The sequence below is a fragment of the Phenylobacterium sp. genome (genome assembly GCF_030651185.1).
In the GTDB taxonomy this organism is placed as follows: domain Bacteria; phylum Pseudomonadota; class Alphaproteobacteria; order Caulobacterales; family Caulobacteraceae; genus Phenylobacterium.
Map to the genome: position 1 here is coordinate 105799 of NZ_JAUSCJ010000011.1, position 54723 is coordinate 160521.

Sequence of the window (54723 nt, forward strand, 5' to 3'; positions counted from 1 at the left end):
TCCCAGGCGGCGTCGACATAGACGTGGCAGGTGGCGCAGGCGCAGGCTCCGCCGCAGTCGGCGTCGATGCCCGGGACGTTGTTCTTCACCGCGCCTTCCATCACCGTCAGGCCAGCCTTCACGTCGATGACGTGTTCGGTTCCGTTGTTCTCGATATAGGTGACCTTGGCCATTTACTCCCCTTCGCCCGCCTTAAGCGGCGACCTCTTTCATGGAAACCGATGGATCCGCAAGCCTGTCGAGATTGACGTGTTTGCGGTTCCCGATGAGCTGACGGCCCATCATGTATTCCGGCGGGGCGTTGACCGCCTCCACCGATTGCACCTGATCGCCCTTCAGATGGAAGATGGCGAACTTGCCTGACGCGGGGTCGCCGCGCACCAGGATCTGGTCGGCGTCAAAGGGCAGGCCCGCGATCTGGAGCTTGAGGTCGTACTGGTCCGACCAGTTCCACGGCACTTCCGGCGTCGGCGCCGGCCGCCCGGTGATCGCGCAGGCCACCTGCTTGGCCTGTTCCAGGGCGCTGGGCACGCTCTCGGGGCCGAACATCCGGTCATAGTGCGGCAGCGGCCGGTGGCTGCAGTCGCCGATGGCGAAGATCGAGGGATCAGAGGTTCGCGCCTCCAGGTCCACCACCACCCCGCGGGCGGTCTCCAGTCCGGCGTCGGCGGCGATCTCGTCATTGGGCTTGCCGCCCACGCCGACGAGGACCGCGTCGGCGGGGATGGTGCGGCCGTCGGCCATCTTCACCCCTGTGACCTTGCCGCCCTCGCCCACCAGACGCTCGATCTGGGCGCCCAGTTCGAAGGTCACGCCGCGGGCCCGGTGATAGTCGGTGAAGAAGGTCGACAGCACCTCACAGGCGCTGCGCGACAGGATGCGGGCCTCCCGCTCAAACACGGTGGCTTCGGCGCCCAGGGCTCGGGCCGAGGCGGCCACTTCCAGGCCGATATAGCCGCCGCCGATGATCGCCACGTGGTGGCCGGGCTTGAGGTGGCTCTTCAGCTCCTCGGCGTCGGCGGCCGAGCGCAACGACAACACCCCTGAAAGCTCCGCGCCCGGCAGGGGCAGCTTGTTGGGCCGCATGCCGGTGGCGATCACCAGGAGGTCGTAGCTGAGCGTCGAGCCGTCGGAGAGCTCGACGAGCTTGTCGGCCCGCTTCAGGGCGGTCGCTGAGATGTTGGGCCGGAAGTCGATCTGGTTCTCGGCGTAGAACTCCAGCGGCTTCAGCGCCAGCGAGTCCGCGTCGGCCTCGCCCTTCAGCCAGGCCTTGGACAGCGGCGGCCGCTGGTAGGGTCCGATGGGCTCGTCCCCCACCATGGTGATGGGGCCCTCGAAGCCGTATTGGCGAAGCAGGGCCACGAGCGTGCCGCCAGCATGCCCCGCGCCGAGAACCACCACATGTGCGCTCACTGAACCCATGATAGCCCCATGCAGAAAAATGACGCCGGCGTCAACTTACCGAACAGAGTTCGGATGGTCAGACGACCCGTTCGGCCAGGGTCTTCTTGATCTCGGCGATGGCCTTGGCGGGGTTTAGACCCTTGGGACACACCTGGGCGCAATTCATGATGGTGTGACAGCGATAGAGCTTGAAGGGGTCCTCCAGGGCGTCCAGCCGCTCGCCGGTGGCCTCGTCGCGGCTATCGATCAGCCAGCGGTAGGCGTGCAGCAGGGTGGCGGGACCGAGGTACTTGTCGCCGTTCCACCAGTAGCTGGGGCACGAGGTCGTGCAGCAGGCGCAGAGGATGCACTCATAGAGGCCGTCCAGCTTCTCGCGGTCCTGCGGGCTCTGGATCCACTCCTTCTGCGGCTCGGGCGTGGTGGTGTGCAGCCAGGGCTCGATGGAGGCGTACTGGGCGTAGAACATGGTCAGGTCGGGGATCAGGTCCTTGACCACCGGCATGCTGGGCAGGGGGGCGATGGAGCACTCGTGGCCCGGCTCGTCAGCATGGCCGTGGGTGCAGGCCAGCGTGTTGCGGCCGCCGATGTTCATGGCGCAGGAGCCGCAGACCCCCTCGCGGCAGGACCGGCGGAAGGCCAGCGTCGGGTCGATGGTGTTCTTGATGTGGATCAGGACGTCCAGGACCATGGGGCCGCAGTTGTCGATGTCCACGTCATAGGTGTCCCACCGGGGGTTCTCGGTCCCCTCGGGGTCGTAGCGGTAGACCTTGAAGGTCTTGGTCTTGCCCGACCCGGCCGGGGCCGCGTGGTGGCGGCCCTTCTGGACGCGGGAATTCTTCGGCAGGGTAAGTTGGACCATCAGACGCGTTCCTTGGAATTCTGGATCACCACTCGACGTCGCTTGCCTAGTACACCCGCGCCTTGGGCGGGATGTAAGCGATGTCATTGGTCATGGTGAAGTCGTGCACCGGCCGATAGTCGATGGCCACCTTGCCCGTGGCGTCGTCGAACCAGGTCAGGGTGTGCTTCATCCACTCGCCGTCGTTGCGGTCGGGGAAGTCCTCGTGGGCGTGGGCCCCGCGGCTTTCGGTGCGGTTGTGCGCGCCCACCACCGTGGTCACCGCCTGGCCGATCAGGTTGTCCAGCTCCAGGGTTTCCATGAGGTCGGTGTTCCACACCATCCCTCTATCGGTCACCTTCAGGTCAGAGCGCTTGGCCTGGACGGCGTCCAGACGCTTCGCGCCCGACGCCAGGCTGTCGCTGGTGCGGAACACCGCGGCGTCCTCCTGCATGGCCATCTGCATCTCAAGGCGCAGCGCCGCCGTGGTGGTGCCCCCCGAGGCGTTGCGGAACTTGTCGAACCGGGCCAGGTGAGCGTCGCTCTCGGTCTTCTTCAGCTCGGGCTGGGTCGCGCCGGCCTTGATGGTCGCCGCCGTCCGCAGGGCCGCCGAACGGCCAAACACCACCAGGTCGATCAGCGAGTTGGACCCCAGCCGGTTGGCCCCGTGCACCGAAACGCACGCCGCCTCCCCCACCGCCATCAGCCCAGGCACCACCTTGTCGGGATTGTCGCCGTCCCGAGTAACCACTTCAGAGAAGAAGTTCGTGGGGATGCCGCCCATGTTGTAATGCACGGTCGGGAGCACCGGAATCGGCTGTTTCGTCACGTCTACGCCGGCGAAAATCTTGGCGCTTTCCGAGATGCCCGGCAGGCGCTGGTGCAGGATCTTGGGATCCAGGTGATCCAGGTGCAGGTGGATGTGGTCCTTCTTGGGACCCACGCCGCGGCCTTCACGGATCTCGATGGTCATGGCGCGGCTGACCATGTCGCGGGGCGCCAGGTCCTTCACGGAGGGCGCATAGCGCTCCATGAACCGCTCGCCCTCGGAATTGGTCAGGTAGCCGCCCTCGCCGCGGGCGCCCTCGGTGATCAGGCAGCCGGCGCCGTAGATGCCGGTGGGGTGGAACTGGACGAACTCCATGTCCTGAAGGGGCAGGCCGGCCCGCAGGGCCATGCCGCCGCCGTCGCCGGTGCAGGTGTGGGCGCTGGTGGCCGAGAAATAGGCCCGGCCATAGCCGCCGGTGGCCAGGATCACCTGCTGCGCCTGGAACCGGTGCAGGGTGCCGTCGTCCAGCTTCCAGGCCGTCACGCCCCGGCAGACGCCCTCATCCATGATCAGGTCGAGGGCGAAGTACTCGATGAAGAACTCGGTCGAGTGGGCCAGGGACTGGCCGTACATCGTGTGCAGCATGGCGTGGCCGGTGCGGTCGGCCGCCGCGCAGGTGCGCTGGATCGGGGCCTCGCCATAGTTGCGGGTCATGCCGCCGAAGGCGCGCTGATAGATCTTCCCCTCAGGGGTGCGGCTGAAGGGCACGCCCCAGTGCTCCAGCTCGTAGACCGCGGCCGGCGCGTTGCGGCAGAGGTATTCGATGGCGTCCTGGTCGCCCAGCCAGTCCGACCCCTTGACGGTGTCGTACATGTGCCAGCGCCAGTCGTCCTCGCCCATGTTGCCGAGGCTGGCCGAGATGCCGCCCTGGGCCGCCACGGTGTGGGAGCGGGTCGGGAAGACCTTGGAGATGCAGGCCGTCTTCAGGCCGGCCTGGGCGCAGCCCAGCGCGGCGCGCAGGCCCGAACCGCCAGCGCCGACGACGACGACGTCGAACTTGTGATCGATGAACTCATAAGTCGCCATGGGACCGATCAAGCGCCTCCCAGCGCGACCTTGAGGATGGAGAACACCGCCAGCGAGCCCATCAGGGCGCAGACGAAGAGGTTGAGCAGCAGCAGGGCCGACTTGCTGAGGGTCGTGTGGATATAGTCCTCCACGATGACCCGCATGCCCGCATGCATGTGCAGGAAGGACACCGCTGTCAGCAGGACCATCAGCACCGCGTTCAGCGGCTGCGAAATCCAGGCGACGGCGCCGTAATAGTCGGTGCCGGCCAGGGTGATGACCCCGAAGACCGCCCAGAGGACGAGGGGAACCAGGGCCACCGAGGTGACCCGCTCGGCGAGCCAGTGACCGACGCCGTGCTTGGCTGAGCCGAGGCCGCGGGCGCGGCGCAGGGGGGTGCGGTAATTTTCCATCAGAGCGCTCCCGTCATCCAGGCTATGGCCCAGACCGCCAGGGTGGCCGCCACGGCGAAGGCGAAACAGGCGATGGTCGCCATGTTGGCGATGGGCAGCGCGAAGCCCTTGCCGCTGTCCCAGAACAGGTGCTGCACGCCCTTGGCCAGGTGGTAGAACAGCGAAAGGGTCAGGCCGAACAGCACCAGCTTGCCCAGGGGCGACCCCAGCAGCTCCATGAAGGCCTGGTAGGCGTCGGGCCCGGCGGCCAGCGACAGGGCCCAACCGGCCAGGATCAGCGCGCCGCCATAGAGCGCCGAGCCGGTGATGCGGTGCAGGATCGACCCCACCATGGTGGCATGCGGCCGCCAGCCCATGAGGTGCGGCGACAGCGGCCGTTCACGGGGCCCTTGGGTGGTCTCTGTCATGGCTGTTTCCGAGAGGACGAAGCGGCTCCGCTTTTAAGCGCCGGGCGCCAGGTGTCAACGAAGCCGGGCGTGGGCCGCCGGCGGACGGGCAAGAGGGTGATCATCGACAAGACATCCGGAAACTTCGCTTGGTGCGAAGGATGGTCGGCTTCGACAAGCCTTTCAATGCGTCTTATACGGACCCATCCTTCGCGGGAGACGAAGATGCGGTTTGATCTAGTGGACCTCAGGCTGTTCGCCGACGTGGTGGAGGCGGGTTCAATCACCCACGGCGCGGCCCGCAGCCATCTGGCCCTGGCCGCGGCCTCCACCCGCGTGCGGGCCATGGAGGAGGAGATCGGCGCGGCCCTGCTGGTTCGCAGCCGCCAGGGGGTGGTCCCCACGCCGGCCGGCCAGACCCTGCTGAAGCATGCCCGCCTGATGCTGGAGCAGAGCGCCCGCCTGCGGGAGGATCTCGGCGCCTATGCCGGCGGCCTCACCGGCGAGGTCCGCCTGCTGGCCAACACCAACGCCTCCACCGAGTTCCTGCCCGAGGCGCTGGCCCGCTTCCTGGCGGGCAACCCCAAGGTCCGGGTCGATCTGGAGGAGCGGCTATCGGACGAGATCGTCGGCCTGATCGCCGAGGGCGTGGGGGATATCGGCATCGTCGCCGGCACCGTGGACGTCGGCGGACTGGAGACCTTTCCCTTCCGCTCGGACCGCTTCGTGGTGGTGGCGCAGGCGGGCCACCCCCTGGCCGACCGGGCGCGGGTGGCCTTCGCCGAGGTCCTGGCCTTCGACCTGGTGGGCCTGGAACGCACCAGCGCCCTGCAGCGCTTCCTGGCCGACAAGGCCGCGCGCCTGGGCTCGAGCCTGAACCTGCGAGTCCAGCTCCGCAGCTTCGACGCGGTCTGTCGGCTGGTGGAGGCCGGTGTGGGCGTGGGCGTCGTGCCCCAGTCCACCGCCGCCCGCGTCGCCCAGGCCACCCCGCTGTCGGTGATCGAGCTGGAGGACGACTGGGCGGTCCGCGACCTGACCCTCTGCGTCCGCCGCTTCGCCGACCTGCGGCCGTATGCGCAGGACTTGGTGCGGAGTTTGCGGCCCTAGGTCGCCACCTTGAGCCGGTTCGCCCCCGCATCCCTCATGACATCCCGAACCTTTCGGGCCAGTTGTTCAAAGGTGTAGGGCTTGGACAGGAAGGCCACGCCGACGTCCAGCATGCCGTTATGCACCACCGCGTTGCGTGTGTAGCCCGTGGTGTAGAGGACCTTGAGGTCAGGCCGCCGCTTCAGCGCTTCCTCGGCCAGGAGGCGGCCGTTCATGTCTGGCATGACAATATCGGTGAACAACATGCTGATGGCCGGCTGCAGCGTCAGCTGCTCCAGCGCCTGTTGACCGTTCTCCGCCTGCACGACGGTGTAGCCCAGTTCCCGGAGGGCATCGACGGCCATGTGCCGCACCTTGGCCTCATCCTCGACGACGAGAATGATCTGGCTGAGATCACCGAGCGGCGTCGTCTCCTGGGTTGGCTTGATCGCATCGACGATCAGGCCGCTATAGCGGGGAAGATAGATCTTCAGGGTCGTGCCGTGGCCGACTTCCGAGTAAATTTTGATGTGGCCGCCGGATTGCTTGATGAAACCGAACACTTGGCTCAAGCCAAGGCCGGTGCCCTTGCCGACATCCTTGGTGGTGTAGAACGGGTCGAAAGCCTTAGCGGCGACGTCTGGCGCCATACCCGTGCCGCTATCGGACACCGAGATCAGGACATACTGACCCGCTTCCAGCTCTAACTCGCCGGCGACATAGCTGTCGTCGAGGTGGGCGTTGCTGGTTTCAATCGTCAGCTTGCCGCCTTCCGACATGGCGTCGCGCCCGTTCACCGCGAGGTTGACGATGGCGCTTTCGAGCTGGGCGGCGTCGGCGAAAGCCGCCCACAGACCGCCGGCCAGGACGGTTTCGATCCGGATGTGGTCGCCAAGCGTGCGCCGAAGCAGCTCCGACATGCCGCTCACCAGCTTGTTGGGATCCAGCGCCTCCGGGGCGAGCGGCTGCTGCCGCGAGAAAGCCAACAGCCTGGCGGTTAGCCCCGCGGCTCGGGTCGCGCCCTCGCCGGCGTTGTCGATACACACCCGCACCTTCGGGTCTTCCGAACCGTTGAGGCGCCGGCGCGCCATATCCAGAGACCCGACGACGATGGCGAGCATGTTGTTGAAATCGTGAGCGATGCCGCCGGTCAGTTGCCCGATGCTCTCCATTTTCTGCATCTGGCGCATCTGGGCCTCGGCCGCCGCGCGCTGGCCAGCCTGCGACGTCGCGTCGGCAAGGGCGTCTTGAAGGTCACTCGTCCGAGCCCGAACACGCACCTCAAGCTCGTCGTTGGCGGCCACCAGGACGCGCTCGGCCTGCTTCATCTCGGTGACGTCGCGGGCGATGCCGATGACGCCGACCACCTTGTCATCCACCCGCCACGGCACTTTCGACGAGAGGAAGATGCGCATCTCGCCGCGCTCCGGCACCGCCTCCTCGACGGTCTGCGCCTGCCCCGACGCCATCACCTCCTGATCGACCCGGGTCAGCGCGTCGGCGACATCCGGCTCGGCGAAATCGCGGTCGAAACGGCCAAGCATGTCCTGCGGCCGCACGCCATAGACCTCACCCATCCGGCGGTTGGCGAGCACGAAGGCGCCAGACAGGTCCTTGGCGAAAATCGGGTCATGACTGCCGTCGATCACCGTCTGCAGAAGGTCACGGTTCAATCTCACGACATCGGCGACCTCCGCGCGGGTGCGCTCCACCAGCGCGCCTTCGCGCCGCCGCACCAAGGTCACAGCCAGCGCGCCGGTCGCCAGGATAAGCAGCACGCCCACACCGCTGAGCAGCCCGGTGTAAGTCTCCGAGGTCGAGGTGGCTGCAATCGCGTCGGCGCGGCGGATTGCGAGCCGGCGTTGCTCCTCCGCCCCGATGAGCGCTGTTCGGGCGCGGATCGCTTCCATGGCCGTCTTGCCTTGGCCGGAGAGGATAAGCTCGCGGGCCGCATTGACCTTGCCCGCCTGCGCCAGGGCGACCACCTGGTCAAACTGGCGGACGCGCAGCCGGTTCAGGACACCCAGCGCCTCGACATTGCGCACCTGGGCGGGATTGTCCTTGGTGAGCTCGATCAGCCGAAGTTCCTGCGCTGCGCCAACGGTCCGCGCGGCCGTGAGCGGCTCAAGGTAGGTTTTGTCCTGGGTCAGGACGTAGCCGCGTTGTCCGGTTTCGCCATCCAGGTAGGCAGAAAGCAGTCGTTCGGAGGCCAGCATCACCTGCAGGCTGTGGGCTTCCCAGTTCACCGCGTCTTGGCGCGTCCGCTGCGCCGACTGGGCGCCCCAGGCCAGGACGACTAGAGCCGCGACCGCCAGAAACACCGCGCATATCGAGAGCCAGCGAACCAGGTCGCGGGCCATGGGGCGCGGGGCGACCGCCACGGCCGGGTCCGGGAGGTCGAGCTTGCGGTTCACGACTGCGTCTCCCGGCGAAACTGCCGTGGCGTGGTTCCTTGCCGACTCGCGAAGGCGCGGCGCAGTTGAGCGGCGCTGGAATAGCCGCAACGGGCCGCGACCTGCTCGATCGAATCGCTCGTACCGCTCAGTTGCTGACGCGCCGCGTCGACGCGGAGCGCCGCGACGAACTGATGGGGCGACGCCCCGGTCGCCAGCTTGAAGGCGCGGGAGAAGTGGAAGCGGCTAAGCCCACATGCGCCAGCAAGGTCCGACAGGCTGATGGCCGCCTGAAGATGGCCATCGATATAGTCCCGGACCCGGCGCAACTGCCCCGGCGATAGGCTGCCCGCACGCGGTTGCGGCGGAATGGCGAGGACCTCAAGCGCCGCGAGAAGGCAAAGGCTTTCCGCATGGAGGGCGTCGGCATCAGCGGTCTGAATGAGGGTCTGGAGTTTGCCCAGCGTCGATTGCAGCGCGGTGTTTCGGGCGTAGACCAGGGGCTCGGGATCGCGCGCCGCGAACCGCGCATCGAGCTCTGCGTGCAAAAGGGCGGGGTCAAGGTAGAGCGCAACAAAACCGTTCCGGCGGGGTTTGGGCCGCGCCCATCCCGAGATCGCGCACCCCTTGGGAACGAAGGTGATGGTGTCGCGGAGATCCAGCTCACGCACAGACCCGACGGTGTCGACATGCAGTTCGCCGTCCGACAGTTCGATGTCGTGAAGCGCCAGGTAGTGGGTCTCGCCGGTCAGGGCGAAACCATAGGGATCGGGACTGGTGAGAACGACGTGCTCGGCCGAGCAGCCTCGCCAGCTGCGCATCGGTTGCGGCGGCGGTTGTAGCAAGGGGTCGGCGAATTGCAGGGTGAGCGGCATGGGAAGACCTCCATGGCGACCAATAGTTGCTGCCAACATCACCTTCTTGCGCTGCCGATGACCGCGCCACAAGGCGGTATTCTTGGCCCGCGAGCAGGAGGAGGCCTGTCGGCGGCTGGGCTGCCTCGGGCCGACCATCTCGGCACGGTAGGCGCGGCGGCCCTAGCGGTCCGCCAGCCAGTCGGCCGAGCGCATCTCCTGCAGGCGCGAGGCCGTGCGTTCGAATTCGAAGGCGCCGTCGCCCTGGGGGTAGAGGGACATGGGGTCGGCCTGCGCGAGCACGATCAGCTTGGTGCGGGCCTCGTAGAGGGCGTCGATGAGGATGACGAAGCGCCGGGCCTCCTCGCGCCGGCTGGGAGTGAGTTTCGGCACGTCCTCCAGGAACACCGTGTGGAAACGCTCGGCGAGGGCCACGTAGTCGTTGGGCCCGAGCGCCACCGAGCAGAGGCTGGCGAAGGAGGCGCGCACCATGCCGCCCGCCGCGTGGGGCAGGTGGACCTTGCGGCCCAGCACCTCCAGGGCCTCGCCGACCTCAGCCTCATTGCCCAGCATGTCGCGCCACAGGGCCTCGAAGCTGCGTTGATTGTCGGGATCGTTGGGGGAAAACCAGGTTCCCGCCGCCCGCAGCCGGTCCAGGCGATAGTCGTGCCCGCCCGCCACGCTCACCACCTCGACCCTGGTCTTGAGGTCGGCGATGAAGGGCAGGAACAGCTGGCGGTTGATGCCGTCCTTGTAGAGGGCGTCCGGCACGCGGTTGGAGGTGGCCACCAGGGTGACTCCGCGGGCGAACAGGGCCTCAAACAGCCGTCCCAGGATCATCGCGTCGGCGATGTCGGTGACCTGGAACTCGTCGAAGCACAGCAGCCGCGCGCCCTCGGCCACCACATCGGCCACCGCCGGGATCGGGTCGTCGCCCTTGCTCTGGCCGAAACGCGCCTTGCGGGCGGCGGCGTCCCCCGATCGCCATTGCCCGATCAGCCGATGGATCTCGCCCATGAAGACGTGGAAGTGGGTGCGGCGCTTCCTGGCCACCGGGACGGTCTCGAAAAACAGGTCCATAAGCATGGACTTGCCGCGCCCCACCGGGCCCCAGAGATAGACCCCGCGCTGGGCCTCGGGTTTGCGGAAAAAGGCGGCCAGGCCAGAGGGCTCGGCGCCTTCGAGGTCGCCTTCCAGGCGCACCAGGGCCTTCAGGCCCGCGACCTGGGCCGGGTCGGGACGGATCGCGCCCGCGGCGAGGCGGGCGTCGTAGGCGGCTTGCAGGGAGGAGGCCATCTCCTCCCGCCTAGCCCGCCGCGCTTGTGATCACAACAGGGGGAACAGGCCCGCCGGCCCGGGGGTTGGATTCCTGCAACCTCAAAGGAGCCCCACCATGGCGCAAGACCCCCGCAGCTTCTCGCCCACCACCGTCGAGGCCAACGTGACCCGGCAGCAAGGCAATGGGGTGGGAGCCCGCGAACTGGACGCGCAGCAGGATGCCGACGGGACCGAGGCCGCAGATCTGCTAGTCGAAGACCTGGAAGCCGAGGGCCGCCACCAGGGGATCGGCCACCGCGACGGCTCGCCCGCCGATCGCGAGCACGGTAGGAAGACCCGCGCCCACAACAAGGACGTGATCAGCGGCCGGGCGTAACCGCGGGCCGTCCGGCCACCTTGGAAACCTCCGCCAATTCCTTGCGGACGAAGCGGTAGGTTTCCCGCTGCTCGCAGGCGCAGGCCCGCATCTCGCCCTTGGCGTTCCACCAGACCAGGGTCGGATAGCGGATGCCGGTAGGGTCGCTGACGGTGACCCCGTTGTCCTTCAGCAACGGCCTGAGGTCCTCGGTCATCTTGCGGCCGGCCTCGATCACCGCGCTGCGGGCGATGTCCCCATCGGCGGGCGGAATCCCCGGCGCGGTCCAGGCGTCCGGAACCACGGACTCCCAGGCCTCCATCAGCCGCCAGGCGGCGGGGGTCCCATGGCGGATCCAGAGTTCGGCCACGGTGGTCCGCTCGACGGGCGTGGATTTGGCCAGGCCGTTCTTGTCGCGCCGGGCGATCTCGATGACCCGGGTGTCGATCCCCTGCGCGTGCAGCGCCGGGAACTCCTCGGTCTTGAACCGCAGGCAGTCGGGGCAGGTCCGGAACGAGACCATGTAGAGCTTGCCCTTGGTGAGGCCTGGCGAGGCCCAGCCGGCGCTGTCCAGAATCCTTGTGATCTCGACCTGGTGCTTGGTGATGGTCTTGGGCCGCCAGCGCAGATCGTAGTTCCAGAAGGCCCAGGCGCCGGCGCCGGCCAGCGCCACCACGAGGATCAGGATCGCCCAGGCTCGAAACGTCATCGCCATCTCTCTGTCGGTCTCAGCTTAACGCATGGTGGGAATGACGAAGGCCGAGTCCTCGGATGCGCCCTCGGGCCAGCGCGCCGTCACCGTCTTGACCTTGGTGTAGAACTTCACGCCCTCCATGCCGTGCTGGTTGGCGTCGCCGAAGGCCGAGCGCTTCCAGCCGCCGAAGGTGTGGTAGGCCACCGGCACCGGGATCGGCACATTGATGCCCACCATGCCCACATTGACCCGGGCGGCGAACTCGCGCGCCGCACGGCCGTTGCGGGTGAAGATGGCGACGCCGTTTCCGTACTGGTGCTTCGACGGCAGGTCGACGGCCTCCTCGAAGGTCTCGGCCCGGACGATCTGCAGCACCGGCCCGAAGATTTCCTCCTGATAGGTGCGCATCGTGGGCTTCACCTGGTCGAACAGGGTGGGGCCGATGAAGAAGCCCTTCTCGTAGCCCTGCAGGGAGAAGCCGCGGCCGTCGGCCACCAGCTCGGCGCCCTCGTCCACCCCCATCTGGATGTAGTCGGCCACCCGCTGGCGGTGGGCGGCGGTGACCACCGGGCCGTACTGGGCCGAGGCGTCGGAGGAAATCCCCACCTTCAGGGTCTCCATCTCGGCCAGCACCTTCTCGCGCACGGCCTCGGCGGTCCTGGCGCCCACCGGCACCACCACCGGCAAGGCCATGCAGCGCTCGCCGGCCGAGCCGTAGGCGGCCCCGATGATGTCCTTCACCGCCTGGTCGAGGTCGGCGTCGGGCAGGATGATCCCGTGGTTCTTGGCCCCGCCCATGGCCTGGACGCGCTTCCCGTGCGCGGTTCCGGTGGAATAGACGTAGTGGGCGATATCCGAGGACCCGACGAAGCTAACGGCGGCGATGTCGGGATGGGTCAGGATGGCGTCGACGCTGACCTTGTCGCCATGGACGACGTTCAGCACGCCCTTGAGGTCCATGCCCAGCGCCGCGCCGGCCTCCATGAACAGTTCACCCAGCCTCACCGGCAGGGTCGGGTCCTTCTCCGACGGCTTGAGGATGAAGGTGTTGCCAACCGCGATGGCGATGCCGAACATCCACATCGGGATCATGCCCGGGAAGTTGAACGGGGTGATGCCCGCGGCCACCCCCAGGGGCTGGCGCATCGAATAGACGTCGATGCCGGGGCCCGCGCCCTCGGTATACTCGCCCTTCAGGGCGTGCGGGATGCCGCAGGCGAACTCGATGACTTCCAGGCCGCGCTGGATGTCGCCTTTACTGTCCGCCACCACCTTGCCGTGCTCCGACGAGAGCAACTCGGCCAGTTCCTGCATGCGGGCTTCCACCAGCCGCTTGAACTCGAACATCACCCGCGCCCGGCGCTGCGGATTGACCGCGGCCCAGGCGGGTTGCGCCCGCAGCGCGGCCTGGACGGCGGCGTCCAGCTCGGCAGGCGTGGCCAGGGCCACGCGAGCCTGGACCTCGCCGGTATTGGGATTGAAGACCTCGCCGTAGCGGCCGGAGGTCCCCGCGACGGACACGCCGTCGATGAAGTGTGTGATCTCGCGCATGGCGAACTTCTAGGACGGGATCGCCCCCGTGGGTAGAGGCGCAAGCACCGAGCGCAGACCCCGGCTCAAGGCGGCCGGGATCACCGAGGTGTGGCTCTCGCCCTCGAAGACGTGGGAAGCGACCGGCAGACCTCGCGCGCTCAGCCGCTGCGCCATCTGCCGCATATGATCCACCATCGGCCAGCGCGGGTCAGTCTCCAGGCCGCCCACGGACAGGAAGAGCCGGGTCGCAGGATCGGGCTGGGCGGCGGCCTCGGTGGCGAAGGCCTCGCAGTCGCGCCACCACAGGGCCGGACTGTTGGCCACATGCCGGGTGAAGGCGCCAGGCCGCGTCAGATAGGCGTGCAGGCTGAACAGACCGCCCAGCGAACTGCCCACCAGGGTCTGGTCGCCGGGATCGGTGGCGTAGCGCTCGGCGATGAAGGGCCGCACCTCCCCGATCAGGAAATCCAGGAAGGCCTCTCCGCCGCCGGCCGGTCCGATGTCGGGTAGGGGCTGGTCTCCCATCTGGGCCAGCAAGGTCTCGTGGAAGGCGTCGTCGGAGCTCGGCGTGAGGTCCCGGGTGCGCAGCCAGCCATAGTCGCGGCGGCGGCGGCGCGGCCCCCCCAACTGATAGCCCACACCCACCAGCAGGCAGGGCGGGACGCCATCGGCGTTCTGCAGGAAACGCAGGGCCTGGGCGGCGATCCCGAACACCGTGTTGGCGTCCATCACATAGACCACCGGCAAGGGGTGATCCGGCCTCTGCCCGGTCCAGGGGCTGGGCAGGGCGACATCGATCTGAAAGGTCTCGCCGATGGTTTGGCTGTTCAGGGCGTACCGATGAGTCGCCAGGATGGTCGCCAGCTCTTGGTCCGTGATCGTCATGTCCGCACCCTCTGCTAGAGGCGAAGCTTGGCCGGACGGTCCCTTGCCCGCCAGACTTGAAGATCACGCATTTGTTCCCAGCTAAGGTACAGGGGACAGGCTCTTGCACCCCGCCCACCGGCGAGGGCATCTTGCCCCCCATGAGCAGCGTCGCCACAGAAGCCCTGCCGGCGCGGCGGGCCTATCACGACCATATCGTCGACACCCTGATCGCCGAGCGCGCGCCCAGGCTCTCGGGCGGCTTGGCGTGGCCGATCATCCGTCCCCTGCTCTACCGCCTGCTGGACTACCGCAAGGCGCGGGCCATGGCCGACGCCATCGGACCCATGGGCGGCCGGCGGGCCCTGGACTACGTGTCGGACCTGCTGGACGTGAAGGTCACGGTTCACGGCCTGGAGCGCGTGCCCGCGAAGGGCCGCCTGGTGCCGATTTGCAACCACCCCACCGGCATCGCCGACGGCGTCGCCGTCTATGACGCCCTCAAGGGCGTGCGCCCCGACATCTGCTTCTACGCCAATTCCGACGCCCACCGCGTCGCGCCCAACTTCGGCGAGGTGCTGATCCCGGTGGAATGGCGCGAGGAGAAGCGCACCCGCGAGCGCACCCGCAACACCCTGAACCTCACCCGCGAAACCCTGGAGGCCGAGCGTCCCCTGGTGATCTTCCCCGCCGGCCGCCTGGCGCGGAAGGGGTTGGACGGGCGCCTGGCCGAGAGCCCCTGGATGAGCAGCGCCATCTCCATCGCCCGCAAGTACGAGGCGCCGATCGTGCCCATGCACCTGGCCGGGCCCTGGTCGACCCTGTTCCATTTCTTCCATGGGTTCTCCGGCGAACTGCGGGACATCACCCTCTTCCACGAACTTCTGAACAAGCGCGGTCAGCAGTTCCACCTGACCCTCGGGCCGGTGGTCGATCCCGGCCGGCTCGACCCCGACGTGACCACCGCCACCGACCAGCTCAAGGCCTATGTCGAACACGTCCTGCCCGCGCATCCCGACCGGGCCTTCGCATGATCGTGGAGGCCGCCGGCGACTTCCGCCTGGACGACGAAGCGGCCACCTCGTTCCTCGGCGCGGCCCTGGCCGGAGCGCTCAAGGCCGGCGAGGCCATCTGTCTGACCGGGCCGTTGGGGGCCGGCAAGTCCACCCTGGCCCGCGCCCTGATCCGCGCCCTGACCACGCCCGCCGAGGACGTGCCCAGCCCCACCTTCACCCTGGTTCAGTTCTATGAGGGGGCGGGGCTCAAGGTCGCCCATTTCGACCTCTACCGCCTGACCTCGGCTGACGAGGCCTATGAGATTGGCCTCGACGAGGCGCTTGAGGACGGGGCGGCCTTGATCGAGTGGCCCGAACGGCTGGAAGGTCATCTGCCGCCAGACCGGCTTGATATAGAGATCACCATTGACGGGGACGGGCGCCGCGCGCGCCTGACCCCCAGCGGCGCCTGGGAAGGACGTGGGTTTGAGTTCCGATCGTGAAAGCCAGAAGGTAGAGTTCCTGCGCGCGCATGGCCTGGGGGAGGCGCGCCGGGAAGCCCTGGCGGGCGACGCGTCAACCCGCAGCTATGAACGACTGACCCTGCCCGGCGGCGCACGTCGCATCTTCATGGATCAGCCCGCGGTGCTGGAAAGCGCCGTTTGCCCGCCGGAGGCCACGGCGGCCGAGCGACTCGCCTTGGGCTACAACGCCTCGGCGCGACTCGCGGCCGGCTCCATCGCGGCCTTCGTCGCCACGGCCGCCTACCTCCGTGAGCAGGGCCTCTCGGCGCCGGAGGTCGATATCTATGACATCGGAGCTGGACTGGCCGTGATCGAAGACCTGGGCGATGGCCTGTTCGCCACCCTGATCGGCGAGGGTCAGGCCGAGGCGCCGCTCTACGAGACGGCGGTCGATGTTCAGATCAGGTTGCACGCGACGACCCCGCCCGCGATCCTGGAGGCCCAGGGCGCGGCGTGGCCGCTGCTGACCTACGATGCCCTGGCGCTCAAGGTCGGCACGGACACCTTCCTGGAATGGTGGCCCAAGATGATGGGGATGGCAGCCCTGGGCGCGGACGCCGTGGCGGAATGGGACGCCCTGTGGGCCCCGGTCTGGGTTCGCGGCGAGGCGGGCGCCAGCGCCTTCACCCATCGCGACTATCACGCGCAGAACCTGCTCTGGCTGCCCGACCGCGAGGACGTCGCGCGGGTGGGTCTTCTGGACTTCCAGGACGCCCTGCGAGCCCACCCCGCCTGGGACCTCACCCACCTGCTGCAGGATGCGCGGCGGGACGTTGCGCCTGAGTTAGAGGCGGCCATGCTCAGCCGCTACCTCGACGCGCGCCCGGCTCTCGACCGGGGGGCCTTTCTCACCGACTATCGGGCCCTAGCCGCCTCCAATGCCGCGCGCATCCTGGGTCGGGTCTTCGCACGCCAGACGCTCCTGGGCCGCCCCCAGTATCGGGCGTTCATGCCCCGCACGTGGCGTTATCTCGAACGCAACCTCGCCGATCCCGCGCTGCTTGACCTGAAGATGTGGTTCGACCGCCATGTTCCAGCGGAGCAGAGGGCGTGACCGCCGGAACCGGGAGCGCATTCCTGAAGACCGCCATGGTGCTGGCCGCCGGCGTCGGCAGCCGCATGCGGCCCCTCACCAACGACCGTCCCAAGGCCCTGGTCACCGTCAACGGCAAGGCCCTGATCGACCACGTCCTCGACCGGCTGCACGAGGCGGGGATCGAGACGGCCGTGGTCAATGTCCACCACTTCGCCGAACAGATGGAGGCTCATCTGGAGGGCCGCACCAACCCCCAGGTGCTGATCGTCGATGAGCGGGCGGGCCTGCTGGACTCCGGCGGCGGCATCAAGAACGCTCGGCATCTGCTGGGCGACGACCCGATCCTGGTGGCCAATATCGATTCCCTGTGGGTCGGCGGCGAGGTTCCACCCATTGAGGCCATGAAGCGCGCCTGGGACCCGGCGAAGATGGACATCCTGATGCTGCTGGTCCCCCGGGACCGGGGCATCGGCCTGGAAGGCCCGCGCGGCTTCCGCCTGGACGCCGAGGGCCGCGCCACCCACATGGCCGACGACGCCAATCCCGCCCCGCTCGCCAATGTCGGATTCCAGATCATGAAGCCGCAGCTGCTGGACGACCAGCCGGAGGGGGCCTTCTCCATCCTGCCCATCTGGTGGCGGCTGCAGGACGAGGGCCGCATCTACGGCGTGGCCATGGACGCCTTCTGGCTGCACGTCGGCGACCCCGCCGCCCGCGATGAGGCCGAAGCGAGGCTGACGTGATCGCCCTGCTGGCCGGCGCCGGTCCTCGCTGGTTCAACATCCCGGCCCACCGGCCCTTCGTCCACGACCTGGCCCAGGGCCTGTTCGATGCGCTAAGCCCCCTCGGCCCCCAGGCGCTGTCCCAGGCCGTCGTCCTGACCCCCACCCGGCGCGGCGCGCGGGCCCTGGCCGACGCCTTCATCGCCGCCGCCGGAGGCCGCGCGGTGCTGCCGCCGCAGATCCGGCCCCTTGGCGACCTGGACGAGGGCGAGCCGCCCTTCGAGCCCGGCGACCTGGCCATCAACCTGCCCGCCGCCATCGATCCCCTGCGCCGCCGGTTCGAACTGATCGCCCTGGTGAAGGGCCACGAGAAACAGCTCGGCCGCGACCTCGACGCCTCGGCGGCCCTCGAACTGGCTGACGCGCTCGGGTCCTTCCTCGACAGCCTGCAGATCGAGGAGGTCAGCGCCCGGGGCGGCCTGGCCGATCTCGTCACCGCCGATCTCGCCGAGCACTGGCGGGTCAGCCGCGAGTTCCTGGAGACGGCGCTGGTCGCCTGGCCCGCCCGCCTGCGCGAACTCGGCCTGGTGGACGTCAGCGAACGCCGCGTGGCCCTGCTCCGCGCCCTCTCCGAGACCTGGGCGGCCAGGCCGCCCGAGGGCGTCCTGATCGCCGCCGGCTCCACCGGCACCGCGCCCGCCACCGCCGACCTGCTCAGCGTCATCGCCCGCGCGCCGCAGGGCGCCGTCATCCTGCCCGGCCTCGACGAGAGCCTGGCGGAAAAGGCCTGGTCCCAGGTGGGGGAGCAGCATCCGCAGGGGGCGATGAAACGGCTGCTGGTGCGCGCCGGGGTGGCCCGCCGCGGCGTGCTGCTGTGGCCCGCCTCCGACACCCTGGACACCGCCGGCCGCTGGCGGCGCCGGGTCATCAACGAGGCCCTGCGCCCCGCCGAGGCCACCGCCGACTGGCTGACCGTCATCGAGACCCTGCGCGCCGAGGGTCAGACCGAGGACATCGACCCGATCGCCGAGGGGCTGCGCGGCCTGTCGGTGGTCACCGCGCGGGCCGAGGAGGAGGCCGCCACCGTGGCCGCCCTGCTGCTGCGCGAGGCCCTCGAGACCCCCGGCATGACCGCCGCCCTGGTGGCGCCCGATCAGACCCTGGCCCGCCGGGTCGCCGCCAAGCTGGCCCGCTGGGGCGTGGGCGCCGACTCCTCGGCGGGCTCCGCCCTGGCCGGCTGCCGCTGCGGGGTGCTGGCCGCCCTGGTCGCCAAGGCCGTGGATGACCCGCTCGACCCCGTCACCCTGCTGGCCATCGCCAAGCATCCCTTCGTCCGCCTGGGGCTCGATCCGGAGACCCTCGACCGACGCCGCGGCGCCCTGGAGCTGCACGGCCTGCGCGGCCCCCGCAAGACCACCTGGGCCACCCTGGAGGCCCAACTCCGCCGCAAGGCCTCAGACTCCCGGATCGAACCCGGCGCCATTGAGGACGCGCTGGCCTTCGCCGCCCAGCTGCGCGAGGCCCTGACCCGCCTGCAGGCGCCCTATGCCGACGACACGGCGAGGCCCTCCGAGGCCGCACGCACCCTGGCGCAGACCATGGAGGCCCTGGCCGCCGACGAGACCCGCGACACTGGCGAGCTCTGGGCCGGCCACGGCGGCGAGGCGTTGGGACGCCTGCTCTCAGGCCTGATGAGCGAGTCCGACGGATCCCCGGCCGTCAGCCGTCGGGGGTTCGCCGACCTGCTGGCCCGGCTGATGTCGGGCGAGAGCATCCGCAGCGGCGGCGCCACCCATCCGCGCCTGCGCATCCTGGGCGCCATCGAGGCCCGTCTGACCCGCGCCGACCGGCTGATCGTGGCGGGACTGGAGGAAGGCGTCTGGCCGCAGGGCGCGGCGCTGGATCCCTTCCTGTCGCGGCCCATGCGCGAGGCGCTCGGCCTGCCGCCGCCCGAACGCCGGGTCGGCCTGGCCGCCCACGACTTCGCCCAGGCCGCCTGCGCCCCGGAAGTCATCCTGCTGCATTCCGAACGGCGCGAGGGCGCGCCCGCGGTGAAGTCCCGCTGGCTCTGGCGGCTGGAGACCTTGGCCAGGGGCGCCGGCATCGCCCTGCCGACCCGCCCGGAGATCCTCGACTGGGCGAGGTCCCTGGACGCGGCGGCCGACTACACCCCGGCCAAGCGTCCCGCCCCAACCCCGCCGGTCGCCGACCGCCCCCGCGAGATGGCCGTCACCCGGGTCGAGGCCCTGACGCGGGACCCCTACGCCGTCTGGGCCCGCGACATCCTGCGGCTCTACCCGCTGGAACGCCCCGACGAGGCCGTGGAGGCCCGCGCCCGGGGCACCGCCATCCACAAGGCCTTCGAACGCTTCGCCGAGGCCCATCCGGTGGACGTCCCGTCCGAGGCGGCGGCGATCTTCGAGGCGATGTACGTCACCGCCCTGGAAGAGGCCGGCATGCCGCACGAGGCCCTGGCCCGGGAAAGCGCGCTCGCCCGCGAGGCCGCCCTGTGGGTCGCCGACCTGGAGCGCCGCCGCCGCGCCGATGGCCGCACGATCCATGTCGAACTCAAGGGCGAGCTGGAGATCAATGCGCCGGGCGGCCTGTTCAAGGTCAATGCGCGGGCCGACCGCATCGAGATCACCCCGGACGGCTACGGCCACATCCTCGACTACAAGACCGGCAAGGCGCCGTCGCAGAAGGTCGTCGACACCGGCTTCTCGCCGCAGCTGACCCTGACCGCCGCCATCCTGGCCTATGGCGGCTTCCCCAGCCTGGGCCGCCCCATGCCCGGCGACCTGACATATCTGGAGGTCACCGGCCGCAAGCCCGCCGGCCGTGAGGAAGTACGCGCCGCGGCCGGGGAGGCGAGCGAGGAAGCCGCCCGCACCGCCCTGGACGGCCTGGGCAAGCTGGTGGCCCGCTTCGACGACCCGGCCCAGCCCTATCTCTCGCGCTCGGCCCCGCAGTTCGTGAAGACCCACATCAGCGACTACGACCACCTGGCGCGGGTGTTCGAATGGTCCACCAGCGGCGACGAGGAGGGTGAATGACCCTGCTCGATCCGCAACGCGTCGCCGCCGATCCGGGGCTCTCGGCCTTCGTCACCGCCAATGCCGGGTCCGGCAAGACCAAGACCCTGATCGACCGGGTCGCCCGCCTGCTGCTGGCCGGCGCCGAGCCCGCCACAATCCTCTGCGTCACCTACACCAAGGCCGCCGCCGCCGAGATGCAGCGCCGGCTGTTTGGCCTGCTGGGGGACTGGTCGGTGCGCGATGACGCCAGCCTCAGCGCGGCCCTGTCGGACCTCGAGGGCCGGCCGATCGCCGACTACGATCCCCTGCGCCTGTCGGCGGCCCGCGCCCTGTTCGCCCGCGCCCTGGAGACCCCGGGGGGCCTGAAGATCCAGACCATCCACGCCTTCTGCGAGAAGCTGCTGCGCCGCTTCCCGCTGGAGGCCGGTGTCTCGCCGGGCTTCCGGGTCATGGACGATGCAGCCAGCGCCGCCATCGCCGACGCGGCGCGAAAGGCCGTCGCTAGGTTGGCGCTGAAGGGCGAGGGTTCAGTCCCAGAGGCCTACGCGCGCTTCTCGGTATCGCTCGATTTCCAGAGCTTCCACGCCATGTTTGGGGCCTTTGAGAATGCCCGAGGCCGCCTGGCGACCTATTTTGAGAAGCACGGCGGCTTGGCGGGCGCGGTGGATGACGTCTGGGACGTTTGTTGCGGATCTCCCGAACAGATCGATCCTGAAACGCTAGAGCGCGACGCTGTCGCCGCCCTGAATCTACGCACATGGCGTGAGGCCGCCCTCGTCCTCGCGGAGGGTGGAAAGGCCGATGCGAAGAACGCCGCCGCTCTCCGCGCGGTCATAGCCGAGCCGACCTTTGCCGGCGCCCTTGCTTGCATGTTCACCGAACGTGGCGAAGGGACCCCAGCGACCTGGGTGGCCAAGACCAGTGGTCTCAAAGCCCACGAACCCCTCCGCTCTGGCCTTCTGGCTGATCAGGAAGCCTTGGAGGAAGCGAGGGCCTTCCGGCGAGCGGCGCAGGTCGCCGTGGATACTCACGGCGCCCTCACCCTCGCGGCCGCCTACCTTGCCGCCTATCAGATCGAGAAGACCTCCCAGGGCGCCCTCGACTTCTCCGACCTCATCGAGAAGACCCGCGACCTGGTGGCCGACAGCCCGGCGGCGGCCTGGGTGCTCTACAAGCTGGACGGCGGCATCGACCACATCCTGGTGGACGAGGCCCAGGATACCGCGCCGGACCAGTGGGCGATCGTCCGCTCCCTGGCCGGCGAGTTCTTCTCCGGCGCCGGCGTCCCCACCGCCACCCGCCTGGAACGCAACATGTTCGTGGTGGGCGACGAGAAACAGTCGATCTACTCGTTCCAGGGCGCCCGGCCCGAGCTGCTGATCGCGGAGTTCGAGTTCCACAAGGACCGCGCCACCGGCGCCGGCTTCCGCTTCGAGCGGGTGGACCTGCTGGATTCGTGGCGCTCCACGCCGCAGGTGCTGTCCTTCGTCGACGCGGCCTTCTCGCCGCCCGAACTGGCCTCCGCCATCCTGCCCCGCGCGCTCGCCGAGCCCATCGTCCACACGCCGCGCCGCGTCGACCACGCCGGCTGCGTCGACCTCTGGCCCCTGGAGCGGGAGGAGAAGGGCGACGTCCGCGAGGCCTGGGACGCCCCCCTCGACCAGGAGACACAAGGCTCCGCGAACAAGCGCCTGGCCGCCAGGATCGCCGGTGAGATCGCAGGTCTGCTGGCCCGCGGCGACGGGGTGTTCGACAAGGAGACCCGCGCCTGGCGGCCCGCCCGCCCCGGCGACGTCCTGATCCTGGTGCGCCGCCGCAAGGCGCTGTTCGAGGAGATCCTGCGCGCCCTGAAGCACGCCCGCATCCCCGTGGCCGGCGCCGACCGCCTGGCGCTGTCGGAGCACATCGTCTTCGACGACCTGGTGGCCGTGGCCCGCTTCGCCCTGTTCCCCGCCGACGACCTGACCCTGGCCGCCCTGCTGCGCAGCCCCTTCTGCGGCGTCGAGGACGACAGCCTCTACGCCCTGGCCAAGAGCCGGAAGCTGACCCTGTGGCAGACCCTGGCCGCCCGCGCCGGGGAGCGCCCGGAGTGGAGCGCCGCCCACGCCCTGCTGAGCCACCTGCTGGAGGAGGCCCGCGAGCGGCGGCCCTTCGAGTTCTATTCCCGGCTGCTGGGGGCCCGCGACGCCGACGGCCGCTCCATGCGCCAGCGCCTGCTGCGGCGGCTGGGGAGCGAGGCGCAGGACGCCCTGGACGAATTCCTGGCCCAGGTCCTGGCCGCCGAGAGCCGGGGCATCGAGGACCTGGAGAGCCTGACCGCCGCCTTCGCCAGCCTGGACATCACCGTGAAGCGCGAGATGGAGGCCGGCCGCGACGAGGTCCGGGTGATGACCGCCCACGGCGCCAAGGGCCTGGAGGCGCCCATCGTCTTCCTGCCGGAGACCACCCTGGCCCGTGGCGCGCGGGGAACGCCGCTGCTGGAGACCGAGCACGGCGGCTTCCTCTGGTGCGCCACCGCCAAGGGCGACTGCGAGGCGTCGGCGACGGCTCGCGAACGCCGCGCCGCCCGCGAGGAGGACGAGGCCTACCGCCTGCTCTATGTGGCCCTGACCCGGGCCCGTGACCGGCTGGTGCTGTGCGGCCGGGTGGCCGCCAACGCCCGCGAAGAGAACCTCAAGGGCTGGTGGGGGGCGCTCACCGCCGCCTTCGACCATGCGCAGGTCGGCCCGCACAAACGCCTGGTCTCCAGCGGCGAGATGCAGATCCTGCGCTTCGGTCCCGATCCTGTCGCCCTGGGCAAGGCCGCCGACATCGCCAAAACGACCCCGGCCGCGCCGGCCTGGACCCAGGCGCAAGCCATCACCGAGCCCCACGCCCGCTACGCCTCGCCGTCGCAGCTCGGGGAGGACGCCGCCACCCCGGCCGCCTCGCCGCTCGCCACCGTGGCGGGCCTGGGCCGCTTCCGGCGCGGCGACCTGATCCACCGGCTGCTGCAGATCTTGCCCGACCTCGCCCCGGCCGACCGCCCCGCCGCCGCCCTGCGCCTGCTGGCCCGCGAGCGCGACCTGACCGACGAGCAGCGCGCCGAGATGACCGCCGCCGCGCTGGGCGTGCTGAACGACCCTCGCTTCGCCGAGGTGTTCGGCCCCGGCAGCCGCGCCGAGGTGGCCCTGGCCGGGACCGCCGCCAGGCTGCCCGCCGGCCTGGCCATCTCCGGGCGAATCGACCGGCTCGTGGTCCTGCCCGACCGGGTGCTGGTGGCCGACTTCAAGACCAACCGGCCCTCGCCGGACCGCATTGAGGACGCCGACCCCGCCTACCTTCGCCAGATGGCGATCTATGCCGCCGTCCTCGCCGAAGTCTTCCCCGGCCACGCCATCGAGGCGGCCCTGGTGTGGACCGACGGGCCCAAGCTGATGGCGATCCCAGAATTACTTATCGATCAAACCCTTGCCGAGCTTGGCCGCGCAGGTTGATACCAGGACAGGCGTCGCCTATGTGGCGGATCGAACATCGCGGCTCATCCGTTGAGACCGCAGCGTAACAAGGAGCTTTTGATGAGCACCGTAGCGGTCACCGACGAGTCCTTCGAGAAGGACGTCCTGCAATCCAGCAAGCCCGTGCTGGTCGATTTCTGGGCCGAATGGTGCGGCCCCTGCAAGCAGATCGCCCCGGCGCTCGAGCAGATCGCCGCCGAACTGGGCGAGCAGGTCACCGTGGCCAAGCTCAATATCGAGGAAAGCCCCACCACCCCCTCGCGCTACGGTGTGCGCGGCATCCCGACGATGATGCTCTTCAAGGACGGCCAGATGGCCTCCATGAAGGTGGGCGCCATGCCCAAGCAGAAGATCGTCGAGTGGCTCAACGAAGCCGGGATCTAGCTCCCGCCTGAGCCAACCCTCTGTGTCATCCCGGAAAGCCCGCAGGGCTTGTCCGGGACCCAGATGCGCGGGGCTCTCCGGAAAGATCAGTGTCTATGGGTCCCGGTCTTCCGCTTCGCGGAAACCGGGATGACACTCTTTGGTTCTACAGCGCCCCATAGGCCTTCAGCGTCTTCAGCGCGTTCACCGTCATCACGCCGCGATATTCCAGCTGCGGCCCCGGCCCCACCGTCTCCCAGCTGATCGGCCAGCCGCCGTCCTCGGCCTGCCGCGCCTCCAGCGCCGCGAGGTGATGACCCAGCACATCCTTCGAAAACAGGCGGTGACAGAAGCTGGTGGGCGCTGGCGCCCAGTCCAGCGGCTTCTTCACATAGCCCACCGCATCCACGTCCAGTTCCACCAGACCTGGAATGCGCTGCGCCAGCACGCTGAGCACGGCCTCGGCGCGCGGCCGGTCGGGCGCGTGTTCGAGGAAGGCGATCATCGGCATCAGATCGTGGAACTGTTCGGTCTCGGACCCCTCCACCACCGACCAGCAGTAGGCCTCACCCTTTCCCACCCACGGATGGTCGATCCCGTGCTTTCGCAGCAGGCCGACGATGGCGGCGGTGGGATTGATGTCGGCCGGCGGCGTTTCCCCCTCCACCTTCCACCAGACCGCGTGCGGCGCGGCGTTCACACTGGGCAGGGCGAAGGGCAGGCCACCTTCCGGCGTGGCGATGCTGGCCAGCCAGTCACAGGCGCGGCCCGCCATCAGCGGATCGAAGGCGTCGATCTCGTCGAGGATCTCAAAGGCGATCTGCACGTCCACCGGCTGGCTGTGCGGGTCGCGCTTGTCCGGCTCCAGGGCCGAGCCGAAGCCCCCGTCGCGGCCCTGATAGGCGGACAGCGCCCGGACCACCGGCTCGGCCGAGCCACCCTCGAAATGATGCTCAAACAGCCGCCGCTCCAGCAGCCGGCCGTTGCGCAGCAGGAAATCACGGGCGCGGTGGAGGACGTCGGACATGGAGTTTCTCCCGTTCCGGAACAAAACTAGAACGAGAAGGCGGAGCTGTGCAAGCCCAAGATCCTTCTCCCCTTGCGGGAGAAGGTGGCCCTGCGGAGCAGGGTCGGATGAGGGGTCGATAGGCCTATCGGGTTAGGGATTTTGGATGACGCGCGGAGAGGGGCGCGCGACCCCTCATCCGACCGGTCGCTGACCGGCCACCTTCTCCCGCAAGGGGAGAAGGAAAAACCTAGGTCGGCCAGGTCTCCGGGCTGAGCGCCAACACCTCGCCCGCGAAATGCAGGCCGCCGCAGATGATCACGTGCGGGGGCGGCCCCTCCACCGCCAGGGCCAGGGTGGTGGCCGTCGTCACGTCCGGCGCGGTCTCGGCGGTCAAGCCCGCCGTCATGGCCGCCGCCGCCAGGTCCTCCGGCGACAGCGCCGTCGTGGACTCAAACGTCGTGGCGATCACCCGGGCGTTCAGCCGCTTCAGGGGCTCGAAGAAACCCACCGAGTCCTTGCGGGCGTATTGCGCCACCACCAGGGTCACCGGCCGCCCGTCGCGGGCCAGGCGGTCGACGGTGTCGGCCAGGGCCCGGCCGCCGTGCGGATTGTGCGCCCCGTCCAGCCACAGATCGGCGCCCCGCGCCACCGCCGCCTCGCCCAGAGGTCCCGCCGTCAGCCGCTGGAACCGCGCCGGCCACACCGCGCCGGCCACACCCTTGGCCAGGGCGGCCTCGTCGATGCGGGGATCGCCCCAGGTCAGCAGGGCCATCACGGCCAGGGCCGCGTTGCCCACCTGGTGCGGGCCGTAGAGGCCCGGCATCGGCAGGTCCAGCAGCCGGTCCGGCGTCTGGATCAGCATGCGGCCGTTCTCTTCCCAGGCGTCGATGTCACGGCCCATGGCCAGCATCGGAGCGCCCAGGCTCTCAGCCTCCTTCTCGATGACCTCGAAGGCTTCCTCGATCTGGCGGGCGACGATCACCGGCCGGCTCGACTTGATGATCCCGGCCTTCTCCCAGGCGATCTTGGTGAGCTCCGGGCCCAGCATCTCCAGATGGTCATAGTCCACCGGGGTGATGATGCAGACGGCGGGCGCGTCGAAGACGTTGGTGCAGTCGAACCGGCCGCCCAGGCCCACCTCGATCACGCAGAGGTCGGCCGGGGTCTGGGCGAAGGCCTTGAGGGTCATGGCCGACATGATCTCGTTGAAGCTGATCTCGCCGCCATCGTTCTCGGCGATGGAGCTATCGATCAGCTCGCGCAGCTGCTGCTCGCCGATCAGCTCGCCGGCGATGCGGATCCGCTCGGCGAACCGAACCAGGTGCGGCGAGGTCAGGACATGGACCTTCAGCCCCGCGGCCTCGGCGATCGCCCGCAGATAGGCGGTGGTGGAGCCCTTGCCGTTGGTGCCGGCCACATGGATCACCGGCGGCAGCCTGTCCTGCGGCCGCCCCATGGCGTCGAGCAGGCGCAGGACGCGCCCGGTGGAGAGGTCGATCAGGGACGGGAATTCGTCGCGCAGGCGCGCGATCATCGCGTCGAAGGCGCGGATCTCATCGTACATCGGGTGTGGCCTGGAGGGGGCTGAAGAAGGCTAGGCGGCTTTTGAAGCGGAGCGCCCCATCATGAGCGTCTTGAGGAGCGAACCCAGCACGGTGGTCATTTCCGTGCGGGTCACCACCCGGTCGACCATGCCGCGCTCCACCAGGAACTCGGCGCGCTGGAAGCCCGGCGGCAGGGTTTCGCGGATCGACTGCTCGATCACCCGGCGGCCGGCGAAGGCGATCATGGCGTTGGGTTCGGCCAGATGGATGTCCCCCAGCATGGCGTAGGAGGCGGTCACCCCGCCGCTGGTGGGGTCGGTCATCACCACGATGTAGGGCAGGCCGGCTTCCTTGACCTCGTTGACCGCCACGGTGGTGCGGGCCAGCTGCATCAGGGACAGGGTCCCCTCCTGCATCCGGGCGCCGCCCGAGGCGGTGAAGATCACGAAGGGAACCTGGCGGCGCACGGCTTCCTGGGCGGCCTTGATGAAGGCCTCGCCCGCGGCCATGCCGAGGCTCCCGCCCATGAAGGCGAAGTCCTGCACCACCACGACGCAGTCCTGGCCCTTGATGGCGCCAAAGGCGATGACCATCGCGTCCTGCTCGCCGGTGGCCTTGCGGGCCGACTTCAGGCGGTCGGGATAGGAGCGGTCGTCGGGGAATTTCAGCGGGTCTTCCACCACGGTCGGCGAGGCGATGCGCTCATAGACGCCGTCGTCGAAGGTGTAGCCCAGGCGCTGCTTGGCGCCGATCCGCATATGGTTGCCGGACGGAGTGACCCAAAGGGCCGCCTCCAGGTCCGAGCGGTAGATCATCTCGCCGGTGTCGGGGCATTTGACCCAGAGGTTCTCCGGGGTCTCGCGCTTGGCCACCAGGTTGCGGACGCCGGGCGCGATCTTGGCCAGCCACCCACCCCGCTCCCGCGGGGTCGGCGCGCTCGGGGGCTTCTGGGACTTGTCGTTCTTGTGCTCAGCCATCGCCATGTGAACTACACCGTCGGGCTTGCGACTCGCGCCAAGCGCACAGCCTTAGCCAAGGATTCCACTTTGGAAAGAACCCGCGTGGTCACGGTTTCGTTCATTGCCAGGCTTGCCGCGATCTCCTCGACCAGGGCCGAGCCCACCACCACGCCGTCGGCGACCCGGGCCACCGCTTCGGCGCGTTCCGGGGTCTTGATGCCAAAACCCACGCAGACCGGCAGGCCGCCGGCGGCCCGCACCCGGGCCACATGGGGCGCCACGGCCGCGGCGTCGGCTTCCTTCACCCCGGTCACCCCGGCCACCGACACATAATAGGCGAAGCCCGAGGTGCGCCGCGCGATCACCTTCAGGCGCGCATCGTCGCTGGTGGGGGTCGACAGCAGCAGAAGCGACAGGTTCTCGGCGTCCAGGGCGTCGGCCAGGGGATCGGCCTCTTCCGGCGGGATATCCACCACGATCAGGCCGTCGGCGCCGGCGGCGGCGGCGTCCTGGGCGAAGGCGACAAAGCCGCGGTTCACCAGAGGATTGGCGTAGCCCATCAGGATGATCGGCGTCGTCTGGTCGCCCTTCCGGAACTCGGCGATCATGGCCAGGGTCTTGGAGAGCGTCATGCCGCTGTCCAGCGCCCGCAGGGCCGCGCGCTGGATGGGCGGGCCCTCGGCCATGGGGTCGGAGAACGGAAAGCCCACCTCGATCAGGTCGGCGCCGGCGGCGGGCAGGCCCTTCAGGATCTCCAGGCCGCGATCATAGTCGGGGTCGCCGGCCATGATGTAGGCCACGAAGGCGGCGCGGTTCTCCGCCTTCAGGGCGGCGAAGCGCACGTCGATACGAGCCTTGGTCAAATCGCCATCCCCAGATGGGCGGCGACGGTGGCCACATCCTTGTCGCCCCGGCCCGACAGGTTCAGGACGACGATCCCGTCCTTGCCGACGTCGCGGGCCACGTCGCCCAGCCGGGCGATGGCATGCGCGCTCTCGATGGCCGGCAGGATGCCCTCGAGTTCCGCCAGCAGCTTGAAGGCGTCCAGCGACTCCAGGTCGGTGGCGGTGAGGTAGGTGGCGCGCCCCACATCGTGCAGCCAGGAATGCTCGGGGCCGATGCCGGGATAGTCGAGGCCCGCCGAGATCGAGTGGGCCTCGGTGATCTGGCCCTCGGGGTCCTGCAGCAGATAGGTCATGTTGCCGTGCAGGACGCCCGGGCGGCCGCCATTGATGGCCGCGGCGTGACGTCCGGTCTCCATGCCCTCGCCCGCGGCCTCGACGCCGATCAGCTTGACGCTCTCGTCGTTGAGGAAGGGGTGGAACATGCCGATGGCGTTGGAGCCGCCGCCGACGCAGGCGACCACAGCGTCGGGCAGGCGGCCCTCGGCCTCCATCACCTGAGCCTTGGTCTCGAGGCCGATCACCGACTGGAAATCGCGGACCATGGCCGGATAGGGATGCATGCCCGCCGCGGTGCCGATCAGGTAGTAGGTGTCGTGGACGTTGGTGACCCAGTCGCGCAGGGCCTCGTTCATGGCGTCCTTCAGGGTCGCCGAGCCGGAGGTCACAGCCTCCACCCGGGCGCCCAGCAGGTTCATGCGGAAGACGTTGGGCTTCTGCCGCTCCACGTCCACTGCGCCCATATAGACCACGCAGGGCAGGCCATACTTGGCGCAGACCGTGGCCGAGGCCACCCCGTGCTGACCCGCGCCGGTCTCGGCGATGATCCGGGTCTTGCCCATGCGCCGCGCCAGCAGGATCTGGCCGATGCAGTTGTTGATCTTGTGGGAGCCGGTGTGGTTCAGCTCCTCGCGCTTCAGATAGATCTTGGCGCCGCCGAAGTGCTCCGTCAGCCGCTCGGCGAGATAGAGCGGGCTGGGCCGCCCCACATAGTGCGTCAGCAGACCCGACAGTTCCGCCTGGAAGGCCGGATCGGCCTTGGCCGCGGAATAGGCCGCATCCAGCTCATGGACCAGCGGCATCAGGGTCTCGGGGACGTAGCGTCCGCCATAGTCCCCGAACCGCCCATTGGCGTCGGGATAGGCGGCATAGTCGTTGGGCTTGGCGCTGGGCGCGTTCACGTCACTATCACTCGGCTCGGGATCGGGGCTCAGGCAATACGTTCAGGCGCGGCTTACGGCTTCAAGAAACGCCGTGATCAAGGCCGGGTCCTTTAGGCCGGGACCGCGCTCCACGCCAGAGGAAACGTCCACCATGGGCGCGCCCGACAGCCGCACCGCATCGACGACGTTCCACGGATCCAGGCCGCCGGCCAGGAACCACGGCTTCTGGAACCGGTGGCCCATCATCAGGGTCCAGTCGAAGCGCGCGCCGTTGCCGCCGGGCAGCTCGGAGTCCTGCGGCGCCTTGGCGTCGAACATCAGGTGGTCGGTCGCCGCCTCATAGGCCTTGGCGGCCGACAGGTCGTGGGCGGTGGAGATCGACAGCGCCTTGATGATCCCGGCCCCGGTGCGCGCCGCGATGGCCCGCGCCCGCGCCGGGGTCTCGGCGCCGTGCAGTTGGAACAGGTCGGGCTGCAGGACGGCGTTCAAGCGGTCCACCAGGTCGTCGTCGGGGTCCACCGTGACCGCCACGATCTTCACATTCTTGGCCCGCGCCTCGGCGGTCAGCCGCGCCGCGGCGTCCGGCGCGATGTTGCGGGGGCTCTTGGCGAAGAACATGAAGCCGAGATGGCTCACCCCGCCGGCCACGGCGGCGCTGACCGTCTCGGGGGTGGACAGGCCGCAGATCTTGGTGGGCAGGGTCATGCCGCCGATAAGGGCTATCGCGCCCTCGATTTCAAGACTTGGCCTGGTTCTTCAGCAGGTCGCGGATCTCGATCAGCAGGGCTTCCTGCGGCGGCGGCGCGGGCTTCTCGGCCGGCGAGGCCTCGGCGTCGCGGCGCCGGATGGTGTTCACGCCCTTGACGATCAGGAACACCACCCAGGCCACGATCGTGAACTTGATCATGGTGTTGAAGAAGGCGCCGTACTGGATGGCCACCAGTTCGCTGGCCTTGGTCAGGGGATTGTCCGGCTTCAGCACCAGCTGCAGGTCGGAAAAGTCGACCCCGCTCAGCAGCAGGCCGATGGGCGGCATGACCACCTGGTCCACCAGGCTCTTGACGATGTCGTTGAACGCCGCCCCGACGATCACGCCGACGGCCAGGTCGATGACGTTACCGCGGGCGATGAACTCGCGGAATTCACTGAAGATGCTCATGGTCACGCTCTGGCCTAGGGATGTGTCAGGATCGTGGGCGGGCTGAATCGGGTCAAGCGTGAGCAAGCGGGCGCTGAAGCATTTCGGGGTGACGGAGGCCGACCTGCTTGGGGCGGGCGTCCAGAGCCGCGCCTATGGCCTGGGCGCTGACGGCGTGCTGCGGGTGTTCTCCCCCGCGACCCCGCTCGCCCACGTCCAGGCCCTGGACGGCTTCTACCGTCGGCTCGACACCCGGGCGGTGGGCTTCCAGGTTCCCCGTTTCGACGAGGTTCTGCAGCTGGGCAGCGTCGCCTGCGTGGTGGAGGCGCGCATCCCAGGCATCGAATTGACCCGATTCCTCGACACCGCCCCGCCGGAGGCGCGCAAGCAGGCGCTCGCCAACTACATGGCTGCCGCGGGCGAAATCCAAGCCATCGGCTACGAGGCGGCGTTTTACGGCCAAATCCTAGGGGACACCCCGGTCCGTTCCGACAGCTGGCCGACCTATCTAAGCCGCCGGGTTCGGGCGTCGCTGGCCGAGGCTCCCTGGGCCCTGGCCGACCTGACAGCCCCGGCTGCGGTCCTCGCGTTGTTCGACAGCCTGGCTCTGGCCCGCATTGCGGCGCCACGACGGCTGGCGCATGGCGACTATCATCCGGGCAATGTGCTGGTGGACGAGGTCGGCGCGGTCACCGGGGTGATCGACTTCAGTGTCCAGGCGGTGATGGGCGATCCGCTGCTGGACCTGACATCGGCGGCCTTCTTCTTCGACGACAAGGCCAACCGGGCCTTTGCGGCCGGCCAAGCGGAGGGCGTCGAGGGCTTCGACGAGGCCACCCGGCTCTACTGGCTCTATTACAGCTTCTTCTATCTCAGCACGAAGGCGGCCAAGCCGGCGCTCTATGACCTGTGCGTCCGCAGCCTCAACGGGGCGGTGGCGGCCTGAGGCCTATTCGTCGGCGTTGAGCCGCTCGCGCAGTTCCTTGCCGCTCTTGAAGAAGGGCACGTGCTTGGCGCGGACCTCGACGGCCTCGCCGGTGCGCGGGTTGCGGCCGGCCCGGGCGTCGCGCGAGCGGACGGACAGCGCGCCGAAGCCACGCAGTTCCACCCGGCCGCCGTTCTCCAGGGCCTGGATCATGCGCTCAAGGATCACCCCCACCACGCGCTCGATATCGCGCTGGGTGAGGTGCGGGTTTTCCTCAGCGAGTTTGGCGATCAGCTCAGACTTGATCATGCCTTCTTCCGGTCGTTCGGCTGCGGAACATGGTCGAGTCCCTGAGGATGTTCAAGGCAGGAAAAGGGTTTACGGCCCGCTGACGATAATCTGCGCCGAAAGCTTGGGCTGACTTGTCCCAAATCGGGGCCCTGAAAGGGTTGGTTGGCGTGGTGAGGCTTTCTGTCGGTCGTCCGACACAGAAGGGGAGGCGCGTCGGTCAACTCAGGATAGTGCGGTTTTCGAAAAAGAAAACGGCGGACCGGTTTCCCGATCCGCCGTTCTCAGCTCATTGCCGAAGGTCGCGAACGATTAGTCGTTCTTGGCCTTCTCGCGCAGGGCGGCGCCGAGGATGTCGCCCAGCGAGGCGCCGGAGTCCGACGAGCCGAACTGCTCGATGGCTTCCTTTTCCTCGGCCATTTCCAGAGCCTTGATCGACAGGCCCACCCGACGGGCGGCCTTGTCGACGGTGGTGATCTGGGCGTCGACGCGGTCGCCGACGGCGAAACGCTCGGGACGCTGGTCGGCGCGGTCGCGGGACAGGTCCGACTTGCGCACGAAGGCGGTCATCGGGGCCTCGTCCTCACCGAAGCGGACTTCGATGCCGCCGGTGGTGACTTCCGTCACGGTGACGGTGACGGTCTGGCCCTTGCGGAAGCCGTCGCCCACCATCGGATCGCCGGCCAGCTGCTTGATGCCCAGCGAGATGCGTTCCTTCTCGACGTCGACGTCCAGGACGCGGGCCTTGACCATTTCGCCCTTGTGATACTTGGCGATGGCTTCTTCGCCCGACGCCGTCCAGTCGAGGTCCGAGAGGTGGACCATGCCGTCGATGTCGTTTTCCAGGCCGATGAACAGGCCGAACTCGGTGGCGTTCTTGACCTCGCCTTCCACGGTCGAACCGACCGGGTGCGCCGCGACGAACGCGTCCCAAGGATTGTCCATGGCCTGCTTCAGGCCGAGCGAGACGCGACGCTTGGACGGATCGACGTCCAGGACCACGACCTCAACCTCTTGCGAGGTGGAGACGATCTTGCCCGGATGGACGTTCTTCTTGGTCCAGGACATTTCCGACACGTGGACCAGGCCCTCGACCCCGGCTTCCAGCTCCACGAAGGCGCCGTAGTCGGTGATGTTGGTGATCCGGCCGGTGAACTTCGCGCCGACCGGGTACTTGGCTTCCACGCCGTCCCAGGGGTCGGACTGCAGCTGCTTCATGCCGAGCGAGATACGCTGGGTGTCGGGGTTGATCTTGACGATCTGCACCTTGACGGTGTCGCCCACGGCCAGGACCTGGCTGGGGTGATTGACGCGCTTCCAGCTCATGTCGGTGACGTGCAGCAGGCCGTCGATGCCGCCCAGGTCCACGAAGGCGCCGTAGTCGGTGATGTTCTTGACCACGCCTTCGCGGATCTCGCCCTCTTGCAGCTGGGAAACCAGCTCAGTGCGCTGTTCGGCGCGGGCTTCTTCCAGGATGGCGCGACGCGAGACGACGATGTTGCCGCGCGGACGGTCCATTTTCAGGATGGCGAAGGGCTGTTCCTTGCCCATCAGCGGGCCGACGTCGCGCACGGGGCGGATGTCGACCTGGCTGCCGGGCAGGAAGGCCGAGGCGCCGCCGAGGTCGACGGTGAAGCCGCCCTTCACGCGGCCGACGATGGAGCCCATCACCGGTTCGTTCTTCTCGTAGACGCCTTCCAGACGGGTCCAGGCCTCTTCGCGGCGGGCCTTGTCGCGGCTGATGACCGCTTCGCCCATGGCGTTCTCGACGCGCTCGAGGAAGACCTCGACGGTGGAGCCGACCACGATGGGGGCGGGATCATCGCCTTCCTGGTTGAATTCCTTCAGGGACACGCGGCCCTCGGTCTTCAGACCCACGTCGATGATCGCGAAATCCTTCTCGATCCCGACCACGATCCCCTTGACCACCACGCCTTCCATGAAGTCGCGGCCGCCCATGGACTCGTCCAGCAGGGCGGAGAAGTCGTCGCGGGAGGGGGACAGGCTCATATCGTCAGCCATAATATTCTTTCGTCTTTCAGATGACGCCGTCCGGAATGCGGAAATGGCCCGACCCGCATGAGCGGTCGGAGTCCCGGCGTCGGGTTAAGGGTTGCAAACCGAAGGCGTCGGGGCGGACCCCAGCGCGGTGAAATTCGCCCGCAGCCATCGAGGGAAAGGAACGTTTGGATTGCCCGTCAGGAAGTTTCCCACCGGGCTCGCGCCGCCTCGACCGTGCGGCGGGCCGCATCGGTGGCCTGCTCTATAGTCATTTCAGTGGTGTCCAGCAAGACGGCGTCGGCGGCGGCCACCATGGGGCTGTCGGCACGGCCTCCGTCGCGGGCGTCGCGCTTGCGGATGTCGTCGAGGATGTCGGCCAGATCCACGTGCTCCCCCTGACCTTTCAGCTGCTTCCAGCGCCGCTCGGCCCGCACCTCCGGGGTCGCGGTCACGAACAGCTTGGCCGGCGCCTCGGGGCAGATGACGGTGCCCATGTCGCGCCCGTCCAGCACCGCGCCGCCCGGCGTGCGGGCGAAGGCCAGCTGCAGCTCGCGCAGGGCCAGGCGCACGGCCGAATGCACGGCCACCCGGCTGGCGCACTCGCCGGCCCCCCGGGTGCGGAATTCCGGATCGTCCAGCATGGCGGCGGTCAGCGTCATGGCCACCGCGCCCGCGTCCTGCTCGCTATCCAGGTCCTTGCCGGCCCGCTGGGTCAGCACGCCCACGGCCCGGTACAGCAATCCCGAATCCAGCACCGGCACGCCGTAGAGCGCCCCCAGCCGATGGGCGATGGTCCCCTTGCCCGAGGCCGCGGGCCCATCGACGGTGATGATGAAGGGGGGTTTCACGTTCTTTTCCTCCCCCGTTCCCGTTGGTCACGGGGGAGGAAAAGTTCGGCGCAATGCCTCACGCCAGCTCCCCGCCCAGCCCGCGCATCATCTCCACGAACCCCGGGAAGCTGGTGGCGATCATGCCGGGCTCATCGACACTGACCGCGTCGTCCGACGCCAGGCCCATCACCAGGTGCGACATGGCGATCCGGTGGTCGCCCTTGGTGACCACGCGGGCCCCGCCGGCGGCCGGATGGTTGCCGCGCGCCGACCCCACCACGATCAGGCCCTCCGGCTCCTCCTCGACCCCGATGCCGCAGGCGGTCAGCCCCGCCGCCATCAGGGCGATGCGGTCGCTCTCCTTGACCCGCATCTCGCCGATGCCGCGCATGTGGGTCGGCCCCTCGGCGAAGGCCGCGGCCACCGCCAGGATCGGATATTCGTCGATCATCGACGGCGCCCGCTCGGGCGGCACGTCGACGCCGTGCATCGCTGAATAGCGCGCGGTGACGTCGCCCACCTGCTCGCCGCCCTCATCGCGCAGGTTCGAGATCGTCAGGTCCGCTCCCATCTCCTGCAGGGTGGTGAACAGGCCGGTGCGCAGCACATTGAGCAGCACGCCTTCCACCGTCACCTCTGACCCCGGGGTGATCAGGGCCGCCACCAGGGGGAAGGCCGCCGAGGAGGGGTCGCCGGGCACGATGATCTTCGTCCCGGTCAGCGTCTGGCCGCCCGGCAGGTCGATATGGCGCTCGCCGTCCCGGTCCTCGACATGGATCACCGCCCCGAAGGCCCGCAGCATCCGCTCTGTATGGTCCCGTGTCGCCTCGGGTTCGATGACGCCGGCCCCGCCGTCGGCGTGCAGGCCCGCCAGCAGCACCGCCGACTTCACCTGGGCCGAGGGCTCGGGCAGGCGGTAGTCGATACGCTTCAGCGCCCCGCCCTGCAGGGTGAGCGGGAGCCGCCCGCCGGTCCGGCAGGCGAAGCTCGCCCCCATCGCCTTCAGGGGGTTCATCACCCGGTTCATCGGCCGCCCGCGCAGGGAGGCGTCGCCGGTGAAGGTGGCGGCCATCGGGAACCCCGCCGCCGCCCCCATGATCAGCCGCACGCCGGTGCCGGCGTTGCCGCAGTCGATCACGTCGTCGGGCTCGGAAAACCCGCCACGGCCCTCGACGCGCCAGCGGCCCTCCCCCAGCCGGGTGACGGTGGCGCCGAAGGCCGCCATGGCGGCGGCCGTACGCTTCACATCGTCGCCTTCGAGTAGACCCTCGATCTCTGTCGTTCCGGTCGCCAGCGCCCCGAAGATGAGCGCGCGATGGGAAATCGACTTGTCGCCCGGGGCGCGCACGCGGCCCCGCAGCGGGCCGCCGCGTTTCGCGGTCAGTCCTGCCGACGTCATGGGAATGCCAAGCCTCCTTAAGGCTCTGCTGTTGTCACGAGGGGGTTTGCTTTTGACAGCGGCGCTGGCGCATGGCAAGGGACCCGGCTTCATTCGAACCCCTTAGAGGCTTAGCCCTTGGCCAATCCCGAACTGGGCGCAAAGCAGATCTGTCCGAACTGCCAAGCGAAGTTCTACGACCTCACCCGTCGTCCCGCCCACTGCCCGAAATGCGCCACCGAGTTCGACCCCGATGAGGCTGTCCGCAGCCGCCGGAGCCGTTCGCGCGTCGCCCCCACCGACCACGAGGTCGAAGAGGAGGGCGAAGCCCAGGTGCGCGGCAAGTCGGAGGCCGACGACGACGACGAAGAAGAGGAAGTCGTCACCCCGGAACTCGACGAAGTGGTCGATGCTCCGATCATCCCCGGCGACGACGATGACGACGACGCCGAACCGGGCGCCACGCCCGAGGACGAGCTCGCCGGCTTCTCCGAGGACGAGGAAGATCTCGAGGAAGACACCGACGACGTGCCCTTCCTGGAAGAAGACGACGAAGACGACTTCGACGACACCGAAATCGAGGGTCTGCCCGGCGAGGGCGACGTCGAGGACCGCTGATTTTAGCTGCGACAAGCCGCCTGCAAATTTCCTTTGCGGGCGGGCTTGATCGCGGCGAACTGTCAGACTAGGTTCCGCGCCTCTTCGGGGAGGGCCTTCCGGGCCAGACACGAAGAACCCGAGACCTCGGGGCTTTAGCTCAGCTGGTAGAGCGCTTGCATGGCATGCAAGAGGTCAGCGGTTCGACTCCGCTAAGCTCCACCATCCCTTCCCCGGCCCTTACAGGGTCGGGGAAAGGTCCACTTTCCAAAGCCTTATGACGACCGGGTGTTACGTCTGTTATAGGATGTAGCAGCATGTCGAAGCCCTCCCGCCGCCAAGGCAGCGCCTTTTATTACGCCCGGCGCGCAATCCCCAAAGACCTCCGCGAAGCCTACGGCAAGCGCGAGATTTGGAAGTCCCTCGACACCACCGATTTTGAGGCTGCGAAGCCCATTGAGCGCCGCAAGCAGCTTGAGTGGGACGAGGAGTTCGCCGCGATAAGGCGGGAGCTTGAAGCTGCTGTGCAGCCCGCTGAGCCCGGCGCGAAGTGGCGCGCCATGACCCCTGCCCAACGCGCGGCATGGCAGCGACAGCGGGACGAGTACGAGCAGGACGAAAGGGAGTACCAGCGCGCCAATCCCGTGCCTGATTACGACGACCTTAGTCCCGAGGAGCAGCGTACACAGGATGCTGTCGAGGCGGCTCGCGAGCGTTGGGAAAAGAACCAGAGCGAAGAGCGCGAAGCTCTACGTCAAGAGCGCCTTGCGGAGGCCGGAACGAAGCAGTCGAACGTAGTGTCAGCGAAGGCGCAAGGGACGTCCCTTGCGGTGGTGTTTGGTAAGTGGGCGCAGAACCAGAAGAACCAAAAGACCATCGACCGCATGGAGAAGGTAGTTGAGTGGTTTGAGGATGAAATGGGACGCGTGCCCATCGAGGAAATCACTCCAGACCATGTGCTGAACTGGTCTGAAAAACTCCAGAAGCGCACCACGGCTGCGAACGCCCGCACCAAACTCGCGAACTTCAACACCTTGCTTCGCTACGCCTGGATGAAGGCGCGCCTCATCCCCGCAAACCCCGCTTTGGGGGTGAGCATTGGCGTCAGCCCGGACCCCGAGGAGGACGTGCAGCCATTCGACCTTCCTGCCCTCAAGTTGATCTTTGGATCGCCGGTCTACACGAGCGATGAACGCCCAGAGGCAGGGGTTGGAGAGGCGGCCTACTGGCTACCCTTGCTCGCAATGTTCACTGGCGCACGCTTGAACGAGTTGGGCCAGCTACGGCCCAGCGACATCCTCAAGCTCCCCTATATGGATAAGGATGGGAACGAACTGGAGGCCTGGTGCATCCGCATCGTCGCGGACAAGGCTGAGGGGCTGAAGCTCAAGAACCGATGGAGCGCACGGCGCGTGCCCATTCACTCCGACCTCATCCGCCTCGGTTTCCTGACCTATGTCGAGACCGCGCGCGAAGCGGGACAGGCGCGCATCTTCCCCGAACTCAGGCCAGACAAATACGCGCACATCACGGCCAACTGGTCCAAGTGGTTCGGTCGCTACCTGCGGGGCACGATCAAGGTCACTAACCGGAGGATGCGGTTCCACTCCTTCCGCCACGCCTTCAAGGACTACGCACGCGAGGCGGAAATCCCAGAGGACGTGAATGACGCCTTCACCGGCCACAAAGGACAGGCGGTTGCTCGACGCTACGGCTCCTCACTCGCCTACCCGCTTCGTCCTATGGTGTCGGCTATGGCGCAGTATCGGGTGACCGGGCTGACACTGCCCCTACCCCCTCCCGCAAATCGCGACCAAGCGCCCGCGTGAGTACAGGGCTAGGCGACGCTGCATGAGGCGCGACTGATCACAGACCGGCGCACGTGGGGTACGCGCTCTCAAGTCGTGGAGTGACGCCTGTCGGTGTTGCTATAGGCCAGCGGCGGCGATGATTGCCGAGGGCGTGACCTTCATCGCCTTCGCGATCCTGACCAGGGCGAGGAAGCTGACATTCCGCTTGCCGCGCTCGACCTCGCCCATGTGGGTGCGGTTGACCTTCGCCGCGTCGGCAAGGGCTTCCTGAGACATCTTCAAGCCATGGCGCTGCGCACGGATAGCGTCGCCCAACTTCATGAGCGTGACCTCGCTTTCCGATTTGTCTGACACCCGCGCCACGCATTGAACGTCGCCGGATGTTGGGTTTACGCACCACTTGATCTATGCACCATTCGTCAGTGCAGCCGCGCGTTGTGGCAGGAGGCGTTTACATGGGCTTCGTGATTGGTGCCGCCGTTGTTGCAGCGGTGGTGTGGGTCTTCGTCTGGTTCAAGAACCAGCAGAACGATCAGGCTTTGGACTTGGCGCTCATGTCCATCCATGCCGAGGCCCGCATGAAGCTCTCACCCGAGGATATGAGCAGGCTCACGCAGCAGCTTCACGAACTCGCAGCGATTACCCATGCGCAAGCGGCTACCGGAGTTCCCGCGAAACAGGCGAGCCGTATGGGGAAGCAGGCCGCTATCCAGAGCATCGCCAGCGCCATTGAGATTGAGCGGATGTTCTCTTCAAAGGCCCCTGAAGCGGTTTAACCCTTTGACCCGCTCGGTCCCCTTGACCGAGATGATTTGAGACAGATGTATCAGCTGGAGGAGGCTAGTAACTTCTAGCCGCAACTAGCAAGCCATGTTGTGAAGCGTGCTCGTCCGATCTTGGGGAAGCGCTATGGAGACCAGGGGCAGGGCTTCATTGAGGTCCATCATATTAAACCCAATCCTACCCTTATATCAGGGGATATCACTAAGCTTTCTGATTTAGCTCCTGCTTGCGTCAACTGTCATAGGATGCCACATATGGTTACGTGCAATATAACTATAGATACTCTCTAGGATATTCTGAGTAGTTCATAGTTTATATGTTCTATATATATACATATGATGGGGATTTCGACGTCGCTTAGTGTGTCATTCTATTTTATATAGAGGATTTTATGATCTTATCCCCCGATCTAACCATGCAATAGATACGACTACGCTCATAGTTGCATGCTCGCCCAAGCCCGTTGCGGCTGACTACCTCAGCTCAGGCCATCGAGTGAGGCTCCCGGTCTGCCTCGGCTCTTGTGCGAGATGGTATCAGTTCATCTTCGTGCCAGAGTTCGGCTACCCGACCCCGCTTCTCCACCCGCGTCCGCTTAATGAGAAAGGTCACGCTTAAACCCACCTGCGGCAGGCAAGCGTTCCCTTCCCAAATCGCATCCGGATGGAGCCGTGTGCATGACGGTTTCAAATCAGCCTTGGCGCTTTCGCGACCTTCCGGCCGAGCGCCCTCGGGCGTCCTGGACACTCTGCGTCCCACCCAGCCGGGCAACCTCAGACGAGCCGCCGCAGCCCCTCCAGCGCCGCCCCCTGGCGGTCCTAGGGGGCCATTTCGGCCAGCGCCTGACGACCGGTGCTCGACCTACCCCGAGGCTGTCGATCTATGCGGGGGCGATCCCCCGGTAGCGAGGCGCGGACCTCCGTCACAGGGACCGATGGATTGTCCGGGGGACGCCTGTTTCCCCCGGCGGGGCGAGCGGCGCTCGCGTCACAATCTCACCGGCGGATAATGGAGCGAGGGCGTCGCAAACGCTGCTAGAGGCCCGTCACGCAGCGGGAGCCGCCGGGCCACACACACCTAGGTGAGCGCCCGGCAAAGCCCGCCACGCGCCGCCCCTGGCCAGCCCTGGCGATCCTCAGGCGGCCCGGTCTAGAACCCGCTTCACGGCCATGCCGGTCCACGTCGAACCGCGAGCCGTCCGCACCTTCATCTCGTTCAGCCGATCCGCGATAGCGGCGAAGGTTAGCCCCTCGGCGCGGAGCGCTTGGGCCTTCGGAGCGACGCGAGCGGCGAACGCATCGGCCTTAGCCTGAATAGCTGCGGTGCCAAGGTCAGGCCTGGAAACGGTCAGACCCTTTGGACTGCCAAGCTTAGTGATGATCTTCCCGGAGCGTCGGGACGTGTGCTCGCCGCCCGGTTTCGCCAAGCGCGCCTTGATGGACGCTAGGCCCGCCTTGGTTCGTGCGGAGATTGCCTCCCGCTCCTGCTGCGCGACGGCCACCATGATGTTGATGGTGAAGGCGTTCGCGTCCGGCATGTCGCACGCCACGAAATCCACGCCCCTCTTTTGGAGCCCGGTGGTGAAGTGGAGGTCGCGGGAGAGGCGGTCCAGTTTCGCTATTAACAAGCGAGCGCCAGTCAGTTCGCATAGCTCCATCGCCTTTGCCAACTCAGGGCGGTCGTCACGCTTACCGCTCTCGACCTCCTCGAAGGTGTCGATCAGTTCGCCGCCATGTGCCGCGATGTAGTCGGCAACAGCCCTATGCTGGGCCTCCAGACCTAGGCCAGACGACCCCTGCTGTGCGGTGGACACGCGGACGTAGGCGACGAAGCGGGCGGACATATCAAACCTCAATACGAGCGTATCTTGATTTGATATATCCACCGCGCCTTGGTCAACCGGAAAGTGGCCCTGTTATTCCGGGTGCGCAGGCCGCTTATCCGGACAACTGTCCGGGGCGACAGCCGCCCAATAGGGGCTGACAGTTGTCAGGGACTACAGCCGAGCGTCACAGGCGTAAGGTTGGGATCGGAGTGGAGAGCGGCATGACGCCAGAGACGATCATTGCAGCCGGTGGCGCATTGGCCGTGGTGGTCCGAGCCGTCGCCTCACTTGTCTGGGCATGGAGGCGGAAGCCGTGATGCTTGATCTGTTCGCGGGTTACGGAGGGCCCCCCATGGGGTCAATCGAGGCCCCTTTGTCCGAGGGTGTCCCCTTGCGACAGCAGATCAAAAATAGGTCGCGGGTTTTTGCTGATCGAGGTGCCCTGGTTCGGCTCCACTGGCGGCGGGTTCCAATGATGGACATGAGGCAACCTGAGCCTTAGCGTTTTGGTCACGGGAGACGGGCGAAAGCGATATGGCAAATCCCATCAAAGCATTTTTCGCCGGGCTCAGAGCCGACACCGCAAGAGCGGGTTCTATGATGGATGGCAACAAGGCGTTCGCGCGGGGCGATTACGGCGGCGCATGGTTGTATTTCTCCCATGCCGCTAACGCCGGTGTGCCCGAAGCAGCCTTCAATCTCGGACTAATGCGAATGAATGGCCAAGGCTTGCCTGCTGACGACGAACAGGCCGCGAGGTGGTTTCGCCAAGCCGCCGAGCAAGGCGTAGTCGAAGCTCAGTTCAACCTTGCCCAGATGTACGACCAGGGTCGGGGTGTGCCGCAAGATTTTGTCGAGGCGACGAAATGGTACCGGACGGGAGCAGAGCAAGGCCACTCGCTGTCACAATGGAACCTTGGAGTGCGGTATCAGGAAGGCCGTGGCGTGCCAAAGGATCGCGACGAAGCCGCAAAATGGTCGCGACTTGCGACGGGAAAGTAGTGCAGCGCGGCTACGGCTCGCTGAGCCGACGCAAGCCACTATTGTATGCGTGTGGCTTCATCGGTGATCTGCCGCTGCCGCTGTGCCTCTCGCTCATAGGTCGCCTCTAAGGCGCGGAGGTTCTGGGCACCCTGTTTGGCAAGGTCGATCATGGCTTTCACCTTGGTCCCGAGGTCTGCGCACGCCGTTTGCAAAGACGGCTCCGTCGTCTCTGGGCTTAGGTCACGGCACGACGCAAGGGCCGCGTCCGCCTGCGCCCCCAACTGAGTGAGGCTTCCCCCAAGTTCGATCTGAGACGACTGCACCTGGTTATGTGCGCGGTCTGCGGCGAAAGCGTTTTGCTGGATCGCGTATGAAATCTGCCCCCGCTGATAAGAGCGGGCATCGCCCGTCAGCGACCGCTCACGCTCCAAGAGCGCCACCATCTGTTCGGTAGTCTTTGTGTATGCGGCTTCCATGGCCGCACCCTTCGCGGCAATCGAACCGAGACGAGCACTCATCTGATCGACCCGAGGCATCAACGCCATGATCGTCTGAAGGAGTGTCGCTCTGGCAACCGCCGCTTGCTGGTGCGCCTGCTGTGCCGCTACCTGCGCGGCCTGTTCAGCCGCCGCTGCGGCGCGTGCCGCAAGAATGATGCTGGACCGCTTACGAAGCTTCGCCGCCTCATTGTGGAATGTGGTGACATCTGACTTCACTAGTTCGCTGGATAAGCTGTCCCCCGCGCTCACCTTCAGATGTCGACCTTCACGCTTTCCGGTGATCTGGACGGTTACGGGCAGCAGCGAGGTGGACTTCGCCGCCAAGCTCACGCTCCTTCCATCGGTCAGCCCCGACACTGCGGAGGTGTAGTCTGAGATGCTGCCGTCAGGCTTGAGGCTGACCCCCGCTAGACGGCCCGTCACTTGACCACCTTCAGCCTGGACCAGATCGAGCAGGACGACGCTATCGCCTGATTTGCCGACATAGGTTCCGGTCAGTTTAGGCTTGCCACATCCCGCTAACGAAACCGCCAGCAGGACAAGGATCGCAAATCTCAGTCGCACACTCGCCCCCATGTGATCCTACTCGCGCAGCGATCTTTGCCGCCAACCTACCCAGGCGAAGGGGACGGCGCTCAGGACGTTCAAGATCGCCCACGTATCGCGATCCAGATGAACCCGGATGACGGGATTGTAGAGGATCGCCAGTCCAACGAAGGCCCAACCTAGCCATCGTCCGGTGCCTCTGCTGAGCACCACCCAAGCGATGAAGATAGCAGCTAGGCAAACGATGATCCGAAGCACCGTGTAGTAGCCATAGGGCATTGGAGCGACCGCCAGTGCCAGCCCAACCGTGGGGCAGAGCCAAACCGCAACGGGGACGCGTGCGGCGGAAGCCGGGTTTGGAGGCGTATCCATGGCAAAGCTTGGCCTGCTCAACCGCCGATTACAATCCACCATCGCCTACCGCGTCCCAAGGCGGTTAAGGTCGCCGCCAGACACCTACGGACCTTCGACATGAACAAGCAAGTGCATGGCATTGTCACGGAAGACCCTGCAAAGGCGGCCGCGATTGGCGAGGCAATCAACTTCCGCTCAATGCTGTTCAAGCCGGTCGCTGAGCCCTGTGCCGGCGATCTGGCCGAATGGGCTCACTTCGGGAGCGCGCTACTTTCGATCGCCTTCACGTCGGGAGACAAGCTGAGCGTCGAAGGTTCAGCGGTCATGGTCGGGCCGGGCGTCGCCCTGGCGGCAAAGCACGTATTTGAGCCGCGCTTGGCCGACATCATGGCCTCCAAAGATGTGCCGATACTCCACGCTGTTACAGAGCACGGGCTGCAAATCTGGCGGCTTCATCAGCTGGTCCTTACCGACACGGATGTTGCGATCCTCCGCATAGACCTTGCGTCCAATCTGCCACCCGAAAACGACTTTCACGCTGCTACCCTCACCACCCGTACGCCCAAGGTCGGCGAGCAAGTTCAGATCGCCGGATTTCGGTCTGACAGCGTTGAGGAGGGCGCAATCCTTGGGCAGACCCGTGTTGGGATTGGCGAGGTCACGGCAGTATACCTTACAGGTAGGGACAAAGTGATGCTTCCGCATCCCTGTATCGAGGTCAAATGCCTGACCATAGGCGGAATGAGTGGTGGACCCGCTTTTGATGAGAACGGGATGCTACTCGGCGTCCTGACGTCCTCAATTGAACATGAGGAAGGTCCATCCTATGTCTCGCTCGCTTGGCCGACGTTCGGAGCAAAGATCGAAAGCCTTTGGTTGCCGGGCATGATTGATCTTCCCACCTCTCTCATCGAAATGGCAGCCAAAGGCGTCGTGGGTGTGGAGAAGCCCGAAGCGTTCACCATCGTTGGCGAAGGCAAATGCCACCTGCTGACGTGGAGCTAGTCGCCGCAATAGCCCGGCCCTTCGAGTGAAAGCCCTGTATGATGCCGGGTCAAACGCAGCCCCACACCGGCAGCCATAGCGCGTCAGACGGCCAAGCCAACAGTATGCAGTTCCTGGCAGAAGCGTTGTACCGCCGGGTGCTGTCCATTGCCCAGCTTGACCAGCCCTTTACCGCCTTCATCGAGAGCTTGTCGGCCGCGACACATGGCGGGCCTTGGCCTGCTGAAAAACCTTCCGAGGTCGCCGACTGACTGCTACATCTATCAATCTCAACTGTAACACTCGGCTCAAAAAAGCTCTGGAAAATCAGTGGGTGCTTCGTTTCCGCTAAGCTCCACCATAGCGGCCGCTTCCCACCGGAAGCGGCCGTTTCCATTTGCGCCACATCATCATCCCGGCCGCAGCGAAGCGGAGAGCCAGGACCTAGGGGCCACATCCCGACACCTCAGTCCAAGTCACCGTTCGTGTGGTTCGTGTGGTTCGTGGTTCCAATTCCTCTGGCCGCGACGCCGCGAGACCGAGCAAGATGGTCCACGAACCACACGAACCACACGAACGGGGCGCACCCATGTCGATGTACCACCAGGGCCAACGCAGCCTGCAGGACGCCTTCGGCAGCCGGGCCCTGGCCGATCGTCTCGACGAAACCCTGCGCCACGACGCCTTCACCGACCGCGACGCCGACTTCATCGCCCAGCAGAGCTTCTTCTTCCTGGCCACCGCCGACGCTGAGGGGCGGCCCGACTGCTCCTTCAAGGGCGGTCCCGCCGGTTTCGCCCGGGTCATCGCGCCCGACGCCCTGGTCTTCCCCGACTATGACGGCAACGGCATGTTCCGCAGCCTCGGCAACCTGACCGCCAATCCCAATGTCGGCCTGCTGTTCCTGTCGGTGGGCGAGCGCCCCCAGCGCCTGCGGGTCAACGGAACCGCGCAGGTCCTGGCCGACGACCCGCTGCTGGCCGACATCCCCGGCGCCCAGCTCCTCGTCCGGGTGACGCCCCGCGACATCTTCCCCAACTGCCCGCGCTACATCCCGACCCTGACGCTCACCGCCCCCTCGGTCCACGCGCCGGAGACCGACAAGCCGACCGTCGAGGCCGACTGGAAGGCCCACGCCATGTTCGCCGACGTGGTCCCGCCACGGCGGGTGTGAGGCGCGGCCGAGGCCCTAACCCCCTCCGTCTTCTCGTTGCGCTCGAATCCACCTCCCCCGAACCGCGCTCCGCGCTGGGGGCGGAATGAGAGCGCTCAAAATTCCTCCCCCAGGCCGCAGGCCGCTCGGGGGAGCTGGCGCGCGCAGATATGCGCGTGACGGAGGGGGCTGGGGACTCTCCACCCCCACCATTGAAAGCCCCGCTTCCCCGCCCCATCTTTGAGTCATCCGGCCGCCGCGCCGATTTCGGGCGGTAGCCGGAGAGTCGCTTAACTCGCGAGGACTCTGATGAACCGGCCGATCGTCTTTGACTCACCCTTCCTGCTCGGCTTCGAGCATACGCGCAGCCTCATCGAGCGCGCCGCCAAGGCGGCCGCCGAAAGCTACCCGCCGTACAATGTGGAAGAGCGGGCCGGCGGCGGCCTGCGGATCACGCTGGCGGTGGCGGGTTTCACCCCCGACACCCTGCAGGTGACCATGGAGGACCGCCAGCTGGTGGTGGCCGGACGGCGCGACGAAGCTGGCAAGGCCGAGGACGCCTATCTGCACCGAGGCATCGCCGCCCGCGGCTTCATCCGCAGCTTCGTGCTGGCCGATGGGATGGAGGTGGAGGGCGCCCTGCTGGAGCACGGCCTGCTGCACATCGATCTGGACCGTCCCGAGCCCGACAAACTGATTAAGCGGATCCCTATCCAGACGGCCGGCTGAACCAAGCGACCGTTACCCGCGTTGCCCTTACAGGAGGTGGTCATGATGACGCCCAATCTTACGACTGAAGCTTTTGCCGCTCTCGGCGGTCCCGATCTCGTCTATGTGCGCCCGATCAAGGCCGCCGAAATCCTGGCCTCGACCCCGGCCGCCCAGATCGAGGGCTTCAAGCTCGATCCGGACCAGACCCTTTACGCGGTCCACCGCGCCGACGGCGAACGCCTGGCGGTGATGACCGACAAGGACTCCGCCGTCGCCGCCGCCCTCGCCCACGAACTGGCGCCTGTGTCGGTGCACTGACGACCTGTCCATCCCTCCCCGACCTGGGAGGGATAGATGGCGCGAATGCCGGTCTCACGTCATCTCCACATCGTCATCCTCGGGCTTGTCCCGAGGATCCATACACTCCGTGAATCCGCAAAGGTTCACACCCGCGCCGCCACACCCTTTCCTGAACCTCTGAGATCATGGATCCTCGGGACAAGCCCGAGGATGACGGCGGGGTGGGGGAATGAGCGCGAGGAACGCGGTCTACATCATGGCCAGCGGTAAGCACGGTACACTCTATGTCGGCGTGACCAGCGACCTGACACTGCGCGTCAGCCAGCATCGCGAAGGGACAAAGGGTGGCTTCACCTCGCGCTATGACGTGAAGCATCTGGTCTGGTTCGAGCGCCACGAGGGTATTGTCGACGCCATCCAGCGGGAAAAGTCCCTGAAGCGCTACAATCGCGCCTGGAAGATCAATCTGATCGAAACCGACAATCCCAACTGGGATGATCTCTATGAGGGGCTGTTCGCCGCCCCGCCCGGTCCGCTTTCCCATCTCAATCCGGGCGTGACTCAAGCCGAGCAACCAGGGTTTCAACCCTCAAGTCGTCATCCTCGGGCTTGTCCCGAGGATCCATGATCTCCGAGGGTCAGGCACAGTCGCAGCGGCGCCATCTGCGCCTCCAAGCCCAACGCGGTGTCTATGGATCCTCGGGACAAGCCCGAGGATGACGGTCTTGGAAGATGGCGAGGCGCGAGGCCTCTAAGCCGCGCTAGACCGGGCTTCCTGCACCAGCAGCGCATGGATCGCGTCGGGCGTGCGCGCCTGGCGCAGTTGTTCGCGCAGGTCGGCCTGCCGCAGCAGGCGCGACACCCGGGCCAGGGTGCGCAGGTGTTCAGTCGAGGCGTTGGGCGGGGCGAACAGGGCGAAGATCAGGTCCACCGGCTGATCATCTACCGACTCGAACGCCACCGGGTGATCCAGGCGCACGAACACCGCGCGCATCCGCTGCAGGCCCTCCAGGCGGGCGTGGGGCACGGCGACGCCGTAGCCGACGCCCGTGGAGCTGGCGGCTTCCCGCTCGGCCAGGGCGTCGAGGATCACCCCGGCGTCGAGGGTGAACTGCCGCGCGGCGATCTCGGCGACAACCGCCAGCACCTGGCGCTTGTTGGGGGCGCTGACACGCGGCGCAATGGCCGCGCGTTCCAGAATCTCACCGATCAACATCGTGTCGTGACGCCCAAATCAAAACAAAGCCGGCCCGTGCAAAGCCAGATCGCACGGACCGTGCCGGAAAGTCTCGGCCTAGGCCGAGGTTCCGTTCGCTCCGTTCCCGTTCGGCGATTTCGTGCGTTCGGGGTCGATCCAACCGATATTCCCATCGGGTCGGCGGTACACCACGGACAATCCACCGTGAGCGGCGTTCCTAAAGACGATTGTTTGCGACTCCGTCAAGTCCAGCTCCATGACCGCCATGGAAACGGTCATCGTCTTGATGTCCTTTTCCGTTTCCGCGATCACCATGGCCGAGGGCAGGACGTGGGCGTCGTGCGAGGTTTCGCTGTCGGCGCCGAGGTCCCAGGCATCCTCGGCGTCATCGTCGTCGGGCGACTGGATGACGAAATAGGATGCGGTTTCGGCGGCCCGCGCGGCGGCCTGCGGCGAGTGGCTTTTTAATCGTCGCTTATAGCGGCGCACCCGCGTCTCGATCTTGGCCAGCGCCGCATCGAAGGCGCCGTGGGCGTCGGCGCCCAGACCGTGACTTTGCAGCGACTGGCCCGTGGCCAGTTTCAACGCGCAGTCGACTCTGAAGGAATGGCCCTCTCGGCTGACGACCACGTCCGCGGCGCCGCCACGGTCGAAGTACTTGCCGATAGAACCGGTGATTTCGTCGGTGACCCGCTCACGCAGGGCCTCCCCAACGGCGACATGCTTGCCGGATACTAGGACTTGCATGCCCCATCAACGCGCCGCTCCGGCAATGGTGTCAAGCGCCTCCGAACCAACCCACGAGATGGTGTACGGCGGCCATCACGACACCGGCGCTGAGGAACAGGACCGCCCCCGAGGTGGCCGCCAGGGCGTAACCCACCACCGCCAGCAGCCCATCCCTCTGAACCATCGAAAAGGCCAGGACGGCGATGGTCAGGGCGGGCAGCAGGTTGCCCAGGGGGATCGGCAGGATCAGTACGAAGGACAGCAGGGTGCAGATCAGCCCGATCAGCCGATCGCCCACCGGCCCGAACATGAACACCAGGCGCGGCCGCGACACCTGCTCGATGCGCTCCAGCCAGGGCAGCAGCTTGCCGAACGCCCGGGCGAGTTCGGCCCGGCTCATCTGGCGGTCGTCGATGAACCTCGGCAGCCAAAGGGTCTGGAAGCCGATCACCATCTGCGGCGAGATCAGCAGCAGGGGCGCGCCAAGGATGGTGCTGGAGCCGGGGGGCAGCGGCAGCAGGTTGGGAATCGCCAGCACGAACATCAGGGCGGCGAAGGCCCGGCGCCCGAAGGTGTCGATGATCTCGCCCAGCGTCACCTTCTCCGCGGCCTGATCGCCGAGGGCGCGGATGTGGGCCGAGAGACTCAGGTGTTGCGGAAACTCTCGGTCGGGCATGCGGTCTCATATCGCCGGCTGCGGCGTCAGCACAACGCATGAAGGCGCAATTCGTCCCGCGCTTTACAGCGGCGCCGCTTTTCGGCTAGGAGGCGCGCGTCATGCGGATCGCCGTCATTAAACGCGCCATTAAAACCACCGGGCTCTCGGGGCCTGGGGGTTCGCGCGTGCTCGCCGCGTAGCAACCCCCAGCACCCCGCCGGAAGGTCGGGTGCTTGAAGGTCTCTACAGACTTGAAGACAGCCCCGCCCTCCGGTCCAAATCGGAGAATGAGCCATGTCTGTCCAAGCTGAACTCGAAAATCCCGCCCGCCAGCGCCTGCGCAACGTCGCCATCGTCGGGGCCACCGGCGCGGTGGGCGCCGAGCTGATCGGCTGCCTGGAGCGCCGCGGCTTCCCGGTGGCCCAGCTCAAGCTGCTGGCCTCGGTCCGGTCGGCGGGCAAGACACTGATGTTCAAGGGCCGGCCCCTGGTGGTGGAGCCCCTCACCGCCGAGGCCTTCGACGGCGTCGATATCGCCCTGTTCTCGGCCGGCGCCGCCATCAGCCGCGAGTTCGCCCCCCTGGCCGCGGCCCGCGGCTGCGTCGTGGTGGACAATTCCTCGGCCTTCCGCATGGATCCGGCCACGCCCCTGGTGGTGCCGGAGGTCAATGGCGGCCTGTTGGCCAGTCGCCCGATGATCGTCGCCAATCCCAACTGCGTGGCGGCCATCGCGGTGATGGCGCTGGCGCCCCTGCACGCCCGCAACCCCATCGTCCGGGTTATCGGGGCCACCTACCAGTCGGCCTCAGGCGCGGGCGCGGCGGCCATGGCCGAGCTGGAGCTGTCCACCGCCGCCCACCTGGCCGGCGAGGCTTTCGCACCCAAGGTCCTGCCGCACCCCTACGCCTTCAACGTCTTCAGCCACAACACCGCCATCGACCCCGCCACCGGCTACAATGGCGAGGAGACCAAGGTGATGGACGAGATCCGCAAGCTGATGGCCGCGCCCGACATGCGGGTCTCCTTCACCTGTGTCCGCGTGCCGGTGCTGCGCGCCCACTCCATGGCGCTTACGCTGGAGTTCGAGGGTCAAGTAACGGCCATGGAGGCCCTGTCCTGGCTGGCCGACGCGCCGGGTGTGCGCCTGGTGAACGACAGCGAAAACAACCATTTCCCGATGCCCAGCGAAGCGACCGGCGTCGATGACGTGCTGGTCGGTCGGCTACGTGGTGACGCGTCCGATCCCACCGGCCGCTCCCTGACCCTTTTCCTGGCGGGCGATCAGCTCCTCAAGGGCGCCGCCTTGAACGCCGTCCAGATCGCCGAGCAATATGCCCTCTGATCCCTCCACGGAGACCAACATGTTGGAGATCCTCCCCATCCCCAAGGCGCCCCAGCACCGGGGCGCCTGGCAGGCCCTGTTCCAGGCCTATGGCGACTTCTACAAGCGGCCCATGACGGCGGAGATCTTCGACACCGTCTGGGCCTGGCTGAACGATCCGGCCCATGAGGTGGAGGGCGTGCTGGCGGTGCTGGACGGCCAGCCCGTGGGCATGGCCCACTTCCGCCGCATGCCCCGGCCGCTCTACGGCGCGGAGGTCGGCTTCCTCGACGACCTCTTCGTCGACCCGCAATGTCGGGGTCACAAGGTCGGCGAACAGCTCATCGCCCACGTCGCGCAGGTGGCCCGAACCCGGGGCTGGGCCACGGTTCGCTGGCTCACCGCCGACGACAACTACCGGGCCCGGGCCCTCTACGACCGGGTCGGGCGCAAGTCCCACTTCAACCTCTACGAACTGGTCCCCTGATGTACGAGCTCCACTACGCCCCCGGCACGGCCAGCCTGCTGCCCCACATGATGCTCCGCGAGTTGGGCGTCCCCTTCGAGCTGAAGCTGGTGGACCGGGAGGCCGGCGAGCAGGCCGGCGCCGACTACCTGAAGCTCAACCCCCACGGCCGCATCCCGGTGCTGGTGGCCGACGGCAAGCCCCTCTACGAGACCGCCGCCATCGCCCTGCACCTGGCCGACCGCCATCCGGGCCTGGCCCCAGCCGTGGGCGAACCCGACCGGGCCGAGCACTACAAGTGGATGGTCCACCTGGCCAACACCACTCAGGCCGAGTTCCGATCCTGGTTCTATCCCCATGAGTACGTGACCCACCCGGGCCACATCGACTCGGCCAAGGCGGCGGCGGGCCGGCGGATGATGGCCAATTTCGAGGTCATCGCCGGCCAGCTCGAGGGCCGCGACTGGCTGCTGCCGTCGGGGTTTTCAGCCGCCGACCTCTACCTGCTGATGCTGGTCCGCTGGGGCCGCACCCTGCCCCGTCCGGCCCGTGACCTACCCGTCCTGGCCGCGCACGCGGCCCGCGTCCTGGCCCGCCCGGCGGTGCTGGAAACCTTTGAGCTGGAAGGTCTCTCGGCGCCGTACGTCTAGGCGTGCTTGAGGACCCGGCGGCGCTCGACCGAGGACGGGATGCGCATGGCCTCCCGGTACTTGGCCACGGTGCGGCGGGCGATATCGACCCCGGTTTCCTTGAGGATCTCGACGATCCGGTCGTCGGAATGCACCTCCGCCTCGGCTCGCTCGGTGTCGATCAACTGCTTGATCTTGTGCCGCACGCTCTCGGAGGAATGGGCCTCGCCGCCGTCGGAATTGGCGATGCCGGAGGTGAAGAAGAACTTGAGCTCGAACATGCCGCGCGGGGTGGCGATGTACTTGTTCGACGTCACCCGGCTGACCGTGGACTCGTGCATCCCGATGGCGTCGGCGACGGTCTTCAGGTTCAGGGGGCGCAGGTGCTCGACCCCGTAGGCCAGGAACCCGTCCTGCTGGCGCACGATCTCGCTGGCCACCTTCAGGATGGTCTTGGCCCGCTGGTCGAGGCTCTTCACCAGCCAGTTGGCGCTGGCCATGCAGTCGGCGACGAACACCTTCTCCTGGTCGGTCCTGGCGCCTGCCGAGACCCGGGCGTGGTAGCGCTGGTCCACCAGCAGGCGAGGCAGGGTGTCGGAGTTGAGCTCCACGTGCCACAGGCCGCCCAGGCCCTCGCGCACATAGACGTCCGGCGCCACCGGCTGGCTGGGCTCGCCGCCGAAGGCCGCGCCGGGCCGGGGCGTCAGGGCCCGCAGCTCGGCGATCATGTCCTTGAGGTCTTCGTCGTCGACGCCGCAGGCCTTGCGCAGGGCCGAGAGGTCGCGCTTGGCCAGCAGGTCCAGATTGTCCAGCAGGGCCATCATGGCCGGGTCGCAGCGATCGCGCTCCTTGAGCTGCAGCATCAGGCACTCGCGCACGTCGCGGGCGAAGACGCCGATGGGCTCGAACCGCTGCAGCATGCGCAGCACGTCTTCCAGGAAGGTCAGGTCACAGCCCAGCCGCCCGGCGGTCTCGGCCATGTCGACGCGCAGGTAGCCGCCCTCGTCGACGCTATCGACCAGGACGGTTGCCGCCGCATACTCGATGCCGCCGAAGCCTGCGACCATCAGCTGGTCGTAGAGGTGCTCGGCGAGGGTCTTCTCGCGGGTCAGGCGCTGCTCGAAGTCGTCGGTGTCCTCAAAGGAGCCGCCCTTGCCGGCGCGCGACCAGTCCACCGCCCCGCCCGCGTCACCGGCGCCCTCGGCGTCACCGGTGTTGCGTTCCCCCGGCGAGGCCTCGGCCTCGTGGGTGACGTCCATGTGCGCCTCGGCGGCGCCCTCGGGAATGCTGTCGGAGGCGAAGTCCTCGGCGTCGCGGGGGCCGGCCTCCACATCGGGTTCGGAGTCGCGTTCGTCGCGCTGGAGCAGCGGGTTCCGCTCCAGTTCGCCTTCCACATAGGTCTCCAACTCCATGTTGGACAGCTGCAACAGCTTGATGGCCTGCTGCAGCTGGGGGGTGATCACCAACCCCTGGCCTTGCCGCATCTCTAAACGCGCGCCGAGCGCCAAAATCGCCTCCTGGCCTGTTTCTTGCTGGACAGGCTAGGCGTGCAATCACGAGCGATTGGTTAACCGGGCCGCGACCTTTTGGTTAACCATGTTTTTTGTCCCCCAATTCTTGGGGACAACGGCCTGCAGCGCTTCAGAATGCGGCCGGCGCCATCAGCCGAAGCGTTCGCCCAGATAGACACGGCGGACTTCCGGATCATCGACGATCTCGGCCGGCGTGCCCTCGAACAGCACCTCGCCCGCATGGATGATCGCGGCGCGGTCGATGATGTCCAGGGTCTCGCGGACATTGTGGTCGGTGATCAGGATGCCGATCCCGCGCCCCTTCAGGAACGAGATCACCTCGCGGATGTCGGAGATGGCCAGGGGGTCGATGCCGGCGAAGGGCTCGTCCAGCAGCATGAAGGAGGGCTCGCTGGCCAGGGCGCGGGCGATCTCCACCCGGCGGCGTTCCCCGCCCGACAGCGAGATGGCCGGCGCCTTGCGCAGGTGCTCGATGTGCAGGTCGGTCAGCAACTGGGTGACCGTGGCGCGGGCCTCCGACATGTCCTTGGCGCGCAGCTCCACCACGGCCATGACGTTCTCTTCCACCGTCATGCCGCGGAAGATCGAGGTTTCCTGGGGCAGGTAGCCCACCCCCATGCGGGCGCGCTGGTACATAGGCTGGGCGGTGATGTTTTCGCCGTCCAGATAGATCGCGCCGTAGTCGGCGGGGATCAGGCCGGTGATCATGTAGAAGCAGGTGGTCTTGCCGGCGCCGTTGGGACCCAGCAGGCCCACCACCTCACCGCGACGCAGGCTCAGCGTCACGCCCTTGACCACCGGGCGGCCACGGAAGGACTTGCCGATATTATCGACCACCAGCCCCTCGCCGACGAGACCGGGCAGGGCGTCGAAGTTTTCCGACTTCACCCTAGCGCCGCGCGGCGGGCTGTCCCGCCTGCTGCTTGGGATAGAGGACGGTGCGCACGCGGCCGGGCTTGTTGCGCCCCTTCACGCCGCTCTGCATCTGGGCGTCGCCGGTGGCGATCTTGATCACCAGCTTGGAGCCGCGCAGCACGTTCTGGGCCTGGGCGGCCACCACGTCGCCGGTGATGGTGATGGTGTCGGCCGCCGCGTCATAGACCGCCGCGTCCCCCCGCACCCGCTGCTGTGGCGTTACGTAGTAGACCGAGCCGCTGGCCTCCATGCGGTCGAGCTGGTTGCCGCAGGCCGCACCGGCTTGGCCGGTCCCGCCCGGCTTGGCCGAGGGATTGGGCTTGTAATAGATCTTCAGGACGTCGGCCCGCAGGCGAACCGTGTCCTGGAGCGCCTCGGCCCCGCCGGAATAGGTGGCCAGGCACTTAGCGTTGATCACCTCCAGCTCATCGGCGGTGATATCCACCGGGGCGTCGGAGTTCTGCGCCAGTTGCGCCGCGGCCGG

Annotated in this window: 57 protein-coding genes and 1 tRNA gene (2 of these 58 cut by a window edge); 25 read left to right on the plus strand and 33 right to left on the minus strand. The window is 67.4% G+C overall.

Annotated features, from left to right (window positions below; all coding sequences use genetic code 11):
- The 6 genes in view from Q7J39_RS03505 to sdhC are tightly spaced (at most 58 nt apart) and all read right to left on the minus strand, a layout consistent with a single transcriptional unit that may run on beyond the window.
- A protein-coding gene (locus tag Q7J39_RS03505) for a 2Fe-2S iron-sulfur cluster-binding protein (protein ID WP_304820472.1) crosses the window boundary here: on the minus strand, positions 1-173 show its 5' portion. It extends 148 nt beyond the left edge of the window; the window shows 173 of its 321 coding nt (coding positions 1-173); the start codon lies at positions 171-173; the stop codon falls past the left edge of the window.
- A gap of 19 nt (positions 174-192) precedes the next feature.
- A complete protein-coding gene (locus Q7J39_RS03510; protein WP_304820474.1) occupies positions 193-1422 on the minus strand; it encodes an NAD(P)/FAD-dependent oxidoreductase in 1230 nt (409 codons plus the stop codon).
- A 58-nt stretch (positions 1423-1480) separates the two neighbouring features.
- Positions 1481-2263 (minus strand): succinate dehydrogenase iron-sulfur subunit, encoded by a 783-nt coding sequence (locus Q7J39_RS03515; RefSeq protein ID WP_304820476.1) that lies wholly within the window; start codon positions 2261-2263, stop codon positions 1481-1483.
- A 46-nt stretch (positions 2264-2309) separates the two neighbouring features.
- On the minus strand, positions 2310-4097 hold the full coding sequence (gene sdhA, locus Q7J39_RS03520) for a succinate dehydrogenase flavoprotein subunit (RefSeq protein ID WP_304820478.1): 1788 nt from the start codon (positions 4095-4097) through the stop codon (positions 2310-2312).
- Between the two features lie 8 nt (positions 4098-4105).
- A complete protein-coding gene (gene sdhD, locus Q7J39_RS03525) occupies positions 4106-4492 on the minus strand; it encodes a succinate dehydrogenase, hydrophobic membrane anchor protein (RefSeq protein WP_304820481.1) in 387 nt (128 codons plus the stop codon).
- A complete protein-coding gene (gene sdhC, locus Q7J39_RS03530; RefSeq protein WP_304820483.1) occupies positions 4492-4899 on the minus strand; it encodes a succinate dehydrogenase, cytochrome b556 subunit in 408 nt (135 codons plus the stop codon). The genes sdhD and sdhC overlap by 1 nt, the downstream gene beginning before the upstream one ends.
- A 204-nt stretch (positions 4900-5103) precedes the next feature.
- Between sdhC and Q7J39_RS03535 the strand changes: the two genes are divergently transcribed.
- On the plus strand, positions 5104-5985 hold the full coding sequence (locus tag Q7J39_RS03535; protein WP_304820485.1) for a LysR substrate-binding domain-containing protein: 882 nt from the start codon (positions 5104-5106) through the stop codon (positions 5983-5985).
- On the opposite strand, the gene Q7J39_RS03540 is transcribed toward Q7J39_RS03535, so the two are convergent.
- The 3 genes from Q7J39_RS03540 to zapE form a co-directional block, all read right to left on the minus strand.
- On the minus strand, positions 5982-8378 hold the full coding sequence (locus tag Q7J39_RS03540) for a CHASE3 domain-containing protein (RefSeq protein WP_304820487.1): 2397 nt from the start codon (positions 8376-8378) through the stop codon (positions 5982-5984). The two genes, Q7J39_RS03535 and Q7J39_RS03540, sit on opposite strands and share 4 nt — an antisense overlap.
- Complete coding sequence (locus tag Q7J39_RS03545) at positions 8375-9232, minus strand: helix-turn-helix domain-containing protein (RefSeq protein ID WP_304820490.1); 858 nt, start codon at positions 9230-9232, stop codon at positions 8375-8377. The genes Q7J39_RS03540 and Q7J39_RS03545 overlap by 4 nt, the downstream gene beginning before the upstream one ends.
- Before the next feature lie 162 nt (positions 9233-9394).
- Positions 9395-10507 carry a cell division protein ZapE gene (gene zapE / locus Q7J39_RS03550; RefSeq protein ID WP_304820492.1) on the minus strand — a complete coding sequence of 371 codons (1113 nt, stop codon included), beginning with the start codon at positions 10505-10507 and terminating at the stop codon, positions 9395-9397.
- Positions 10508-10604: 97 nt separating this feature from the next.
- Between zapE and Q7J39_RS03555 the strand changes: the two genes are divergently transcribed.
- Positions 10605-10865 (plus strand): hypothetical protein, encoded by a 261-nt coding sequence (locus tag Q7J39_RS03555; RefSeq protein WP_304820494.1) that lies wholly within the window; start codon positions 10605-10607, stop codon positions 10863-10865.
- Here the strand turns inward: Q7J39_RS03555 and Q7J39_RS03560 are convergent.
- Genes Q7J39_RS03560 through Q7J39_RS03570 form a run of 3 tightly spaced genes read right to left on the minus strand, consistent with a single transcriptional unit; the run spans position 10849 to position 13956 of the window.
- Positions 10849-11553 carry a hypothetical protein gene (locus Q7J39_RS03560; RefSeq protein ID WP_304820496.1) on the minus strand — a complete coding sequence of 235 codons (705 nt, stop codon included), beginning with the start codon at positions 11551-11553 and terminating at the stop codon, positions 10849-10851. The genes Q7J39_RS03555 and Q7J39_RS03560 overlap by 17 nt on opposite strands.
- A 24-nt stretch (positions 11554-11577) precedes the next feature.
- A complete protein-coding gene (locus tag Q7J39_RS03565; RefSeq protein ID WP_304820498.1) occupies positions 11578-13089 on the minus strand; it encodes a CoA-acylating methylmalonate-semialdehyde dehydrogenase in 1512 nt (503 codons plus the stop codon).
- Positions 13090-13098: 9 nt separating this feature from the next.
- Positions 13099-13956, minus strand: coding sequence for an alpha/beta hydrolase (locus Q7J39_RS03570; RefSeq protein WP_304820500.1), 858 nt, complete (start codon positions 13954-13956; stop codon positions 13099-13101).
- Between the two features lie 140 nt (positions 13957-14096).
- Here Q7J39_RS03570 and Q7J39_RS03575 point away from each other — a divergent pair, with 140 nt between their 5' ends.
- The 7 genes from Q7J39_RS03575 to trxA all read left to right on the plus strand — a co-directional run bounded on the left by Q7J39_RS03575 (position 14097) and on the right by trxA (position 24128).
- Entirely contained in the window at positions 14097-14969 is an 873-nt protein-coding gene (locus Q7J39_RS03575; RefSeq protein ID WP_304820502.1) for a 1-acyl-sn-glycerol-3-phosphate acyltransferase, read from the plus strand.
- Positions 14966-15433, plus strand: a complete 468-nt coding sequence (tsaE, locus tag Q7J39_RS03580) for a tRNA (adenosine(37)-N6)-threonylcarbamoyltransferase complex ATPase subunit type 1 TsaE (protein ID WP_304820504.1) — start codon at positions 14966-14968, stop codon at positions 15431-15433. The genes Q7J39_RS03575 and tsaE overlap by 4 nt, the downstream gene beginning before the upstream one ends.
- Positions 15417-16508 (plus strand): N-acetylmuramate/N-acetylglucosamine kinase AmgK, encoded by a 1092-nt coding sequence (gene amgK, locus Q7J39_RS03585; protein ID WP_304820506.1) that lies wholly within the window; start codon positions 15417-15419, stop codon positions 16506-16508. The genes tsaE and amgK overlap by 17 nt, the downstream gene beginning before the upstream one ends.
- Positions 16505-17233 carry a nucleotidyltransferase family protein gene (locus Q7J39_RS03590; protein WP_370689983.1) on the plus strand — a complete coding sequence of 243 codons (729 nt, stop codon included), beginning with the start codon at positions 16505-16507 and terminating at the stop codon, positions 17231-17233. The genes amgK and Q7J39_RS03590 overlap by 4 nt, the downstream gene beginning before the upstream one ends.
- Positions 17230-20265: a double-strand break repair protein AddB gene (gene addB / locus Q7J39_RS03595; protein WP_304820508.1), complete on the plus strand. Its 3036-nt coding sequence runs from the start codon at positions 17230-17232 to the stop codon at positions 20263-20265. The genes Q7J39_RS03590 and addB overlap by 4 nt, the downstream gene beginning before the upstream one ends.
- Complete coding sequence (gene addA / locus Q7J39_RS03600; protein ID WP_304820510.1) at positions 20262-23723, plus strand: double-strand break repair helicase AddA; 3462 nt, start codon at positions 20262-20264, stop codon at positions 23721-23723. The genes addB and addA overlap by 4 nt, the downstream gene beginning before the upstream one ends.
- An 81-nt stretch (positions 23724-23804) precedes the next feature.
- On the plus strand, positions 23805-24128 hold the full coding sequence (gene trxA, locus Q7J39_RS03605; RefSeq protein WP_293496202.1) for a thioredoxin: 324 nt from the start codon (positions 23805-23807) through the stop codon (positions 24126-24128).
- A 145-nt stretch (positions 24129-24273) separates the two neighbouring features.
- Here the strand turns inward: trxA and Q7J39_RS03610 are convergent, their stop codons facing one another.
- The 7 genes from Q7J39_RS03610 to mscL form a co-directional block, all read right to left on the minus strand.
- Positions 24274-25134 carry a hypothetical protein gene (locus tag Q7J39_RS03610; RefSeq protein WP_304820513.1) on the minus strand — a complete coding sequence of 287 codons (861 nt, stop codon included), beginning with the start codon at positions 25132-25134 and terminating at the stop codon, positions 24274-24276.
- Between the two features lie 229 nt (positions 25135-25363).
- Positions 25364-26680, minus strand: a complete 1317-nt coding sequence (locus tag Q7J39_RS03615) for a folylpolyglutamate synthase/dihydrofolate synthase family protein (RefSeq protein ID WP_304820515.1) — start codon at positions 26678-26680, stop codon at positions 25364-25366.
- 30 nt (positions 26681-26710) lie between these two features.
- The gene (gene accD, locus Q7J39_RS03620) at positions 26711-27643 is read right to left on the minus strand and encodes an acetyl-CoA carboxylase, carboxyltransferase subunit beta (protein ID WP_304820517.1); all 933 of its coding nucleotides are present in this window, start codon (positions 27641-27643) and stop codon (positions 26711-26713) included.
- Positions 27644-27648: 5 nt separating this feature from the next.
- A complete protein-coding gene (trpA, locus tag Q7J39_RS03625; protein WP_304820519.1) occupies positions 27649-28482 on the minus strand; it encodes a tryptophan synthase subunit alpha in 834 nt (277 codons plus the stop codon).
- Complete coding sequence (trpB, locus tag Q7J39_RS03630; protein WP_304820521.1) at positions 28479-29702, minus strand: tryptophan synthase subunit beta; 1224 nt, start codon at positions 29700-29702, stop codon at positions 28479-28481. Before trpB ends, trpA begins: the two co-directional genes overlap by 4 nt.
- Before the next feature lie 42 nt (positions 29703-29744).
- Entirely contained in the window at positions 29745-30389 is a 645-nt protein-coding gene (locus Q7J39_RS03635) for a phosphoribosylanthranilate isomerase (protein ID WP_304820523.1), read from the minus strand.
- 31 nt (positions 30390-30420) lie between these two features.
- The gene (gene mscL / locus Q7J39_RS03640) at positions 30421-30843 is read right to left on the minus strand and encodes a large-conductance mechanosensitive channel protein MscL (protein WP_304820525.1); all 423 of its coding nucleotides are present in this window, start codon (positions 30841-30843) and stop codon (positions 30421-30423) included.
- 58 nt (positions 30844-30901) lie between these two features.
- Between mscL and Q7J39_RS03645 the strand changes: the two genes are divergently transcribed.
- Positions 30902-31768 carry a phosphotransferase family protein gene (locus Q7J39_RS03645; protein ID WP_304820527.1) on the plus strand — a complete coding sequence of 289 codons (867 nt, stop codon included), beginning with the start codon at positions 30902-30904 and terminating at the stop codon, positions 31766-31768.
- 3 nt (positions 31769-31771) lie between these two features.
- On the opposite strand, the gene Q7J39_RS03650 is transcribed toward Q7J39_RS03645, so the two are convergent.
- From Q7J39_RS03650 to aroA, 4 genes are all read right to left on the minus strand, one after another.
- A complete protein-coding gene (locus Q7J39_RS03650; protein ID WP_215343259.1) occupies positions 31772-32056 on the minus strand; it encodes an integration host factor subunit beta in 285 nt (94 codons plus the stop codon).
- Positions 32057-32347: 291 nt separating this feature from the next.
- Positions 32348-34057 carry a 30S ribosomal protein S1 gene (gene rpsA / locus Q7J39_RS03655; protein ID WP_304820530.1) on the minus strand — a complete coding sequence of 570 codons (1710 nt, stop codon included), beginning with the start codon at positions 34055-34057 and terminating at the stop codon, positions 32348-32350.
- A 176-nt stretch (positions 34058-34233) separates the two neighbouring features.
- Positions 34234-34884 carry a (d)CMP kinase gene (cmk, locus tag Q7J39_RS03660; protein ID WP_304820532.1) on the minus strand — a complete coding sequence of 217 codons (651 nt, stop codon included), beginning with the start codon at positions 34882-34884 and terminating at the stop codon, positions 34234-34236.
- A 58-nt stretch (positions 34885-34942) separates the two neighbouring features.
- Positions 34943-36265, minus strand: a complete 1323-nt coding sequence (gene aroA / locus Q7J39_RS03665; protein WP_304820534.1) for a 3-phosphoshikimate 1-carboxyvinyltransferase — start codon at positions 36263-36265, stop codon at positions 34943-34945.
- A 117-nt stretch (positions 36266-36382) separates the two neighbouring features.
- Here aroA and Q7J39_RS03670 point away from each other — a divergent pair, with 117 nt between their 5' ends.
- The 3 genes from Q7J39_RS03670 to Q7J39_RS03680 all read left to right on the plus strand — a co-directional run bounded on the left by Q7J39_RS03670 (position 36383) and on the right by Q7J39_RS03680 (position 38670).
- On the plus strand, positions 36383-36862 hold the full coding sequence (locus tag Q7J39_RS03670; protein ID WP_304820536.1) for a TIGR02300 family protein: 480 nt from the start codon (positions 36383-36385) through the stop codon (positions 36860-36862).
- A gap of 128 nt (positions 36863-36990) precedes the next feature.
- Positions 36991-37066 (plus strand) — tRNA-Ala (locus Q7J39_RS03675).
- Positions 37067-37158: 92 nt separating this feature from the next.
- A complete protein-coding gene (locus Q7J39_RS03680) occupies positions 37159-38670 on the plus strand; it encodes a site-specific integrase (RefSeq protein WP_304820538.1) in 1512 nt (503 codons plus the stop codon).
- Positions 38671-38769: 99 nt separating this feature from the next.
- Here Q7J39_RS03680 and Q7J39_RS03685 read toward each other — a convergent pair whose 3' ends face one another.
- Positions 38770-38973, minus strand: a complete 204-nt coding sequence (locus Q7J39_RS03685) for a helix-turn-helix domain-containing protein (protein ID WP_304820540.1) — start codon at positions 38971-38973, stop codon at positions 38770-38772.
- 134 nt (positions 38974-39107) lie between these two features.
- Here Q7J39_RS03685 and Q7J39_RS03690 point away from each other — a divergent pair, with 134 nt between their 5' ends.
- Complete coding sequence (locus tag Q7J39_RS03690; protein ID WP_304820542.1) at positions 39108-39428, plus strand: hypothetical protein; 321 nt, start codon at positions 39108-39110, stop codon at positions 39426-39428.
- A 99-nt stretch (positions 39429-39527) separates the two neighbouring features.
- Complete coding sequence (locus Q7J39_RS20855; protein ID WP_370689984.1) at positions 39528-39725, plus strand: HNH endonuclease; 198 nt, start codon at positions 39528-39530, stop codon at positions 39723-39725.
- 845 nt (positions 39726-40570) lie between these two features.
- Here the strand turns inward: Q7J39_RS20855 and Q7J39_RS03695 are convergent.
- The gene (locus tag Q7J39_RS03695) at positions 40571-41278 is read right to left on the minus strand and encodes a recombinase family protein (protein ID WP_304820544.1); all 708 of its coding nucleotides are present in this window, start codon (positions 41276-41278) and stop codon (positions 40571-40573) included.
- A 516-nt stretch (positions 41279-41794) separates the two neighbouring features.
- Between Q7J39_RS03695 and Q7J39_RS03700 the strand changes: the two genes are divergently transcribed.
- Positions 41795-42262 carry a tetratricopeptide repeat protein gene (locus Q7J39_RS03700; RefSeq protein WP_304820546.1) on the plus strand — a complete coding sequence of 156 codons (468 nt, stop codon included), beginning with the start codon at positions 41795-41797 and terminating at the stop codon, positions 42260-42262.
- A 38-nt stretch (positions 42263-42300) separates the two neighbouring features.
- On the opposite strand, the gene Q7J39_RS03705 is transcribed toward Q7J39_RS03700, so the two are convergent.
- Both Q7J39_RS03705 and Q7J39_RS20860 read right to left on the minus strand, forming a co-directional pair.
- The gene (locus Q7J39_RS03705; protein WP_304820548.1) at positions 42301-43308 is read right to left on the minus strand and encodes a hypothetical protein; all 1008 of its coding nucleotides are present in this window, start codon (positions 43306-43308) and stop codon (positions 42301-42303) included.
- 18 nt (positions 43309-43326) lie between these two features.
- A complete protein-coding gene (locus tag Q7J39_RS20860; RefSeq protein WP_370689985.1) occupies positions 43327-43704 on the minus strand; it encodes a DUF6804 family protein in 378 nt (125 codons plus the stop codon).
- A 57-nt stretch (positions 43705-43761) separates the two neighbouring features.
- Between Q7J39_RS20860 and Q7J39_RS03710 the strand changes: the two genes are divergently transcribed.
- From Q7J39_RS03710 to Q7J39_RS03735, 6 genes are all read left to right on the plus strand, one after another.
- Entirely contained in the window at positions 43762-44649 is an 888-nt protein-coding gene (locus Q7J39_RS03710; protein WP_304820550.1) for a serine protease, read from the plus strand.
- A 104-nt stretch (positions 44650-44753) separates the two neighbouring features.
- Complete coding sequence (locus Q7J39_RS03715; protein WP_304820552.1) at positions 44754-44900, plus strand: hypothetical protein; 147 nt, start codon at positions 44754-44756, stop codon at positions 44898-44900.
- Positions 44901-45217: 317 nt separating this feature from the next.
- Complete coding sequence (locus tag Q7J39_RS03720) at positions 45218-45802, plus strand: pyridoxamine 5'-phosphate oxidase family protein (RefSeq protein ID WP_304820554.1); 585 nt, start codon at positions 45218-45220, stop codon at positions 45800-45802.
- 288 nt (positions 45803-46090) lie between these two features.
- Positions 46091-46510, plus strand: a complete 420-nt coding sequence (locus tag Q7J39_RS03725) for an Hsp20 family protein (protein ID WP_304820556.1) — start codon at positions 46091-46093, stop codon at positions 46508-46510.
- Positions 46511-46555: 45 nt separating this feature from the next.
- Positions 46556-46810, plus strand: a complete 255-nt coding sequence (locus Q7J39_RS03730; protein ID WP_215343252.1) for a DUF1150 domain-containing protein — start codon at positions 46556-46558, stop codon at positions 46808-46810.
- Between the two features lie 238 nt (positions 46811-47048).
- Entirely contained in the window at positions 47049-47420 is a 372-nt protein-coding gene (locus Q7J39_RS03735) for a GIY-YIG nuclease family protein (protein WP_370689986.1), read from the plus strand.
- A 123-nt stretch (positions 47421-47543) separates the two neighbouring features.
- Here the strand turns inward: Q7J39_RS03735 and Q7J39_RS03740 are convergent, their stop codons facing one another.
- The 3 genes from Q7J39_RS03740 to Q7J39_RS03750 form a co-directional block, all read right to left on the minus strand.
- Positions 47544-48008: a PTS sugar transporter subunit IIA gene (locus Q7J39_RS03740; protein WP_304820559.1), complete on the minus strand. Its 465-nt coding sequence runs from the start codon at positions 48006-48008 to the stop codon at positions 47544-47546.
- A gap of 78 nt (positions 48009-48086) precedes the next feature.
- Entirely contained in the window at positions 48087-48737 is a 651-nt protein-coding gene (gene hpf / locus Q7J39_RS03745) for a ribosome hibernation-promoting factor, HPF/YfiA family (protein WP_304820561.1), read from the minus strand.
- A 31-nt stretch (positions 48738-48768) separates the two neighbouring features.
- Positions 48769-49395: an exopolysaccharide biosynthesis protein gene (locus Q7J39_RS03750; protein WP_304820563.1), complete on the minus strand. Its 627-nt coding sequence runs from the start codon at positions 49393-49395 to the stop codon at positions 48769-48771.
- Positions 49396-49671: 276 nt separating this feature from the next.
- Between Q7J39_RS03750 and Q7J39_RS03755 the strand changes: the two genes are divergently transcribed.
- Genes Q7J39_RS03755 through Q7J39_RS03765 form a run of 3 tightly spaced genes read left to right on the plus strand, consistent with a single transcriptional unit; the run spans position 49672 to position 51813 of the window.
- Positions 49672-50718, plus strand: coding sequence for an aspartate-semialdehyde dehydrogenase (locus Q7J39_RS03755; RefSeq protein ID WP_304820565.1), 1047 nt, complete (start codon positions 49672-49674; stop codon positions 50716-50718).
- A 19-nt stretch (positions 50719-50737) separates the two neighbouring features.
- Entirely contained in the window at positions 50738-51184 is a 447-nt protein-coding gene (locus Q7J39_RS03760) for a GNAT family N-acetyltransferase (RefSeq protein ID WP_304820567.1), read from the plus strand.
- A complete protein-coding gene (locus Q7J39_RS03765; RefSeq protein ID WP_304820569.1) occupies positions 51184-51813 on the plus strand; it encodes a glutathione S-transferase family protein in 630 nt (209 codons plus the stop codon). The genes Q7J39_RS03760 and Q7J39_RS03765 overlap by 1 nt, the downstream gene beginning before the upstream one ends.
- On the opposite strand, the gene rpoN is transcribed toward Q7J39_RS03765, so the two are convergent.
- The 3 genes from rpoN to Q7J39_RS03780 all read right to left on the minus strand — a co-directional run.
- Positions 51810-53300: an RNA polymerase factor sigma-54 gene (gene rpoN, locus Q7J39_RS03770; RefSeq protein WP_304820571.1), complete on the minus strand. Its 1491-nt coding sequence runs from the start codon at positions 53298-53300 to the stop codon at positions 51810-51812. The two genes, Q7J39_RS03765 and rpoN, sit on opposite strands and share 4 nt — an antisense overlap.
- Before the next feature lie 153 nt (positions 53301-53453).
- Complete coding sequence (gene lptB, locus Q7J39_RS03775; protein WP_304820691.1) at positions 53454-54188, minus strand: LPS export ABC transporter ATP-binding protein; 735 nt, start codon at positions 54186-54188, stop codon at positions 53454-53456.
- Between the two features lie 25 nt (positions 54189-54213).
- Positions 54214-54723: the 3' portion of an LptA/OstA family protein gene (locus Q7J39_RS03780; RefSeq protein ID WP_304820573.1), read on the minus strand. The gene runs 51 nt beyond the window's last position; 510 of the gene's 561 nt are visible here — the last part of the coding sequence; its start codon lies beyond the right edge, outside the window; the stop codon is at positions 54214-54216.

Bases quoted from the DNA above. Each gene is read 5' to 3' on its own strand.
- Q7J39_RS03510 (WP_304820474.1), bottom strand. From the start codon at position 1,422: ATGGGTTCAGTGAGCGCACATGTGGTGGTTCTCGGCGCGGGGCATGCT.
- Q7J39_RS03515 (WP_304820476.1), bottom strand. From the start codon at position 2,263: ATGGTCCAACTTACCCTGCCGAAGAATTCCCGCGTCCAGAAGGGCCGC.
- sdhA (WP_304820478.1), bottom strand. From the start codon at position 4,097: ATGGCGACTTATGAGTTCATCGATCACAAGTTCGACGTCGTCGTCGTC.
- sdhD (WP_304820481.1), bottom strand. From the start codon at position 4,492: ATGGAAAATTACCGCACCCCCCTGCGCCGCGCCCGCGGCCTCGGCTCA.
- sdhC (WP_304820483.1), bottom strand. From the start codon at position 4,899: ATGACAGAGACCACCCAAGGGCCCCGTGAACGGCCGCTGTCGCCGCAC.
- Q7J39_RS03535 (WP_304820485.1), top strand. From the start codon at position 5,104: ATGCGGTTTGATCTAGTGGACCTCAGGCTGTTCGCCGACGTGGTGGAG.
- Q7J39_RS03545 (WP_304820490.1), bottom strand. From the start codon at position 9,232: ATGCCGCTCACCCTGCAATTCGCCGACCCCTTGCTACAACCGCCGCCG.
- zapE (WP_304820492.1), bottom strand. From the start codon at position 10,507: ATGGCCTCCTCCCTGCAAGCCGCCTACGACGCCCGCCTCGCCGCGGGC.
- Q7J39_RS03555 (WP_304820494.1), top strand. From the start codon at position 10,605: ATGGCGCAAGACCCCCGCAGCTTCTCGCCCACCACCGTCGAGGCCAAC.
- Q7J39_RS03560 (WP_304820496.1), bottom strand. From the start codon at position 11,553: ATGACGTTTCGAGCCTGGGCGATCCTGATCCTCGTGGTGGCGCTGGCC.
- Q7J39_RS03565 (WP_304820498.1), bottom strand. From the start codon at position 13,089: ATGCGCGAGATCACACACTTCATCGACGGCGTGTCCGTCGCGGGGACC.
- Q7J39_RS03570 (WP_304820500.1), bottom strand. From the start codon at position 13,956: ATGACGATCACGGACCAAGAGCTGGCGACCATCCTGGCGACTCATCGG.
- Q7J39_RS03575 (WP_304820502.1), top strand. From the start codon at position 14,097: ATGAGCAGCGTCGCCACAGAAGCCCTGCCGGCGCGGCGGGCCTATCAC.
- tsaE (WP_304820504.1), top strand. From the start codon at position 14,966: ATGATCGTGGAGGCCGCCGGCGACTTCCGCCTGGACGACGAAGCGGCC.
- addA (WP_304820510.1), top strand. From the start codon at position 20,262: ATGACCCTGCTCGATCCGCAACGCGTCGCCGCCGATCCGGGGCTCTCG.
- trxA (WP_293496202.1), top strand. From the start codon at position 23,805: ATGAGCACCGTAGCGGTCACCGACGAGTCCTTCGAGAAGGACGTCCTG.
- Q7J39_RS03610 (WP_304820513.1), bottom strand. From the start codon at position 25,134: ATGTCCGACGTCCTCCACCGCGCCCGTGATTTCCTGCTGCGCAACGGC.
- Q7J39_RS03615 (WP_304820515.1), bottom strand. From the start codon at position 26,680: ATGTACGATGAGATCCGCGCCTTCGACGCGATGATCGCGCGCCTGCGC.
- accD (WP_304820517.1), bottom strand. From the start codon at position 27,643: ATGGCGATGGCTGAGCACAAGAACGACAAGTCCCAGAAGCCCCCGAGC.
- Q7J39_RS03635 (WP_304820523.1), bottom strand. From the start codon at position 30,389: ATGACCCTGCCCACCAAGATCTGCGGCCTGTCCACCCCCGAGACGGTC.
- mscL (WP_304820525.1), bottom strand. From the start codon at position 30,843: ATGAGCATCTTCAGTGAATTCCGCGAGTTCATCGCCCGCGGTAACGTC.
- Q7J39_RS03650 (WP_215343259.1), bottom strand. From the start codon at position 32,056: ATGATCAAGTCTGAGCTGATCGCCAAACTCGCTGAGGAAAACCCGCAC.
- rpsA (WP_304820530.1), bottom strand. From the start codon at position 34,057: ATGGCTGACGATATGAGCCTGTCCCCCTCCCGCGACGACTTCTCCGCC.
- aroA (WP_304820534.1), bottom strand. From the start codon at position 36,265: ATGACGTCGGCAGGACTGACCGCGAAACGCGGCGGCCCGCTGCGGGGC.
- Q7J39_RS03680 (WP_304820538.1), top strand. From the start codon at position 37,159: ATGTCGAAGCCCTCCCGCCGCCAAGGCAGCGCCTTTTATTACGCCCGG.
- Q7J39_RS03685 (WP_304820540.1), bottom strand. From the start codon at position 38,973: ATGAAGTTGGGCGACGCTATCCGTGCGCAGCGCCATGGCTTGAAGATG.
- Q7J39_RS03690 (WP_304820542.1), top strand. From the start codon at position 39,108: ATGGGCTTCGTGATTGGTGCCGCCGTTGTTGCAGCGGTGGTGTGGGTC.
- Q7J39_RS03695 (WP_304820544.1), bottom strand. From the start codon at position 41,278: ATGTCCGCCCGCTTCGTCGCCTACGTCCGCGTGTCCACCGCACAGCAG.
- Q7J39_RS03700 (WP_304820546.1), top strand. From the start codon at position 41,795: ATGGCAAATCCCATCAAAGCATTTTTCGCCGGGCTCAGAGCCGACACC.
- Q7J39_RS20860 (WP_370689985.1), bottom strand. From the start codon at position 43,704: ATGGTGGATTGTAATCGGCGGTTGAGCAGGCCAAGCTTTGCCATGGAT.
- Q7J39_RS03710 (WP_304820550.1), top strand. From the start codon at position 43,762: ATGAACAAGCAAGTGCATGGCATTGTCACGGAAGACCCTGCAAAGGCG.
- Q7J39_RS03715 (WP_304820552.1), top strand. From the start codon at position 44,754: ATGCAGTTCCTGGCAGAAGCGTTGTACCGCCGGGTGCTGTCCATTGCC.
- Q7J39_RS03720 (WP_304820554.1), top strand. From the start codon at position 45,218: ATGTCGATGTACCACCAGGGCCAACGCAGCCTGCAGGACGCCTTCGGC.
- Q7J39_RS03725 (WP_304820556.1), top strand. From the start codon at position 46,091: ATGAACCGGCCGATCGTCTTTGACTCACCCTTCCTGCTCGGCTTCGAG.
- Q7J39_RS03730 (WP_215343252.1), top strand. From the start codon at position 46,556: ATGACGCCCAATCTTACGACTGAAGCTTTTGCCGCTCTCGGCGGTCCC.
- Q7J39_RS03735 (WP_370689986.1), top strand. From the start codon at position 47,049: ATGGCCAGCGGTAAGCACGGTACACTCTATGTCGGCGTGACCAGCGAC.
- Q7J39_RS03740 (WP_304820559.1), bottom strand. From the start codon at position 48,008: ATGTTGATCGGTGAGATTCTGGAACGCGCGGCCATTGCGCCGCGTGTC.
- hpf (WP_304820561.1), bottom strand. From the start codon at position 48,737: ATGCAAGTCCTAGTATCCGGCAAGCATGTCGCCGTTGGGGAGGCCCTG.
- Q7J39_RS03750 (WP_304820563.1), bottom strand. From the start codon at position 49,395: ATGCCCGACCGAGAGTTTCCGCAACACCTGAGTCTCTCGGCCCACATC.
- Q7J39_RS03755 (WP_304820565.1), top strand. From the start codon at position 49,672: ATGTCTGTCCAAGCTGAACTCGAAAATCCCGCCCGCCAGCGCCTGCGC.
- Q7J39_RS03760 (WP_304820567.1), top strand. From the start codon at position 50,738: ATGTTGGAGATCCTCCCCATCCCCAAGGCGCCCCAGCACCGGGGCGCC.
- Q7J39_RS03765 (WP_304820569.1), top strand. From the start codon at position 51,184: ATGTACGAGCTCCACTACGCCCCCGGCACGGCCAGCCTGCTGCCCCAC.